The organism is Rhizobium sp. L1K21 (assembly GCF_024055895.1).
GTDB lineage: Bacteria > Pseudomonadota > Alphaproteobacteria > Rhizobiales > Rhizobiaceae > Ensifer_A.
Genome location: NZ_JAMXLE010000001.1, coordinates 1,602,914 through 1,659,800, shown reverse-complemented (window position 1 = coordinate 1,659,800; position 56,887 = coordinate 1,602,914). Strand labels below are relative to the sequence as shown.

General features: G+C 55.7%; 55 protein-coding genes, 4 tRNA genes and 1 riboswitch (2 of these 60 cut by a window edge). Of the genes, 39 read left to right on the top strand and 20 right to left on the bottom strand.

The annotated features are described in order from the left end of the window. Window positions 1-6: the beginning of an ATP-binding protein gene (locus NHF56_RS07930; RefSeq protein ID WP_252803162.1), read on the bottom strand. The gene continues 864 nt to the left of window position 1, outside the view; the window shows 6 of its 870 coding nt (coding positions 1-6); the start codon lies at window positions 4-6; its stop codon lies beyond the left edge, outside the window. 213 nt (window positions 7-219) lie between these two features. On the opposite strand from NHF56_RS07930, the gene yajC reads away from it, so the two are divergent. The 5 genes from yajC (at window position 220) to NHF56_RS07905 (ending at window position 5,003) form a co-directional block, all read left to right on the top strand. Further along, window positions 220-558, top strand: coding sequence for a preprotein translocase subunit YajC (yajC, locus tag NHF56_RS07925; RefSeq protein WP_252803160.1), 339 nt, complete (start codon window positions 220-222; stop codon window positions 556-558). A gap of 113 nt (window positions 559-671) precedes the next feature. After that, a complete protein-coding gene (gene secDF / locus NHF56_RS07920) occupies window positions 672-3,233 on the top strand; it encodes a protein translocase subunit SecDF (RefSeq protein WP_252803158.1) in 2,562 nt (853 codons plus the stop codon). Continuing rightward, window positions 3,226-3,603, top strand: a complete 378-nt coding sequence (locus tag NHF56_RS07915; RefSeq protein ID WP_252803156.1) for an Mth938-like domain-containing protein — start codon at window positions 3,226-3,228, stop codon at window positions 3,601-3,603. Before secDF ends, NHF56_RS07915 begins: the two co-directional genes overlap by 8 nt. Window positions 3,604-3,619: 16 nt before the next feature. Beyond that, a complete protein-coding gene (locus NHF56_RS07910) occupies window positions 3,620-4,474 on the top strand; it encodes a phytoene/squalene synthase family protein (RefSeq protein WP_252803153.1) in 855 nt (284 codons plus the stop codon). Between the two features lie 79 nt (window positions 4,475-4,553). Then, window positions 4,554-5,003, top strand: coding sequence for a hypothetical protein (locus NHF56_RS07905; RefSeq protein WP_252803151.1), 450 nt, complete (start codon window positions 4,554-4,556; stop codon window positions 5,001-5,003). Window positions 5,004-5,028: 25 nt separating this feature from the next. Here the strand turns inward: NHF56_RS07905 and trmFO are convergent, their stop codons facing one another. The 3 genes from trmFO to NHF56_RS07890 form a co-directional block, all read right to left on the bottom strand. Next, window positions 5,029-6,444, bottom strand: coding sequence for a methylenetetrahydrofolate--tRNA-(uracil(54)-C(5))-methyltransferase (FADH(2)-oxidizing) TrmFO (trmFO, locus tag NHF56_RS07900; RefSeq protein ID WP_252803150.1), 1,416 nt, complete (start codon window positions 6,442-6,444; stop codon window positions 5,029-5,031). Between the two features lie 140 nt (window positions 6,445-6,584). Continuing rightward, entirely contained in the window at window positions 6,585-6,728 is a 144-nt protein-coding gene (locus NHF56_RS07895; protein WP_252803148.1) for a DUF1127 domain-containing protein, read from the bottom strand. Window positions 6,729-6,989: 261 nt separating this feature from the next. After that, on the bottom strand, window positions 6,990-7,133 hold the full coding sequence (locus NHF56_RS07890) for a DUF1127 domain-containing protein (protein WP_252803146.1): 144 nt from the start codon (window positions 7,131-7,133) through the stop codon (window positions 6,990-6,992). Window positions 7,134-8,060: 927 nt separating this feature from the next. On the opposite strand from NHF56_RS07890, the gene NHF56_RS07885 reads away from it, so the two are divergent. Then, a tRNA-Leu gene (locus NHF56_RS07885) sits at window positions 8,061-8,145 on the top strand. 299 nt (window positions 8,146-8,444) lie between these two features. Then, window positions 8,445-9,944, top strand: coding sequence for a trigger factor (gene tig, locus NHF56_RS07880; protein ID WP_252803144.1), 1,500 nt, complete (start codon window positions 8,445-8,447; stop codon window positions 9,942-9,944). A gap of 97 nt (window positions 9,945-10,041) precedes the next feature. On the opposite strand, the gene NHF56_RS07875 is transcribed toward tig, so the two are convergent. Together NHF56_RS07875 and NHF56_RS07870 are read right to left on the bottom strand one after the other, a co-directional pair. Further along, window positions 10,042-10,812, bottom strand: coding sequence for an enoyl-CoA hydratase (locus tag NHF56_RS07875; protein WP_252803142.1), 771 nt, complete (start codon window positions 10,810-10,812; stop codon window positions 10,042-10,044). Between the two features lie 40 nt (window positions 10,813-10,852). After that, window positions 10,853-11,914, bottom strand: a complete 1,062-nt coding sequence (locus NHF56_RS07870) for an enoyl-CoA hydratase/isomerase family protein (RefSeq protein ID WP_252803140.1) — start codon at window positions 11,912-11,914, stop codon at window positions 10,853-10,855. 191 nt (window positions 11,915-12,105) lie between these two features. On the opposite strand from NHF56_RS07870, the gene NHF56_RS07865 reads away from it, so the two are divergent. Together NHF56_RS07865 and NHF56_RS07860 are read left to right on the top strand one after the other, a co-directional pair. Further along, a complete protein-coding gene (locus NHF56_RS07865) occupies window positions 12,106-12,891 on the top strand; it encodes a hypothetical protein (protein WP_252803138.1) in 786 nt (261 codons plus the stop codon). 139 nt (window positions 12,892-13,030) lie between these two features. After that, entirely contained in the window at window positions 13,031-14,278 is a 1,248-nt protein-coding gene (locus tag NHF56_RS07860; RefSeq protein WP_252803135.1) for a hypothetical protein, read from the top strand. Here the strand turns inward: NHF56_RS07860 and lipB are convergent, their stop codons facing one another. The 5 genes from lipB to NHF56_RS07835 all read right to left on the bottom strand — a co-directional run bounded on the left by lipB (window position 14,279) and on the right by NHF56_RS07835 (window position 17,858). Next, the gene (gene lipB / locus NHF56_RS07855; protein WP_252803133.1) at window positions 14,279-14,995 is read right to left on the bottom strand and encodes a lipoyl(octanoyl) transferase LipB; all 717 of its coding nucleotides are present in this window, start codon (window positions 14,993-14,995) and stop codon (window positions 14,279-14,281) included. 91 nt (window positions 14,996-15,086) lie between these two features. Then, window positions 15,087-15,171, bottom strand: a tRNA-Leu gene (locus NHF56_RS07850). A 116-nt stretch (window positions 15,172-15,287) separates the two neighbouring features. Next, window positions 15,288-16,532, bottom strand: coding sequence for a HAMP domain-containing sensor histidine kinase (locus NHF56_RS07845; RefSeq protein WP_252803131.1), 1,245 nt, complete (start codon window positions 16,530-16,532; stop codon window positions 15,288-15,290). Window positions 16,533-16,541: 9 nt separating this feature from the next. Further along, window positions 16,542-17,243, bottom strand: a complete 702-nt coding sequence (locus tag NHF56_RS07840; RefSeq protein ID WP_252803129.1) for a response regulator — start codon at window positions 17,241-17,243, stop codon at window positions 16,542-16,544. A gap of 45 nt (window positions 17,244-17,288) precedes the next feature. Then, window positions 17,289-17,858 (bottom strand): Spy/CpxP family protein refolding chaperone, encoded by a 570-nt coding sequence (locus NHF56_RS07835; RefSeq protein ID WP_252803127.1) that lies wholly within the window; start codon window positions 17,856-17,858, stop codon window positions 17,289-17,291. Between the two features lie 295 nt (window positions 17,859-18,153). On the opposite strand from NHF56_RS07835, the gene mgtE reads away from it, so the two are divergent. Beyond that, window positions 18,154-19,581: a magnesium transporter gene (gene mgtE, locus NHF56_RS07830; RefSeq protein ID WP_252803126.1), complete on the top strand. Its 1,428-nt coding sequence runs from the start codon at window positions 18,154-18,156 to the stop codon at window positions 19,579-19,581. Window positions 19,582-19,661: 80 nt separating this feature from the next. After that, the gene (locus tag NHF56_RS07825) at window positions 19,662-20,048 is read left to right on the top strand and encodes a MerR family DNA-binding transcriptional regulator (protein WP_252803124.1); all 387 of its coding nucleotides are present in this window, start codon (window positions 19,662-19,664) and stop codon (window positions 20,046-20,048) included. A gap of 13 nt (window positions 20,049-20,061) precedes the next feature. On the opposite strand, the gene NHF56_RS07820 is transcribed toward NHF56_RS07825, so the two are convergent. The 3 genes from NHF56_RS07820 to NHF56_RS07810 are packed head-to-tail and all read right to left on the bottom strand — an operon-like array spanning window position 20,062 to window position 22,227. After that, on the bottom strand, window positions 20,062-20,535 hold the full coding sequence (locus NHF56_RS07820; protein WP_252803122.1) for an isoprenylcysteine carboxylmethyltransferase family protein: 474 nt from the start codon (window positions 20,533-20,535) through the stop codon (window positions 20,062-20,064). Between the two features lie 10 nt (window positions 20,536-20,545). After that, the gene (locus tag NHF56_RS07815; RefSeq protein ID WP_252803121.1) at window positions 20,546-21,652 is read right to left on the bottom strand and encodes a heparan-alpha-glucosaminide N-acetyltransferase; all 1,107 of its coding nucleotides are present in this window, start codon (window positions 21,650-21,652) and stop codon (window positions 20,546-20,548) included. Beyond that, a complete protein-coding gene (locus NHF56_RS07810) occupies window positions 21,550-22,227 on the bottom strand; it encodes a DUF599 domain-containing protein (RefSeq protein WP_252804916.1) in 678 nt (225 codons plus the stop codon). Before NHF56_RS07810 ends, NHF56_RS07815 begins: the two co-directional genes overlap by 103 nt. Before the next feature lie 596 nt (window positions 22,228-22,823). Here NHF56_RS07810 and NHF56_RS07805 point away from each other — a divergent pair. Continuing rightward, window positions 22,824-24,227, top strand: a complete 1,404-nt coding sequence (locus NHF56_RS07805) for an L-serine ammonia-lyase (RefSeq protein ID WP_252803119.1) — start codon at window positions 22,824-22,826, stop codon at window positions 24,225-24,227. Between the two features lie 44 nt (window positions 24,228-24,271). Continuing rightward, entirely contained in the window at window positions 24,272-24,709 is a 438-nt protein-coding gene (locus NHF56_RS07800) for a DUF1489 family protein (protein ID WP_252803117.1), read from the top strand. Here NHF56_RS07800 and NHF56_RS07795 read toward each other — a convergent pair. The 5 genes from NHF56_RS07795 to NHF56_RS07775 form a co-directional block, all read right to left on the bottom strand. Then, window positions 24,706-24,969 carry a hypothetical protein gene (locus tag NHF56_RS07795; RefSeq protein ID WP_252803115.1) on the bottom strand — a complete coding sequence of 88 codons (264 nt, stop codon included), beginning with the start codon at window positions 24,967-24,969 and terminating at the stop codon, window positions 24,706-24,708. The genes NHF56_RS07800 and NHF56_RS07795 overlap by 4 nt on opposite strands. Window positions 24,970-25,038: 69 nt before the next feature. Continuing rightward, window positions 25,039-26,358, bottom strand: coding sequence for a D-alanyl-D-alanine carboxypeptidase family protein (locus tag NHF56_RS07790; RefSeq protein ID WP_254007672.1), 1,320 nt, complete (start codon window positions 26,356-26,358; stop codon window positions 25,039-25,041). 198 nt (window positions 26,359-26,556) lie between these two features. Then, window positions 26,557-27,324, bottom strand: a complete 768-nt coding sequence (locus tag NHF56_RS07785; protein WP_252803113.1) for a hypothetical protein — start codon at window positions 27,322-27,324, stop codon at window positions 26,557-26,559. Window positions 27,325-27,579: 255 nt separating this feature from the next. After that, window positions 27,580-28,179 (bottom strand): transglutaminase-like cysteine peptidase, encoded by a 600-nt coding sequence (locus NHF56_RS07780; RefSeq protein ID WP_252803111.1) that lies wholly within the window; start codon window positions 28,177-28,179, stop codon window positions 27,580-27,582. Window positions 28,180-28,601: 422 nt separating this feature from the next. After that, window positions 28,602-29,210, bottom strand: coding sequence for a PilZ domain-containing protein (locus tag NHF56_RS07775; protein ID WP_252804912.1), 609 nt, complete (start codon window positions 29,208-29,210; stop codon window positions 28,602-28,604). 294 nt (window positions 29,211-29,504) lie between these two features. Between NHF56_RS07775 and NHF56_RS07770 the strand changes: the two genes are divergently transcribed. After that, complete coding sequence (locus NHF56_RS07770) at window positions 29,505-30,260, top strand: rhomboid family intramembrane serine protease (RefSeq protein WP_252803110.1); 756 nt, start codon at window positions 29,505-29,507, stop codon at window positions 30,258-30,260. 24 nt (window positions 30,261-30,284) lie between these two features. On the opposite strand, the gene NHF56_RS07765 is transcribed toward NHF56_RS07770, so the two are convergent. Further along, window positions 30,285-32,198: a bifunctional diguanylate cyclase/phosphodiesterase gene (locus NHF56_RS07765; RefSeq protein WP_252803108.1), complete on the bottom strand. Its 1,914-nt coding sequence runs from the start codon at window positions 32,196-32,198 to the stop codon at window positions 30,285-30,287. Window positions 32,199-32,618: 420 nt separating this feature from the next. Here NHF56_RS07765 and NHF56_RS07760 point away from each other — a divergent pair, with 420 nt between their 5' ends. From NHF56_RS07760 to NHF56_RS07640, 25 genes are all read left to right on the top strand, one after another. Further along, on the top strand, window positions 32,619-33,257 hold the full coding sequence (locus NHF56_RS07760) for an ATP-dependent Clp protease proteolytic subunit (RefSeq protein ID WP_252803106.1): 639 nt from the start codon (window positions 32,619-32,621) through the stop codon (window positions 33,255-33,257). Window positions 33,258-33,519: 262 nt separating this feature from the next. Further along, window positions 33,520-34,806 (top strand): ATP-dependent Clp protease ATP-binding subunit ClpX, encoded by a 1,287-nt coding sequence (clpX, locus tag NHF56_RS07755; RefSeq protein WP_252803104.1) that lies wholly within the window; start codon window positions 33,520-33,522, stop codon window positions 34,804-34,806. 353 nt (window positions 34,807-35,159) lie between these two features. Then, the gene (gene lon / locus NHF56_RS07750; RefSeq protein ID WP_252803102.1) at window positions 35,160-37,574 is read left to right on the top strand and encodes an endopeptidase La; all 2,415 of its coding nucleotides are present in this window, start codon (window positions 35,160-35,162) and stop codon (window positions 37,572-37,574) included. 206 nt (window positions 37,575-37,780) lie between these two features. Next, window positions 37,781-38,056: a DNA-binding protein HupB gene (gene hupB / locus NHF56_RS07745; RefSeq protein WP_252803100.1), complete on the top strand. Its 276-nt coding sequence runs from the start codon at window positions 37,781-37,783 to the stop codon at window positions 38,054-38,056. A gap of 263 nt (window positions 38,057-38,319) precedes the next feature. After that, window positions 38,320-38,468, top strand: a riboswitch (FMN riboswitch). A gap of 96 nt (window positions 38,469-38,564) precedes the next feature. After that, entirely contained in the window at window positions 38,565-39,467 is a 903-nt protein-coding gene (locus NHF56_RS07740) for a DMT family transporter (RefSeq protein ID WP_252803098.1), read from the top strand. Window positions 39,468-39,596: 129 nt separating this feature from the next. Then, window positions 39,597-39,672 (top strand) — tRNA-Val (locus tag NHF56_RS07735). Between the two features lie 249 nt (window positions 39,673-39,921). After that, window positions 39,922-39,998, top strand: a tRNA-Asp gene (locus NHF56_RS07730). Between the two features lie 317 nt (window positions 39,999-40,315). Then, a complete protein-coding gene (locus NHF56_RS07725; RefSeq protein ID WP_252803096.1) occupies window positions 40,316-40,681 on the top strand; it encodes an NADH-quinone oxidoreductase subunit A in 366 nt (121 codons plus the stop codon). Further along, window positions 40,672-41,256 (top strand): NADH-quinone oxidoreductase subunit B family protein, encoded by a 585-nt coding sequence (locus NHF56_RS07720; protein ID WP_252803094.1) that lies wholly within the window; start codon window positions 40,672-40,674, stop codon window positions 41,254-41,256. Before NHF56_RS07725 ends, NHF56_RS07720 begins: the two co-directional genes overlap by 10 nt. 17 nt (window positions 41,257-41,273) lie before the next feature. Beyond that, on the top strand, window positions 41,274-41,876 hold the full coding sequence (locus tag NHF56_RS07715) for an NADH-quinone oxidoreductase subunit C (RefSeq protein ID WP_252803092.1): 603 nt from the start codon (window positions 41,274-41,276) through the stop codon (window positions 41,874-41,876). Window positions 41,877-41,888: 12 nt separating this feature from the next. Further along, on the top strand, window positions 41,889-43,085 hold the full coding sequence (locus NHF56_RS07710; protein WP_252803090.1) for an NADH-quinone oxidoreductase subunit D: 1,197 nt from the start codon (window positions 41,889-41,891) through the stop codon (window positions 43,083-43,085). Then, window positions 43,082-43,330: a hypothetical protein gene (locus tag NHF56_RS07705; RefSeq protein ID WP_252803088.1), complete on the top strand. Its 249-nt coding sequence runs from the start codon at window positions 43,082-43,084 to the stop codon at window positions 43,328-43,330. Before NHF56_RS07710 ends, NHF56_RS07705 begins: the two co-directional genes overlap by 4 nt. 18 nt (window positions 43,331-43,348) lie before the next feature. Further along, window positions 43,349-44,344 (top strand): NADH-quinone oxidoreductase subunit NuoE, encoded by a 996-nt coding sequence (gene nuoE, locus NHF56_RS07700; protein ID WP_252803086.1) that lies wholly within the window; start codon window positions 43,349-43,351, stop codon window positions 44,342-44,344. 12 nt (window positions 44,345-44,356) lie between these two features. Then, window positions 44,357-45,661: an NADH-quinone oxidoreductase subunit NuoF gene (gene nuoF, locus NHF56_RS07695; protein WP_252803084.1), complete on the top strand. Its 1,305-nt coding sequence runs from the start codon at window positions 44,357-44,359 to the stop codon at window positions 45,659-45,661. A gap of 3 nt (window positions 45,662-45,664) precedes the next feature. Continuing rightward, the gene (locus tag NHF56_RS07690; protein WP_252803082.1) at window positions 45,665-46,300 is read left to right on the top strand and encodes a helix-hairpin-helix domain-containing protein; all 636 of its coding nucleotides are present in this window, start codon (window positions 45,665-45,667) and stop codon (window positions 46,298-46,300) included. After that, window positions 46,300-46,761, top strand: coding sequence for a DUF3291 domain-containing protein (locus tag NHF56_RS07685; RefSeq protein ID WP_252803080.1), 462 nt, complete (start codon window positions 46,300-46,302; stop codon window positions 46,759-46,761). Before NHF56_RS07690 ends, NHF56_RS07685 begins: the two co-directional genes overlap by 1 nt. A 15-nt stretch (window positions 46,762-46,776) precedes the next feature. Further along, window positions 46,777-48,858: an NADH-quinone oxidoreductase subunit NuoG gene (gene nuoG, locus NHF56_RS07680; RefSeq protein WP_252803078.1), complete on the top strand. Its 2,082-nt coding sequence runs from the start codon at window positions 46,777-46,779 to the stop codon at window positions 48,856-48,858. 12 nt (window positions 48,859-48,870) lie between these two features. Then, the gene (nuoH, locus tag NHF56_RS07675; protein WP_252803076.1) at window positions 48,871-49,914 is read left to right on the top strand and encodes an NADH-quinone oxidoreductase subunit NuoH; all 1,044 of its coding nucleotides are present in this window, start codon (window positions 48,871-48,873) and stop codon (window positions 49,912-49,914) included. Window positions 49,915-49,916: 2 nt separating this feature from the next. Next, window positions 49,917-50,408: an NADH-quinone oxidoreductase subunit NuoI gene (gene nuoI, locus NHF56_RS07670; protein WP_252803074.1), complete on the top strand. Its 492-nt coding sequence runs from the start codon at window positions 49,917-49,919 to the stop codon at window positions 50,406-50,408. A 130-nt stretch (window positions 50,409-50,538) separates the two neighbouring features. Further along, the gene (locus tag NHF56_RS07665; protein ID WP_252803072.1) at window positions 50,539-51,153 is read left to right on the top strand and encodes an NADH-quinone oxidoreductase subunit J; all 615 of its coding nucleotides are present in this window, start codon (window positions 50,539-50,541) and stop codon (window positions 51,151-51,153) included. Between the two features lie 36 nt (window positions 51,154-51,189). After that, a complete protein-coding gene (gene nuoK, locus NHF56_RS07660; protein WP_252803071.1) occupies window positions 51,190-51,498 on the top strand; it encodes an NADH-quinone oxidoreductase subunit NuoK in 309 nt (102 codons plus the stop codon). 8 nt (window positions 51,499-51,506) lie between these two features. Continuing rightward, window positions 51,507-53,504, top strand: coding sequence for an NADH-quinone oxidoreductase subunit L (nuoL, locus tag NHF56_RS07655; protein WP_252803069.1), 1,998 nt, complete (start codon window positions 51,507-51,509; stop codon window positions 53,502-53,504). Further along, window positions 53,504-55,015 carry an NADH-quinone oxidoreductase subunit M gene (locus NHF56_RS07650; RefSeq protein WP_252803067.1) on the top strand — a complete coding sequence of 504 codons (1,512 nt, stop codon included), beginning with the start codon at window positions 53,504-53,506 and terminating at the stop codon, window positions 55,013-55,015. Before nuoL ends, NHF56_RS07650 begins: the two co-directional genes overlap by 1 nt. Window positions 55,016-55,032: 17 nt before the next feature. After that, window positions 55,033-56,475, top strand: a complete 1,443-nt coding sequence (gene nuoN / locus NHF56_RS07645) for an NADH-quinone oxidoreductase subunit NuoN (RefSeq protein WP_252803064.1) — start codon at window positions 55,033-55,035, stop codon at window positions 56,473-56,475. Window positions 56,476-56,477: 2 nt separating this feature from the next. Further along, a protein-coding gene (locus NHF56_RS07640; protein WP_252803063.1) for a biotin--[acetyl-CoA-carboxylase] ligase crosses the window boundary here: on the top strand, window positions 56,478-56,887 show its 5' portion. 346 nt of this gene lie beyond the right edge of the window; the window shows 410 of its 756 coding nt (coding positions 1-410); the start codon lies at window positions 56,478-56,480; its stop codon lies beyond the right edge, outside the window.

Sequence of the window (56,887 nt, the reverse complement as noted above, 5' to 3'; positions counted from 1 at the left end):
TTCCATTGATGTTTCTCCCAATCGATAACGAAGCCTCGGCTGGGCACGCCGCGACTTTGGGCATCGGGTAACACGGGCATCTGAAGCCGAAAAGGCCACGCAAAGCCGAATTCGTTCGGTTATGTGAGCAATCTGTTGCATTCGGAGCCGGGAACACTATATTCCGCGACAATCATGGGCGGGTCTCGACTTGCCATTCAAAGGTTTTAAGGAGTTCTCATGTTCATAACGGAAGCTTTCGCCCAGTCGGCTGGTGGTGCAGGCGCAGGTGGCGGCGCAGATATGCTGTTGTCGATCGCGCCTTTTATCCTGATCTTCGTGGTGATGTATTTCCTGATCATCCGTCCGCAGCGCAACCAGATGAAGCGCCGTGAAGAAATGCTGAAAGCCGTTCGCCGCGGTGATCAGGTCGTCCTGGGCGGCGGCATCACCGGCAAGGTGACCAAGGTTATCGATGACAGCGAGCTGGAAGTCGAGATCGCAGACGGCGTGAAAGTCCGCGCGATGCGTGCGCTCCTGTCCGAGGTCCGCGTGAAGGGCGAACCTGTAAAAGAATAATCCGAGACGTGAGAAGCTCGCCAAGCGGCGGGCTTTTTGCTAGTTGCCGGACCCATAACGTCAAACCGCTCTGACAATCGGAGCGGTTTTTGGCGAACCCAATTGAGAGACCGATGCTTTATTTTGCCCGCTGGAAAACCGTTCTGATCTGGCTCACCGTTGCTGCTGGATTCTTCATCGCGCTACCCAATGCGTTGAACAATGATTTTCTGAGCCGACTTCCCGACTGGGTGCCGAAGAGCAAGATTACGCTCGGTCTCGACCTGCAGGGCGGCTCACACATCATGCTGCAGGTGGATAGAGCCGATATCGTCAAGGAACGCCTGCAAACGACGATTGACGACATTCGCAACGATCTGCGAACGGCGAATATCGGCTATACCGGTCTGTCCGGCACGGGTCAGAATATCCAGGTCCGAATCCGCGATCTCAGCCAGTTGGATGCGGCCAAAGAGGCGCTCAGCGATATCACCGCGCCGGTTTCTGCTGGCGGCCTGACGGGCGGCTCCATTACGGAAGCGACGATGGAGGACGCCGGGCAGGGGCTTTTGCGCTTCCAGCTCAGCGACCAAGGCATAGATTACCGCGTATCGTCGGCAGTCACCCAGTCTATCGAGGTTGTCCGCCGCCGTGTTGACGAACTGGGAACGACCGAGCCGATCATTCAGCGGCAGGGCAACGACCGCATCATCGTGCAGGTGCCAGGGCTCAGCGACCCTGAGCGCCTGAAGGGTCTTCTGAACCAGACGGCGAAGCTCTCATTCCATATGGTCGACGATACCATGTCGGCGCAGGATGCCATCAACGGACGTCCGCCGGCAGGCTCCGAGGTGCTCTATTCCACCGATGATCCGCCGATTCCGTATCTGGTCGAAAGACGTGCGCTGGTTTCGGGTGAAAACCTCGTCGATGCACAGGCAAGCTTCAACTCTCAGACGAACGAGCCGGTCGTAACGTTCCGCTTCGATTCGAAGGGCTCCACGCGATTTGCCCAGGCGACAAGTGAAAATGTCGGCCGCCCGTTTGCTATCGTGCTTGATGATCAGGTACTTTCTGCGCCCGTGATCCGCGAACCCATTCTGGGTGGGTCGGGCCAAATTTCCGGCAGCTTCACGGTTGAAAGCGCCAATGACCTCGCCGTGCTCCTGCGCGCAGGCGCGCTTCCGGCGACGTTGACGATTGTTGAAGAGCGCACGGTCGGTCCGGGGCTCGGTGCAGACTCCATTCGTGCCGGCGTCAGCGCCGGCATCATTGGCGCCATCCTCGTTGTCGTGATGATGTTCGTGGCCTACGGCTTCCTCGGCATTATCGCCAATATCGCTGTTCTTCTGAACGTAGTTCTGATCCTTGCGGCACTGACCATACTTGGCAGCACGCTTACACTTCCCGGTATTGCCGGTATCGTCTTGACAATCGGTATGGCGGTGGATGCGAACGTGTTGATCTACGAGCGTATTCGCGAGGAGTTCAAAAGCGGCCGGCCGTTGATTCAGGCAATCGATTCCGGGTTCAGCCGTGCCTTTGCAACAATCCTTGATGCCAACGTCACCACGTTGATTGCGGCTGTCATTCTGTTCTTCCTCGGCTCCGGTCCGGTGCGTGGTTTTGCCGTCACGCTGAGCGTCGGTATCATCACGACGCTGTTTACCGCCTACACGCTGACGCGCTGGATGGTGGCGATGTGGGTGCACAAGCGTCGCCCGAAGGCCTTGCCGAAGGGCATTCGCACCGGCATTTTCGATGCATCGAACATCCGCTTCATGAAATTCCGCAGCATGACATTTATCGTGTCTGCGCTTCTTTCGATCGCTTCCGTCGTTGGTTTCGGCACGCTTGGTATGAATTTGGGTATCGACTTCAAGGGCGGATCGATCTTTGAGGTGAAGGCAATAGACGGGGCCGCCGACCTTCAGGATATCCGTGCGCGGCTGAGCGAGCTGAATCTGGGCGATGTTCAGGTTCAGGGCTTTGGTGGGCCGGATGAAGTGTTGATCCGTGTTCAGGCACAAGGTGGCGGAGACAACGCCGAACAGTCTGCTGTCAATCTCGTTCGTGGCGAGTTGGAAGATCAATATGACTTCCGCCGTGTGGAAGTGGTTGGCCCGTCCGTTTCGTCCGAACTGGCTATCGCCGGCACAATCGGTATCGCAACGGCGCTGCTGGCCATTCTGGTCTATATCTGGCTGCGCTTCGAATGGCAGTTTGCTGTCGGCGCGATCATTGCGACGGTTCACGACGTACTGCTCACCATCGGCATGTTCGTCTTCACGGGAACGGAGTTCAACCTCTCGAGTATCGCGGCAGTGTTGACGATTGTCGGCTACTCGCTGAACGACACCGTGGTGGTCTACGACCGCGTGCGCGAAAACCTGCGAAAATTCAAGAAAATGCCGCTGCCTCTGTTGATCGACACGTCGATCAACCAGATGATGTCTCGAACTGTGTTGACCTCGGGTACGACGGCGATCGCCATCGCGGCGCTGGTGATTTTCGGCGGCGAAGTTATTCGCTCCTTCACCGTTGCCATGCTCTTCGGTGTTGCTGTTGGTACCTTCTCTTCGGTCTATATTGCCGCGCCGGTTCTCATCCTCTTCAAACTGCGTCCCGAAAATCTGGACAAGAACGAGGAGGGAGAGAACACAGACGTCGCCCAGGTGCAGGGCAGCAATGGTTGAGCGGCGCAACGCGCATTTTCCAGGCGTCGCGGAAATCGACGCCTACGGAAATGGCGGCTTCCGCTTTGCTGACATGTCGCATCGCGGTTCCATTCTCTGCCTCCCATCGGGTATTTACGGATGGGATGTGGAGAGTGCGGACGATTTCAGCGCGGACGCTTTTGCGCGCGTGATTGCAGATGCAGAACAGATCGAGTTCCTGATTGTCGGCACCGGTGTGGAAATGCGGCTGATCAAATCGGACCTGAAGGCGCTTTTTCGCGCCAACGCGATCAGCTCCGACCCGATGAGCACAGGTGCTGCAGTTCGCACTTATAACATCATGCTTGCAGAAAAACGGCCGGTTGCAGCAGCGCTGGTTGCCGTTTAAACGGCGGGACAAGCCTTTGAGCACATTAAGCGACGCATATGCCTATTGCCTGACGGCGCTCAAGGAGGTGAGCCGCGACCATTATCTCGCCTGCCTCCTGATGCCGGAGGCGATCCGCTCTCAAATGGCAGCACTCTTCCTTTTTGAAATGGAGACCGCGCGCATTCGCGAACTTGTGCGCGAGCCGATACCGGGCGAAATCAGGCTGCAATGGTGGCGCGATCTTCTCGAAAGCGACGGTGACGGCGCAGACAGCGGACCACTGGCCCATGCCCTGAAGGACGTGATTGCGCGCAACAATCTACCGATCAAGCCCTTTCAGGACCTCTTGGATGCACGCATTTTTGATCTCTACGATGATCCGATGGGTAGCGTTGATGAGTTCGAGCTTTATGCCGGAGAAACATCGTCTTCGCTGATTCAGCTTGGTCTCGTTATTTGCGATCCCGAACATGCACGGGAGAATGCAGACGCCGCCGGACATGCCGGTGTTGCCGTAACCGTCGCACGCGTTCTGCGCAGTCTCGCCACAAGCAAGGCGCGCGGTCAGATCTATATTCCCCAGCCGATGCTGACCTCTGTCGGACTTGAACGAGCAGCTTATCTGCAGAGCCAGGGCAACGACGAGAGAATGCGTGCGCTCGTTGAGGTTTTTGCAGGTTTTGGCTTGGACCATCTGGAGAAAGCGCGCCAGGCTTACAAGCCAAGCAAGATGTCGCGCTGGCCTTTCCTGTCTGTCGCGCTCAGCGGCTCAGCTATGCAGCGTTCACGCAAGCGCGGGGCTGCCATTCTCGATGGTGCGCCCGTGGAGCGAGGTCCGCTCGCCCGCCAATGGCGGCTCTGGCGTGCCGCTGTCTCGAACCGGTTTTGACGAATCTTGGCGCATTGTCGCAAAATTCGCGCAAGGCTCTGATGCTATAGCGCGTGGGCAGACAAGAGGTGTTTAAAGCGTGAACTGGGCCAACTTCAACTTGATCGCATTCGGCGTCAGCATCACGATTCTGTCGCTCTATCTGTTCCGCAAAGTCGCAATGATGCAGAACCAGAGCGACGAAATAGGCAATGCGATCCTGACATTCGGCAAGGCGTTTCCCGGCGAGCCGATCCGCGAGGTGCAGCCGACAGCCGATTTCGGCGCGGTATTTTTGCGGCTCTCTGACGGCAAGACCGGATGCATCCAGTCGTTCAAACGGCACTCGGTATGCCGCATATTGAAGCCAGGAACCGTCAATGTGGAGCCGGCAGAAGTCCAAGGTGTCATTCACATCGAATTTGGCGACAGCAGGCTGGAAGATGGCGATTTCAGGTTCCGGAGCGAAGGCGACGCAGCTGAGGTGTCGCTCTGGCTGCTCGGCAGCATTGCTGCTGCCAACGACGCCGAGAAAGCCGGCACCGTTTGACTCACCACTTGAGGGTTCAAATCCCCTAAAACGATTGTTGTTCCAGCCACTGGCGGCAGGCATTGAGCGCACGCGCACTCATGGCCTTCTTCTTGGCGATTGCCTTATCCTTGCCGCGGAAACGCTTGACGCCTTCGGGCTTGACGATCGCGCCTGGCTCCAGTTCGGGAAACAGACCGAAATTGACGTTCATAGGCTGGAACGAGCGCTTGCCCGGCTCATCCTCGGACACCAGATGGCCACCGGTAATATGATTAAGCAAAGCGCCAAGCGCAGTCTCTGCCGGCGGCAGGGGCAGGGGTTTGCCGAGCCGTTCGGCGGCGGCGAACCGTCCGGCGAGAAGGCCGATACTGGCGCTTTCCACATAGCCCTCGCAGCCAGTGATCTGCCCGGCAAAACGAAGGCCGGGCCGCCCTTTGAGGGTCAGGGACTTATCCAGTAGGACAGGCGAATTCAGATAGGTGTTACGGTGAAGGCCGCCAAGCCGCGCAAATTCGGCATTTTCGAGCCCGGGAATCATACGAATGATCTCAGCCTGCGCGCCGTAACGCAGCTTGGTCTGAAATCCGACGATGTTGTAAAGCGTGCCGAGCGCATTGTCCTGACGAAGCTGCACGACGGCATAAGGTTTCTCATCCGGCTTATGCGCGTTTGTCAGTCCCATGGGCTTCATCGGACCGTGACGAAGCGTCTCTCGCCCCCGCTCGGCCATGATTTCGATCGGCAGGCAGCCATCGAAATAGGGCGTGCCTTCCCATTCGTGAAAGCCAACCTTGTCGCCTTCGATCAGTGCATCGATGAAAGCGTTATACTGGGCTTCATTCAAAGGGCAGTTAATATAGTCTTTTCCCGTGCCGCCCGGCCCGACCTTGTCATAGCGCGATTGATACCAGCAGATATCCATATTGATGGATTCGCGGTGCACGATCGGTGCAATGGCGTCAAAGAAGGCAAGCGATTCTGCGCCGGTCTTGGCCGCAATTGCCTCAGCCAGAGACGGTGCCGTCAGTGGGCCGGTCGCGATGATCACCTGATCCCACGTTTCAGGCGGTAACCCGGTGATCTCCTCACGCACGATGGTAATCAGCGGGTGGTCTTCCAGCGCCTTCGTCACGGCTTGTGAAAAGCCGTCTCGGTCAACGGCCAGAGCACCGCCTGCAGGCACCTGGTGTTTGTCCGCGCATTCCATGATCAAAGAGCCGGCAAGGCGCATTTCGGCATGAATGACGCCAACGGCGTTGGTTTGAGCATCATCCGAGCGGAATGAATTGGAGCAGACAAGTTCGGCGAGACCGTCGGTCTTGTGGGCATCTGTCCCGCGCACGCCGCGCATTTCATGCAGAATGACGGGAATACCGAGTTTGGCGACCTGCCAGGCGGCTTCACTGCCCGCCAGTCCACCGCCGATAATGTGAATGGGAGAAATATCTGATGTCGTCATGGGCGCTCATTATCACGCGTAAGCTACGCTGCCAATTGCTGATGCCGGCGTGATTTCGAACTTCGGGAAAGGTTTGCAAACCCCAAAATACAAAACGGCGCCGATGGGCGCCGTTCGACATACTGACTGTGGCCTCCGGATTACCGGAACGAACGCGCAGCAACCGACTCGATATCATAACGGTTGATGCCGATATCGTTCAGGCGGTCGGCCGGCAAACGGCTCAGCGCGCTGACGGTACGACGGTAGGAAAGCCAGTTTTTTGTAAGGCGGATAGGGTTCATCTTCGTTTCCTCGAAAAACACAGGAGCTTCCGGCTCCTTTTCTGTGAGGATAGATATACACCCGCATATTGTAAAAATGGAGTGCAAAAAATGTGCGACTGCTATGCATTTAAGCATAGGATGCACAGTTTTGGATCAATTATTTGGGAATGGCTGCAAAATGATCAGATTTCTACTGGCGCTTTACTCTGACCCCAAATACAAAAACGCCCCCGGACAGGTGTCCTCGGGGGCGCTTTGAAGCAGGCGGTGTATTAGGTCTTAACGAACGGCCTGACGTGCGACTGAGCGAATGTCGGAGCGGGCGATACCCAGATCGGCCAGTTCGCGATTGCTCATGAGGTTCAGTTCGTAAACGGTCTGACGGTACTTGCGCCAATTGTTGTAAGAGCGGGAGATGTTCATCGTATCATCCTTTTTTCATGCGTTAGAAGGTCTCGCTTGGGAGGAGAGCGCCTTCGTTTTCGTTGTCCTTAAGATATATTGCGGCGCGAAAATTAGAAGAGCGAAATGTTCAAAGCACTTATGCGTTCGGCGCATGCCTAATTATTAACGCGTTGTAAATAATATAAAAAAGAGAATGTGGACTGAGAAGCTGCATTGCAGCATTGATGCTCAGCTTATCCAGAGAAGGGTGTTACACATTCCGATCTGCTGCAACTGTCGAGACGTCGAAAACGCATTTTCCAGTCTCTCGCCTTCCACGCGACGCGAGAAACGAATGCGCGTGCAATTCTTCGAGAAAAGGTGCGAGCCATGCGATCTGTCAATTGCGGGGCTCGTCCCCGCCAAGTCTCAACCCCCAGCATCAGTGCGCCTTCAACCTGCCCGACTGGTACATAGAACAAAAAGAATATGAAGGAATTTCAACACCAAAACGCACAACGCTCGCCGGGGGAGGAGGTCCGGCGAGCGTCATATAATCGACTGGCAACTGGGAGGAGGAGTGTTGCCAGCCATAAACGAAGTGAACTGGGAGGAGGAGTGCTCACTTCGAATTCTCTACCGGTTGCCCGGGGCTTCGGAATTGCTTCCGGTGAGGTGCCAAACTCACGCTCGGGAATTTGTTCCCTTCGATGTTTCTTTTATATCGATTAAATAAAAATTGTGCAGTGCAAAATGGTAATATTAGGTATGCGCTAGATGCATATCGTCGTCTTTGTGAGGCCATCTTCGCATCTGATGCTTAACATTTGACTGACGGCCACTCCCCAACTTTAGCGAGACGCCTCGGCGCAGCCGCTTTGGCAATTCCTTCAGATTGGGCTTGCTTCACTCGATACCTTTGATATAGAGGCGCTCAAGTTCGCGGCGGGCCAGCCCCCAACGAACGCGGGTATGGTGAAATTGGTAGACACGCCAGATTTAGGTTCTGGTGCCGCAAGGCGTGGGAGTTCAAGTCTCTCTACCCGCACCAAAGTCCTCTCATGCAGCGCCTTAATTCTTTATCGTGCTGAGGATGGAGGCCAGGGTTGTGGATTTCCCGGAGTTTAATTTCGGCGGCGAGCCGTTGGTGAAGCTGCCACCGCTGAGGCCGCGAAGATGTTTGTGCGGCGCGAAACAGAATTTTAGACGTCTTTTTGGGGTGTGAAACGCATTTTGCTTGCAAAAGCGGGCAGGAATTGCATAAAGCACCCGGCAAACGAAGACTGGCGCTTTTTACCCAGGCAGGGCCTGACGAACAAACAGCGCCGCTTGAAAAACAAAGGTTTGAACATGCAGGTTACAGAAACGCTCGCTGAAGGGCTGAAGCGCGAAATCAAGGTCGTCATCCCGGCCAAGGATATGGAAGCTCAGATGAATGAGCGTCTGGAAGATGTGAAGGGCCGCGTCCAGATCAAGGGCTTTCGTCCGGGCAAGGTGCCGTTTTCGCACCTGAAGAAGCTTTACGGCAAGTCCGTAATGGCTGAGCTCGTCAACGAGATCGTTCGTGACCGTCCCAACTCCATCCTGTCCGAGCGCGGTGAGAAGACTGCAACGCAGCCGGAAATCTCGATGACCGAGGACGAAGCAGAGGCTGAAAAGATCCTCAATGCCGAAGCCGACCTGGAATTCTCCATCGCTTATGAAGTGATTCCGCCGATTGAACTCAAAGACAACTCCGGCATCAAGGTGACCCGCGAAGTCGTAGACGTGCCGGCCGAGGAAGTCGACGAGCAGGTCAAGCAGATCGCGGAAAGCGCCCGCAGCTTTGAAACCAAGAAGGGCAAGGCTGCCAACGGCGATCGCGTGACGATGGATTACCTCGGCAAGGTGGATGGCGTTGCCTTTGAAGGTGGCCAGGCAGAAGATGCAGAACTCGTTCTCGGTTCCGGCCGTTTCATCCCCGGTTTCGAAGACCAGCTGGTGGGCGTGAAGGCCGGTGACGAAACCACCATCACCGTAACATTCCCGGCTGAGTATGGTGCAGCCGATCTTGCCGGCAAGGAAGCCACTTTCGAGATCAAGGTCAAGGAAGTTGCAAAGCCAGGCGAAGTCGAGATCAACGACGAACTGGCCTCCAAGCTGGGTGTCGAATCGGCAGAACGTCTGCGCGAAATCGTGCGCGAGCAGATTGAAAGCCAGTACAGCTCGGTTTCGCGTCAGAAGCTGAAGCGTCAGATCCTCGACCAGCTCGATGAAATGTACCAGTTCGAAACCCCGCAGACCCTTGTTGAAGCCGAATTCAACAACATCTGGGCGCAGATCAACCAGGATCTTGCCCAGAGCGGCAAGACTTTCGAAGACGAAGACACAACGGAAGAAGCAGCGCGCGAAGAATACACCAAGCTGGCGCAGCGCCGCGTGCGTCTTGGCCTGGTTCTCTCCGAAATCGGCGAAAAGGCTGGCGTTGAAGTATCCGAGGAAGAGCTGCAGCAGCAGCTTTACGCGCAGCTGCGTCAGTTCCCCGGCCAGGAAAAGCAGATCATCGAATATTTCCAGAAGACCCCTGGTGCCGCTGCATCGCTGCGCGCTCCGATCTTTGAAGAAAAGGTCATCGATCACCTGCTCACCGAAATCTCGGTAACGGACAAGACTGTTTCCAAGGAAGAGCTTCTGGCCGAAGACGAAGACGAAGGCGACAAGAAGGAAGCCAAGAAGGCAGCGCCGAAGAAGAAGGCTGCTCCGAAGAAGGCTGAAGCTGAAGCAGAGGCAGCTGACGAAGGCGAAGCAAAGCCTGCTGCGAAGAAAAAGGCCGCTCCGAAAAAGAAGGCTGCCGACAAGGACGCTGAATAATCAGCGTATCCCGCGACTGAAGAAACTAAAAAAGGGCCGCATCATGTGGCCCTTTTTCGATTCCAGACGGGGAAGTCTGCTCTGGAGGCAATAGCCTTTAGCGGTGTTTGAAATCGGGTTTGCGCTTTTCGGTGAAAGCGGCCATGCCTTCCTTCTGATCCTCTGTTGCAAAGAGCGGATAAAATACGCGCTGCTCATAATGCAGCCCCTCCGCAAGTGTGGTTTCGAAAGCCCGGTTGACAGCTTCCTTGGCGACCATGACAGACGGTTTGGAGTAGCCCGCAATCGCTTCGGCAGCTTCAAGCGCGGTTTCCATAAGCTTGTCATCAGGCACGACGCGCGAAACAAGGCCTGAGCGTTCCGCCTCCGCCGCATCCATCATGCGCCCGGTCAACACCATGTCCATGGCCTTTGCCTTGCCGATCGCGCGGGTCAGACGCTGCGAGCCACCAAAGCCTGGTATCACTCCAAGCTTGATTTCCGGCTGGCCGAACTTGGCGCTTTCAGAGGCGATGATGAAGTCGCACATCATCGCAAGTTCGCATCCGCCGCCAAGCGCAAAACCGCTGACAGCCGCAATGATCGGCAGGCGATTTCTGGAAATCTCGTTGACGATCCCGAAATGGTCGGTCTTCAGCATGTCAACATAGTTCAGAGCCGCCATCTCCTTGATATCCGCACCAGCAGCGAAAGCCTTCTGCGATCCAGCCAACACAATGCAACCGACGTCCTCGTCACTTGCAAGCGCCTTGAGATGGTTGTGCAACGTCTCCAGAAGCTCGGCATTCAGTGCATTGAGCGCCTGCGGGCGGTTGAGCGTGAGAATGGCAACGCGGCCCCTGCGTTCCAGCAAAACGGTATCACTCATAAAACGACTCCATTGTTTCTAGTTCATTGTCCTGAAGGTTTCAGGAAAAACGCCATTCATCCTCGCCCAAATCCGCAAACATGGACGCGACTTGAGCGGCGTCGACATCTTCTAGGCGGGCAGGCGACCATTTCGGATTGCGGTCCTTGTCGACGATCACGGCGCGCACGCCTTCGTAATAATCGTCGTGGTCGAGCACACGGTGGGAAAAGCGGTACTCCATTTTTAAGCAATCCTCGAGATCGTGATTTTCGGCCTGGCGAAGCGCATAGAAGGTGGCTGCCAGCGAAAAGGGGCTGTTATGCCTGAGTGCCGCCGCAGTCTTTATCGCCCATGCATCGCCGGAGACAGCCAGACGCTCAATGTTCTGCAGACATTCCAGCATGGTTGCGCCGTCGAAGGTGGTATCGATTTCACCCCTCATCTGTACAAGCGTTCCATCCGGTGCCGAAGAGGAAAGGGCTGCAATGGCCTCATCTGTATCTGCTCCATCGGCGAGGCGCTCACATAAAGTCGGTAACCTCTCGGAAGGAATGAAAGCATCGGCGAAATTCGCATAGATCGCGTCGGCGGCGTTCATGCGGCTCGATGTTGTCCCCAGATAGAGACCTGTTTTTCCAGGTGCTCGGGAGAGAAGATAGGTCCCGCCAACATCTGGAAGGAAACCAATGGACGTTTCCGGCATGGCGACCACGGCGCGCTCGGTCACCACCCGGTGAGAGGCATGTCCGGCAAGGCCGACACCGCCGCCCATGGTTATGCCGTCTATCAACGCAACAACTGGTTTGGGGTAGCGGGAAATGAGAAGGTTGACGCAATATTCATCGCGCCAGAATTTGCGTCCTGGGGCAGGGTCTTCTCGTCCGGTATCATACATGAAGCGAATATCGCCGCCGGCGCAAAACGCCTTGTCGCCGGCTGCGTCGATGATCACGGTGGCGACATTGTCGTCCTCTGCCCAGCTGTCCAGAGCGGTGCGAATTGCGCCCACCATCGCAGCATTCAGCGCGTTGAGAGCTTTGGGCCTGTTCAGCCGTATACGTCCCGCTTTGCCTTCCTGCCAAGACAGAAGAGGCGCATCGGTTTGTGATGTTGTATCCATCCCTCAGAATCCTCCCACGTTGAACGTGAACACATGACTAGCGAAAGACACCTATCGAGGGAAGCCTTTCGATTGAATCAAGGCAACCGGGAGGAATTTGGCGAAAGGCGTGTGCCCCACAGTAGAATTTAACCCTTCACTAACCATGTTTCGCAGATCATGCCCCATCTTTTAACGATACAGAGACGGGCATGCGCAAACTGACATTTCATCTCGTCCTTTCCTTCCTTGCCGTTGCGCTTCTTAGTGCATGCGCCCCGCGCAAGCAGACCTATTATCAGCAGAACGTCTTCGAGATCACAGCCGCCAGCATCAGCCTCTCCGCTTCCATCGATCCGGAATTGAAGGCAGAACTGCAGCGCCGCCTTGATGCCTCCATCGAGATCAGCCACCGCGGCGGACCAGTGCAGGCTGCCTATCTGGATGTCGGCATTTTGAACGTCAATGGCGGCCGAGGCCTTGGCTCACGTGAGAACAGAGCGCGGGTCCAGGTAATTGCCCGCAATCCCCAGACGAGCGAGCCCCTGTATCTGACCGACTTCGAAGCCGTCAGTTTTGCAGGTAGCCGCGCATTTGCGAGCGCATCGCTGGCCGAAGCAATTGCAACCCGCATACGCATGGAATTTGCCCTGGCGGCGCCGTCACCCAATGCCATCCGACCGGAACCGCAAATTTCAACGAGGCTCGAGGGCGGGGAGGCTGTTTCCCCCGCAGTGGCCCGCGCCTATCAACCACAAGCCGGCGGTGATGCTTTGCTGAATTCAAGCACACGGTTCGGGTCCGACGGCGAAATCACGCCAGAACCCAAATTGCCCGCTCAAAATGCGGGTCCGGTGCAACTTTATGTCGACGAGAATACCGGTAAGCTCACGGAAATGCCGCCGGAGGAGGATGGTGAGATTGCCGTTGATGGCACTGGTGAGCCTTGTGTCGTGACCTTGGAAAACGACTGTGCCAGCGACCTTCTCAGGCAATAGGCAAGAAAATTGATCAACGCTAAAATGCGAAGCAATTGCAAAGCACTTTTTTGGCTTCCTTAGGGTATCGTCGATTAAAAGACTATGGGGATCGCCGGTTGGTCAATTTAATCCCCGCAGGCGACCGGGAGATTCAAAAGTGTCCACAGCGGCGTTGTTGCTGATCGTCATTAATCTGGGACTTGTCTGGCTGCTGCTTGCCGCGCCCTTGGGCAGGCGCACGATACGCCTGAGCCGCCATCTGGACGCAGCGCCCCAACGCGTCTGGAATGCGCTCAACCCCCTTGGCAAAAATGCTGATTGGCGTGCTTCAGTCGTTTCGACTCGCGCTGTGGCTGAAAACAGGGCGGTGCATGTCCATTCGAATCTGGACCGGACAGGTCAGCCGATCGAGGTTGTTTACCAGGTCGAAGTCGATGGTAACGGAAGCGGCTATATGGCGCAGGTGGTGGAAGATACAGCCCTTGATCCGATCTTCTGGCGGAATTATCGGGAACATTGCACGCTCAGACCTGTGGCTGAAGGAACTGATGTCCTGATCGAGCGGTCAGACCGCTATCGCGGCTTTGCGTTTCTGATTTTCCGCTATTTCAGCTTGAGGCGTGAGATGAATGCCTTGAGCGCCTGGCTCAACGACGGTCGGGTAAAGACAGGCGGCATTTTCGAACATCCGCTCACACAATTTTCCCTTGCCGTCTTCTCCACCATCCTTCTATGGCCGTTCTTCGGCCTGAACCTGACCGGCCTCATGCTTTCCAGCATGTTGACCGTTGTAATTGCGCTCCATGAGCTAGGTCATATGGTCGCCTTCCGGGCATTTGGCCACAAGCGTGTGCGCATGGTCTTCATTCCGCTGCTGGGTGGAATTGCCATTGGCGGTCGGCCTTATAACAGCCGTTTTGAAATCGCCGTTTGCGCCATCATGGGTGCGGGTGTCTCGGGCTTTTTCGTTCCGTTGATCACGGGCGTCACGCATGCAGCCGAAAATGGCTGGTTGACGGCGGAACTGATGCGGCCATCGCTTGTCTTCCTGCTCATCCTCGGCGCATTCAACCTTCTCAATCTGCTTCCCATGCAGCGCTTTGACGGCGGCCAAGCCATACGGCAGATTTTTCGCACCCCCACGCTGCAGGTTGTCGGCAGTTTCCTGATTTCAGGTGCGATCCTGTTCACGGGCTGGGAAATCGGACTGCCGCGTGAAGCCTTGATGACGGCGCTTGCTGTTTTCGCGCTGCTGAGCTTCATGGTGAAAAGCGGGGCCAAACCACGTCACGCAATGATGCCCATGAGCGATCCTGAACGCTTGATGGCCGGACTCGGGCTTTATGCAGCGGTTCTGATCCACGCCTATGCGATCATAAGGGCATGTAGCAAGTTGTTTGCTTAGTCACACAGCGACTGTAGCACCGAAGACCTCTTCGAATGCCTGGCGCAGCAGGACGTCGACATCCGACAGCGAGACAAGGAGACCCAGATCGACAAGGCTCGTGACGCCATAGGCAGAAATGCCGCAAGGGACGATGCCGCTGAAGTGATCAAGGTCGGGATCGACATTGATCGACAGGCCATGGAAGGTCACCCATTTGCGGATGCGAATGCCCAGAGCAGCGATCTTGTCTTCGGCAACCGAACCATCGGGGAGAGGCGGTCTTTCCGGCCTTTGTACCCAGACACCAACCCGATCCTCCCGGCGTTCGCCCTTGACGTTCATGGCATCAAGCGTGCGGATGATCACTTCCTCGAGCGCCGCCACATAGGCACGGACATCCTGCCTGCGCCGCTTCAGGTCAACCATGACATAGGCAACACGCTGACCGGGGCCGTGATAGGTATATTCGCCGCCACGACCGGTCTGAAACACCGGAAAGCGGTCCGGCTGAATGAGGTCACCTGATTCTGCGCTGGTGCCTGCGGTGTAGAGCGGAGGATGCTCCAGAAGCCACACAAGTTCGTCTGCCTCGCCGGCTGCAATGCTGGCAACCTCAGCTTCCATGAGTGATACGGCTTCGTCGTAGGGTACCTGTCCGTTTGACACGCGCCAGCGAACGGGCGGCGCGCCTGCGGGGGGCAGCATCGTTCTTTCCAGGTCTTGTCGCAGCATCATCCATTCCTGTCTCGGTGGCCACAGTGCGAAAACGATATGGGGGGTGCTGATGACAAAGGCAACAAAAAACCCGGCTAAAAAGCCGGGTTCTTGGTGCGGTCGAGAAGACTCGAACTTCCACGGGTTGCCCCACAGCGACCTCAACGCTGCGCGTCTACCAATTCCGCCACGACCGCTGACCTGGTAGGCCGGATTGCTCCGGCGCGGCTGCATGTAGCAAAAGGCGTTGGGCTGCACAAGTGGATAGTCATAGTTTTTTACCCAGCGGTGAAAGTTTTTCCTGGTGACCGTCCTAAGCGACTGGAAATTCAACCACAAATCCTGCTCCGCCGTCTTGCTGATCCTGATATCGCACCGTGCCGCCATGAGCCTTGGCAATCTGGCGGACAAGAGCAAGGCCAATGCCCCAGCCGCCGGATGATTCCGCTCGTCCGGCGGGCCGATAGAAGGGTTCGAAGATCCGTTCGCGCTCGGCTTCCGATATACCGTCACCATGGTCGCGGATGATCAACGAGACCGTGTTCGCCCGCAGACTGATGTGGGCCTCGAATGGCGGTCTGCCGTGTCGCGCGGCATTTTGAAAGAGATTGCGCACCAGGCGACGAACAAGTTTTGCATTGCCACGGATGATCACCGGCTCGCCGGAAATATCGGCATTGAAATGGGCGCCTTCTTCCGCCACCAGGGAAACGAGTTCCAACGGCTCATGCGCTGCTTCATCCTGCTTGCTTTCCAGCCTGCTCATGATCAGGATTTCTTCCACCAGTTCATCCAACTCCGCCAAATTCTTGAGGATCTCATCCTTCAACGTGTCGCTGGGGGCCTCCTCATACATTTCCGTTGCCATCCGCAATCGGGCGAGCGGTGAGCGCAATTCATGGCTCGCATTGGCAAGCAGGCTCTTCTGTGCGGTGATCAACTGCTCGATGCGGTCTGCTGCCATATTGAAGGTTTTTGCTGCTTCCGCGATTTCGTCGCGGCCCTCCACAGCAACCCGGGTGGACAGCGCGCCCCGGCTCCAGATTTCCATCCCGTCACGCAAATTGGTGAGCCTTCGCGTCAGGTAACGGGCAACCGGATAGGCAGCAGCGCCCACAGCCGCGGCAATGACGACGATGATAAACGCAATATTGCGCCGCGGATTGCGGAACGGCGAGCGCAAATGCATGATGACTCGCATATTGTGGTCCGTATTCAGCACATAGGTTCTGGTTCCCGAGCGAAAGCCCTCAGGCTCGGTTGGCACCGTGTTGTAGGGCAGGTGCTCACCAGAACTGGCCACAAGCCGACCCGTGGCGTCATATACAGAGATATCGGCATGAAAAACACGCGCCACGCGGCGAACGGCGCGTTGCACATTCTCCGGCTGGTCCTCCGGGCTGAGCAACAGCCCCATCACCTGGCCCAGCTGCGCACGCAAGGGGTCGCGCTGATCAAAGCGCCCCATGCCTGTGAGCGTCACCAGGATAACGGCCGCAATCGCCAAACTTGCGATGATGAGAGCGTAAATCTGCAGGAAGAGCGAGCGCCGGATCATGATGTTTTCTCAGATGTCATTCTGGTTTCGGGCAAACACATAGCCGGCACCGCGCACCGTGATGATGCGCCGCGGATGCTTCGGGTCCTTCTCAATTGCTGCACGGATCCGGGATATGTGTACGTCTATGGAGCGGTCAAACACATCCAGCTCCTTGCCCTTTAGCAGATCCATCAGCTGATCGCGGCTGAGGACTCGTCCAGGATGTTCGGCGAAGGCGCAAAGCATGTCGAATTGATAGGCAGTAAGCGACTTTGGCTCTCCACCGACCGAGACAAGGCGCGAATCCGGGTCAATGACCAGTTCGCCGAATTTCAGCACTGAAACGGTTTCTGCCTGCGACGTGTTGCTTGCACGGCGTAAAATCGCCTTTAATCTCGCCAGCAATTCCCGTGGGTTGAAGGGCTTGGGGAGATAATCGTCCGCGCCAAGTTCAAGGCCAACGATCCGGTCCGTTTCTTCCCCCTTTGCGGTGAGCATGATCACAGGCACATCGGATGAAAGACGGATTTTGCGACAGACCTCGAAACCGTCCGTATCCGGCAGCATGATATCGAGAATCACGGCATCCGGTTTCTTCTGTTCGATTTGCGAAAGGCCTTCGGCTCCGGTGACCGCCGTTCTGGCATCGAAGCCTGATTTTCCAAGGTATTCAGCAACCATGGCGGAGAGGCGCGTATCATCGTCTATGATCAAAACCTCTGCCGCCATGTTTTATTCCTCATTTTTACCAGCCGGGATCAGCGGCTTATAGCATCAATTGCGCCAGCCGTGGCCACGGTCGCCGAAGAACATGCCGCCGCGCTCGGAAGCAAAATCGGCCACTTTCGTCCGCTGCTCGGGCGTCAGCACCTCAACAGCGTCGAGAAGGGCTGTCTGGATCAGTTGGCGGCTGTCGTCGCGCATTGCGTCGCGGCCTTCAAGCAGGTTTTCCGCAGCTGCCCGGTCGAACTCCGGCGCTTTGAGAAGTTTTGTGACTTCTGCCTGCATGTCCTTGCGATTGTCGGTGCGCGCATCACGCTTGGCCTCCATGTCATCACGCACCTTGGTGAAGATGGCAGTGATCTTTTCCTTCTGCTCGGGTGTCGCGTCGATCATCGACAGGAATCGGTCAAGCCGCTCGCCTGAAAATGCACGATCAAAGCCGCCACCCATGGGCCCGTGGCCACCCCGGCCCATCTGCTGACCGTATTCTCCGTTGCGTCCGCCGTCTTTCCAGCCTCCTGCACGGGCTGCCGTAAAGCCGGTGCCGGCGAGGGTAGAAAGCGTTACCACGCCGACGATGAGGGTCTTCTTCCAGGTGCTTGTCTTTTGTGAATTTGTCATAATCGAAACTCCTCTTCTGCTGTCATGCCGACGGATCGGCTCGTTTTCGATAGTGACAATCTGGACAAGGAACGTTTCGCCTATTCGCGGCGTTTGTAAAGAAGTGTGTCGCTGAAAGGGAGATTTGGGGGCAGGGCAGGCCAAGACCAGATTTCTGCCGAAAAACGACAGCATTTCAATAAGAAATTTCAATACGATCACCGCCAAAGGTAGACCTTTTGTCTGTTTTCGGTTAGCAGAACATCAGGCGTGTGCGCCTGCTGAACAATCATCAAACCAATAAAGAGGGACGCCGATGACCGAAGCCGGCGAGCAGGAAGGTGAGCGCGCACATTTCGAAGATGATGTGAGTGAAATCACCGGCATCTACGACGAGGACGGCTTTGTTCGCAAGGACTTCCTTGCCCTTGTCGGTGCTGCAATCGCAGATCGGGATATCCTCTATCTGCGCCACAATGTTGCTGACCTCCACGAATCGGAAATCGGCGACATCATCGAGTCCCTGAATTCCGACCAGCGCCACGCCCTGATCCAACTGCTCGGCGACGACTTCGACTTTACAGCTTTGACCGAGGTGGACGACACCATCCGCCTTGAAATTGTCGAGCAGATGTCGAATGAAAAAATCGCTGAAGCGCTCGGCGAAATGGATTCGGACGACGCCGTCTACATCCTGGAAGACCTCGACGAAGAGGATCAGGAGGAAATCCTCTCCAAACTGCCGTTTACGGAGCGGGTGAGGCTGCGCCGGTCGCTGGATTATCCTGAAAGCTCGGCTGGCCGACGCATGCAGACGGAGTTTGTCGCTGTGCCGCCGTTCTGGACGGTCGGCCAGACAATCGACTACATGCGCGAAGACGAAGACCTCCCGGATTCATTTTCGCAGGTTTTCGTCATCGATCCGACGTTCAAGCTTTTGGGTGCGGTCTATCTCGACAAGATTTTGCGCGCGGCGCGCTCCACCCGTATCGAAGACATCATGCACGAGACAAATCATCCCGTGCCGGCCGAAATGGACCAGGAAGAGGCGGCTCAGCTCTTCGAACGCTACGACCTTCTGTCTGCCGCCGTCGTTGATGAAAATGAGCGGCTTGTCGGCGTGCTCACGATTGACGATGTGGTGGACGTGATCCAGGAAGAGGCCGAAGAAGACATCATGCGCCTTGGTGGTGTGGGCGACGAAGAACTGTCCGACTCCGTCGGCAGTGCTTCGCGTTCGCGACTTCCCTGGCTTCTGGTCAACCTTGGGACGGCAATACTGGCTGCGAGTGTGATCTCCCTTTTCGATGCGGCTATCGAAAAAGTTGTGGCGCTCGCCGTTTTGATGCCGATCGTGGCAGGCATGGGTGGGAATGCCGGTTCGCAGACCATGACCGTGACAGTGCGCGCGCTCGCAACCCGTGATCTCGATATTTACAATGCAGGCCGCATCATCCGGCGTGAAGCAGGCGTTGGGCTGTTGAATGGCGTGGTATTCGGCGGGCTGATCGGCATTGTGGCTGGTGCCTGGTTCCAGAGTGAGACCATTGGCGGGATCATCGCCGTTGCCATGGTGGTCAACATGATGGCCGCAGCACTCGCCGGCATCTTGATACCCCTGCTCCTCGACAAGCTTGGAGCCGACCCGGCCGTTGCTTCATCCGTATTCGTCACCACGGTGACCGATGTTGTTGGCTTCTTTGCGTTTCTCGGGCTCGCAGCCTGGTGGTTCGGCGTTTTCTGATGGCCTGTTGGAAATGTCGTTTGATTGACTTTTACGTTAAGGTCAATTAAGTTTCCGTTCTATCAAACGGGAATGGTACGTTGGACAAACTATACACGATCACGGAGCTGACGCGCGAATTCGGTATCTCCACGCGAACGTTGCGCTTCTATGAAGACGAGGGGCTGATCCATCCCGAACGGAAGGGCCGTACTCGTCTTTTCAGACCAGCCGATCGCCGTATAATTCAAAACATCCTCAGAGGCCGTCGCATCGGCTTCACGATTGCCGAAATTCGCGAGATCATTCTTGTCTACAAGGACCCACCCGGCGAATCGGGACAGTTGCGGCTCTTGATGCAGCGCGTCTCGGAGAAGCGTGAAGAGCTGAAGCAAAAGCGCAAGGATATCGAAGACACACTCAATGAGCTGGACAGTATTGAAGAATCCTGTCTGACACGTCTCGCTGAGATCGGTGTCAGCACCTAAACCGGAACCTGATCTAAATCCAGCAGCGTGCCCGGCGGCGGTAGCGCTCGAAATCGCATCCGAAGCGTGAGAGCAGGTGGAGCTCCTCGCGGCGAATGGCGAGAAAATAGGTGAGCGTGGCCGCCGCAATGGCCGCCACCGGTAGCCAAACGATGCCGAGCAAAAATCCCAAACCTGACAGCGAAAGCGTATAACCGAGGTAAACCGGGTTGCGCGTGTACTGAAACGGACCGGTGGTAACGAGATGCGTGGCGCAACGGTTGGGCATTACGGTCGTCCCGCTTTGGTGCAGGGTCTTCAGCGCCCAGAGATCGAAAAACAAACCCAGCGCAATCATGAACCCACCGACAGCACGGAAGATGATGCCGTTGAGGGGGCTCAATGGTGTTGGTAGATAGAGATGCGCTGCAAGGGCCAGCAAAGCTGCGACCGCATAAATCAGCGGCGGCCAGGGAAAGTTTAAAGGTCTTGAGCGGTATTCGTTCATGATACCTACATCACCTCATGCTGATGGAACACGCCTCCACAGCATCTTCTAGTTTCTGATTATAGCCCGCTATAGTTGCGTCAAGCTGACCATCCACAAAGAGCTTCTTCTCAGTCAGGGCGGTGAGCATGCAGCCGCAATAGCGGGTGCAAAAGCTCCGATCCTCTGTTCCATCTGACATGCATGAGATGGAGCACTCATTGATAAAGGTCACACCGGGATCTTCTTTTTGGGCAGGCATAACCTGCGCGAAGCACCACACCAGAGCGATCAGCACCGGCTGGTGAAGGAGATAGATGGCAAGACTGTGACGCCCGGCGAGGGCGAAACCTCTGTACACAGAATTTTTCTCAGCCTCTTGTGAAGAGAGGTACGGACGAAGTTTCAGCCAGTCGATCAAGCGTGCCAGGCAAACCCCGCCAAGCACCGCCCCGAACCAGGGAAAAATCGGCACATAGTCGTTGGAAAGCGGAACGCGCGTGGAAAGCCCGACCCAATAGAGCCAAGGCGTATTGAAGACGTCACTGCGCAGGAAATGGGGTGCGGCGATGAAAAAGATCGCAGCAATTGCGGTCATCGCAGTCGGTAGACGCAGAAAGACGAGCGCCAGAATGCTGGCTGCTGCAATCTGGTGCAGAATTCCAAAAAAGATCCAGCCGCCCGGCATCGCGAACCAGGTGGCAACGCTGATGAGCAAGGCCGCGCCGCCGACCTTGACGAGCCGCTTGAGGATCGAACGCGGTTTGAAGCCTTTTTCATGCGCCCAAAAAAGTCCCATACCGGCGAGTATGAGAAACGAGGACGCGATGCATCGTGCGTATATCTTCAGAAAACCTGTGCTTGCAGTAGCCGGTTCCAAATAGCCGAAGAATTCCAGATCCCAGGAAAAGTGGTAGCTGGCCATCGCCAGAAGCGCTACGGCGCGCGCCACGTCTACATGGCCAAGCCTGTGAGAGGTGCCGGGATTCGCGTTCCCGCTGTCCTTGAAAATGCGTGGGAAAGAGAAGACTCCGGTCAAAGCAACGCCTCGCGGGCTTCGGAGAAAAACTGCCGCCTTATGAGGACGACCATGACAAACACTGTCGCAAGCATGAACACGTATGGACCAACAAACCAACCGAGATATCCAATGGACAGGAATATCGCGCGCAATCCGGCGTTAAAGTGGCGACCGGCCAGAATATTGAGACGGATTGCCCGTTCCACCAGTTGATGCGACGTTTCGGGTGATGCATTCGCTCCCGCCGTCATGGGAATCGATCCGAACACGATCGAGCAATAGTTGAACAAACGGTAGGACCAGCCGAATTTGAAAAACGAATAACCGAAGATACAGGCCAGTCCGCCCGCCTTGACCTCAAAGATCGCACGGCCTGCATCGGCAATGAGCGGCAGGTCGTCATAGATTTTCTGGGCCTGATCTGCCGCTCCGAGAAGCGCAAAACATCCGCCCAGTGCAAAGATCGACGTGGAGGCAAAAAAGGCTGTTCCGTTTTGAAGCCCGGAGATGATCTGTGTGTCGATCATCTTGAGGTCGCGGGTCAGGGAGTTCCTGATCCAGTTCGCGCGATAGGTATTGACGAGGCTGGTCAGGCTGGGGCGCGGCAGCTTCCGTCTTCCGTCGGTCAACAGACTGAAACCGAGCCAGAGCGCCAGAAAAATGACAAGAGCGAATATATCGAGATTGGTCATAACCTTTTGTGCCACTGATTCGGCCTTTGTGGAATTCCTTAACAGCCAGAAACCAGTTGGGAAAAATCGTGGCACATTGTGGCCCTGTACCGATCACTGCCAAAATGTTTAACGGGCGAACGCTGCATAAAACCTCGGCGCTGCAGGGAAAGCTATGCGTGAGTGCGATAGCAGCATTGTTGAAAGCGCCACGATTTTGCCTTTTTTGGCGTTGCGCAAGTGCTAAGAATGTATTAATCACGGCTCATGTGGCGCGGTCATTTCGCGTGACGCATTTTTTCAAAATGAGGTCTTAATGGAACAAACTGTGCAGAAATCGTGCTGGGGCGTCACTGTCCGGGCACTGGTTGGTTTCGCGGGCGTTTTGGTTCTGGCTTGGCTCATCACTGGAGCCGCATAAGCAGCTGAAAGTCCAGTTTTTCCTCGAAGCGCGGTTCGCATGGCGAGCCGCGTTTTTTGTTGTCTACCCCTCCGGATTGGAGATCGCCGCCGCCCGGACGTGTCGCATTGACAAAAGCCAGTGACGGCGCTGCAGCAGCAGGCACCGCCAAGCGCGCGTAGCTTTCAGACCAGTCAACGCATTTTGGACGGCGCTCATGTTTCTTTCGGTATTTGATGTTTTCAAGATTGGCGTAGGACCGTCCAGCTCTCACACGATGGGGCCAATGACCGCGGCGAACGCATTCCTTGATCTCATTTTGTCTGACCGCTGGCCGCGCCCGGCCAATGCGCATGTCGCGTCCATCAAGGTCAGCCTTCACGGCTCGCTCGCATTCACCGGCATCGGTCATGGCACGGGCAGGGCGGTGATCCTGGGGCTGACGGGTGAACGGGCAGATACGGTCGATCCAGACCGTATGGACGCCATCATCGAGACTGTTGAAAAAAGCCGCCGCATTGTGCCGGAGGGCCACCCTGGCTACCATTTCGATCCGGCAGAAGGCCTCGTCTTCGATAAGAAAGTTGCGCTTCCGGGACATGCGAACGGCATGCGTTTTTCGGCATTGGATGCGGACGGCCGCCAGCTTCTGACGCGCATCTACTATTCCATCGGCGGCGGCTTTGTGGTGACGGATACCGAACTTGAGGCGCTGAAATCCGGCAAGGCCGACGCCGCAGCCTTGGCCAAGGTTCCGTTTCCCTTTGCCGATGCAAAATCCATGCTGGCCATGGCGAGCCGTTCCGGACTCACAATTGCCCAAATGAAACGCGCCAATGAAGAGGTGCATATGAGCACGGCGGAATTGAATGCCGGGCTCGACCGTATATGGGATGCGATGAACAGCTGCATCGAGCGCGGGATTCGCCACGAAGGCATATTGCCCGGTGGCCTGAAGGTGCGCCGGCGCGCCGCCAATATCCATCAGAAGCTTGAAAACGAATGGCGCTCCAACCGGCCCAATCCGGTTTTTGCAAACGACTGGCTGAGTGTCTACGCCATGGCCGTCAATGAGGAAAATGCTGCCGGGGGGCGCATCGTCACCGCGCCGACCAACGGTGCGGCTGGCGTCATTCCGGCGACGTTGCGCTATTATCTTCAGTTTCACGACGAAGCAGACCAGAACGGCATTCGTGACTTCCTGCTCACCGCAGCTGCGATTGGCGGCATCATCAAGCACAATGCCTCGATTTCCGGTGCCGAAGTCGGCTGTCAGGGCGAGGTGGGGTCGGCAGCGGCCATGGCTGCCGCCGGGATGGCCGCGATGCTTAACGGTTCGCCGGAGCAGATCGAAAACGCCGCCGAAATTGCCCTTGAACATCACCTGGGCATGACCTGCGATCCCGTGGGCGGATTGGTGCAGGTCCCCTGTATCGAACGCAACGCACTTGGCGCGGTCAAGGCCGTTACAGCCGCATCGCTTGCCGTCAAAGGTGACGGTCAGCATTTCGTCTCCTTGGACGCCTGCGTTGAGACCATGCGGCAGACAGGCTACGATATGAGCGAGAAATACAAGGAAACATCAACCGGCGGCCTCGCCGTGAACGCAGTTGAATGTTGATTTCCGGCACTTGACGCCTGGCCCTCGGCAGGCTTGATAGAGCCATGGCATTGCATTTGGTAAAATTATGTGTCGGCGCGGATTCCATTGACGATCTGCGCGACTGGGTATCACACCGGGCTCTCTCGGCGGTGGCAGCCGGCATGGAGCCACATTCGTCGCACGTGACCCGCATGGTCCCCAAGCGGATGGAAGAGCTGCTGGACGGCGGCTCTCTTTACTGGGTGATCAAGGGACAGGTTCAGGCCCGTCAACAATTGCTGGATATCAAGGAATTTAAGGACGTTGACGGCATAAAACGCTGCGAGCTCGTTCTCGCACCACAGGTGGTCGAGACGTCGATGCAGCCCAAGCGTCCCTTCCAAGGCTGGCGTTACCTGGAAGCAAAAGATGCGCCCCGTGACCTTGGTGAGGTGGGCACGGGGCTTGATGACATGCCCGATGAGCTCAAGCGGGAGCTATCGGAACTGGGCCTGCTTTAGCCTATATGCATCCGGACGGGTCTGCGTCCCGCGGGAGAGGTGACATATAGGTGGATAGAGACCGAAGGCTGCGTCCCGCGCCAGGCGCGTGCGCCATGCGCCAAAAGCATGGAGACGAGGTCACGCGTGCGCGAATTGGCCTTTGGCTTGCCGAATGAGGCGATGCGCATCGCCGCCTCATGCAACGGGTGGAAACCTGGTTTGATGCGCGCAGGCTTTGCATTTTGCGCGTTGAATTGCGCAAGTTCATTCACGTCCATTGTTACACCTCGTACACAATACAAAATCGAGGAGGAGGCGAAACCGTCGCCTCCCGGCATTTACTTACATCACTGCATGCTGGCCCAGCATCCGATACCTTTTCTCTTCAGCTGCTTGCAGGCATTGACGGCATCCTTCTGGCCTTTGAAACCGCCGAACCGGGCACGGTACAATTCATTGCCCTGATCGTTGTAGGCCATGGTGAAGGGGGAGACGGTACGCAAAACATTTCCGCCTTTGCTTTGCACGCTCTCAAGCAGGGCCTGAGCGTCGCGCGGTGTTTCGGCTGCGCCAACCTGAATGACCCAACCGGACGGCAGGTCTTTCTGGGTGGAGCCGGTGGTTACAGTATCGACGTTGACGGCGGTCTGTGCACTTGCTTCGCCAGGAACGAAGGCGGGCGCCGGCAGCGGCAGCGGAACATCATCATGTTCCAGAGAATCGGTGCCCTCGTCGGCATATGCCATGACGGGTGTGCTTGCAGGCTCTTCATACCGAGCTGTCGGCAGCGGAACCTCATCGGGAAGATTGAACGTGCCGGAGGAAAGCTTGGCAATGGTCATGCCGCTACTGCGCGTGGAGCTTTTCGGCAGGTACTTTTGGACAAGTTCTGTCACCTTCGCATTACGCGAAGCCCCGCTTGGCATTCCGAGCACGACAACGACAAGCGAACGACCATCAACTTTGACCGATGTCGCGAGATTGAAGCCGGCTGCACGGGTATAACCGGTTTTGATGCCGTCTACACCGCGCACACGACCGAGCAAACGATTATGGTTGCCGATATTCTGGTTTCCGAAGCGGAATGAGCGCGTTGAAAAGTAGTCGTAATATTGCGGAAAATGCTGACGCAGTGCAATGCTCAGGATAGCCTGATCGCGCGCCGTGGTCACCTGCCGCGAATCCGGCAAGCCGTGCGCGTTGTAATAGGCTGTGTGAGTCATCCCGAGCGATTTGGCCTTGGCAGTCATCATGCGGCCGAATTTCGCTTCGGATCCGGCAAGAAACTCGCCGAGCGCGGTCGCAACATCATTCGCTGAACGCGTGACGAGCGATAAGATTGCCTGCTCAACCGTAATGGAACGACCAGCCTTGACGCCAAGTTTCGAAGGCGGCTCACCGGCCGCATGCGACGACATTGTTACCTTTGAGGATTTCTTGATCCGTCCCTGCTCCAAGGCTTCAAAGACCAGGTAAAGGGTCATCATCTTGGTCAGCGAAGCCGGATAGCGCTTGCTGTCAGCACTCGAACTGTAAAGCACCTTGCCGGAATTCACATCTATAACGATGCCGGCATATTGGGCTGCTTGTGCGGGGACGCTAAGGCAAATTGACGCGACCGCCGCAACGGTGACGAAAACTGCAATCTGGCTGGTGATTGTCTTCAGGACTTTTTTAAACTTTGCAACAGGCTCAAATCGGGCCACGACGCTACTCTTCTGAGGTTTTTTGCACTTTTTTCGTCCGGGACAGCCCCCGTTGCCCCGTTATGAGAGAGATTATCCCGACAGCGTTACCAATCCGTTTATGATGAATCACTTATTGACGAAAACCTGGACAATTTAGCTATCGGGTACTGTTCACCCTCATTGGGAAACACGTTGGGTACGGCCTGATACGTCTGGAACGAGGTGATCGGCCACGTATTTCTGTACGGCTGAATCAATTGCCCGCCAGTCTTTGAGCATCGTGCTGGAATAGCGATAGAGAACGGAAAGGTCGGTTCCTGCGGCAACATCGCGCTGACAATCCGCCCCCGTTGCTTCCGAAGGGCGGGACGGAAGAATGCAGCGGATCGCAAAGGGACGCTCTCCTGCACCCTTTTCGCTCAACAATACCTCATCGCTGTATCCTGAGGTGGCTTTCAACTTATGAAGTTCCAGGCCATGTGGGCCTTGAAGCGTCGGCCCTTCGAAAAGACGGCTGTAAATCGGGTCGAGGCGTCCAGACATATCCAGTGTCATGGTCGCTTGAGACAGTTGAACCATGATCAGGTTCTGATCGCCAGAGATACGGTTGAACTGGGCGCGGTTGGATTGGCTATAGCCCTCCATTTGCGGCCAGAGTAGGTAAAGGTTGATACTCTCGGTTTCCCCGGTCACTCGTTGTTCGGGAAAACGAATGACATTCATGGGCAGCCGTAGGTGATCCGGTCCGATAAAGACATCAACCGGTGTTATATCGTCGCTATGGGTACCTTGCATCATCTGGGAACTGTACAAATGTCCAAGAAAATTCAGCGCAATCGTCGCCACCGCGATAAGGGTGACCCAGATGGTGATCTTTTTGATCATCTGATCGGAAATAAGCGGCTCTTTTTGCCGTGAGGCAGATGCGGCTTGCATGTCGGCCATATTGATACCCGCTGATGTCATCGGCCGGAGAGTGCAGGCACTCGGCCCTGAGGGAAATACGGCATCAAACTGCAATTTTATGGTTAATAAACCATGAAGAAGTTGTCATGCGCAGCGCGTGCTGGAGCATTGCCAATAAGAGAAAGGCCGGCCCCGGGACAGCGGGGCCGGCCAAAAGGGCCAGGTCGGGGACGGGGACAATAGAAGACCGGCCCAAGATCGTTAAATTTACGCGTGTTCCCCCGGGCACGCCGATCAATTGATACTGGCGACTGCGTTTACGCGACCGTCGCGCAGCTTCACCCATTTGCCCGAGTTGTCTGAATCCTGACGTTTGATGAAACGATATTCGGTTTCAGACCACAGGAGGATTTTGTCGCGCATGTTGTCGAGGACAAAGTCGCCACGGTCCGTGCGGAGCGTCAAAACGGCATGTCCATCTCCGTTTGGCTGAAGAACGACCGTCATCAGGAGGTCGGAGGCCGGAATGCCCGCCTCGATCAGCAGCTTCCGTTTCAGAAGCGCGTAATCCTCGCAATCGCCGACCGAACGTGGATAGGCCCAGCGTTCATCAACGCCATATATCTCTTCGTCCGTCATGGGCGTGATTGCAGTGTTGACCTGATAGTTGATCTTCACAACCTCTCGCCAGTTCGTCTCTTGCAGATGCAACGGGCTTTTGCTGCCTCTGGTTGGACCGCACTCATTGCTGTAGGTCTTGCAGAATTCGTAATGTCCGATCGGCGGGTTCGTGGCGCCGATGACGGGGATGTTCGCGGGCAGGGCATAAGCTGAATTTGCAACAAATGCAGTGACCAAGCCGAAGATAAATCCAGTCGTTTTTCTTTTTGTCATTATTGTCTCCCGGTTTATGGGGAGACAGTCTCACAGTCGATTTGATATACTGCGAAAATCAATGTATTAAATAAAATCAATACTTAGTAATATTCGAATAAAATGCAGATTTATTTATAATAAACTTTTCGAAAAATAAGAATAAAAAACGCGGATAAGTTAGTTCAAATTGTACCCAACAGCGCTTTTTACGTTTTCATCAAGCGCTAGGTCTTTGTTTTATAAAGAGAAGAGGAAGCGTTTATGCCGAGAGTGTATGCCGCCGCACCGCCAGGCGGGCGTTGCGGGGCTGCCGGCACTGCGGCACGCGCGGGCATTTTCAGATGGACGGTGCTGGTTTCAGCCCGAAGGGCCGGCCGGAAAGAACCGAAAAAAAATTCGACAAATGCGGAAAAAATTGTTTCGGAGAGGGATTTGAGCTCTCAGAGCATGCTGCTGAGCGTTTCCTTGGATTGCAAAGCAAGGAATTCGATTGCAACGCCTTCCTGGAAATGGCGCACGACCCGACCGCGCATGTGGCCAAGGGAAACCAGTGTTCCGATGGCCGGGCGCACATCAATATCGACCGCTGCGCCAGAAAGAGAAAGGTCGATGATCCGACAGGGATAATTGCGGCCGTCATCCAATGTCAGCTCGGAACGGCTCTGGCGCGGTGCCAGACGTTCGTGGCGCCTGTCTTCCGGCAGGCCGAGTTCATGTTTATTGGCGATCCACGTCAATTGCGCGGCGAGCTTTTCACGTTTGCGCTCGGTCGCATTCAGCGCGATCACAAATTCCATGTCCCGCAACTCAGTCACTGTTCCTTCAAGACGGCCCAGATGCTCGATATAGGCAATCACGCGTTCGCCTTTGACCGGCATTGCATTGGTGGAAATGCGCGCGTCACCAGGAGACATATCGAGAATACGGCAATCATATTCCTGGTGGTTCTCGAGCATGAGGCGCCCCTGGAGGCTCACCGCGACGCGCTGAAAGCTTCTCCGCTCATCGGAGTTTCTCAACGTTTCATTTGTTTGCTGCGAGTGAAACATCATATGCCATATTTTTATTCGAGTTACATCCGATAATTATCCCGACTCGGTTAACGGATGGTTGTCATCAGCACCAGCGGTCACCTGAATCCTGACAATATGAAGATCAAAGGGCTGCCGTTAGGGTTAACGCGCGTTGCGTGTTGCAGGCTTGGTTTGCATATGGGAGAACAAGCCAACACTCCGCATTTGGTGGGGTTGCAGCACAAACTAGAAGGCCTCATATAGGTCAGAGCCGTTCAGCACCTGCGGGCGGCTCTTTTTTTGTCTGTATGTTTTAACTGGAAGTCGGCGATGGAAGAGAACAGAGAGACTGAACAGGATTTGCGCGCCGAACCTCAAGCGCATCCCGTCAGACGCAGCGAGCCGGCGTTTAATCTACCTGTGCCGGTTACGGTGTCGCTGTTCATTCTGTTTGCGATTCAGGTCGTCATCAGCGCCTTTTCCTATCTGGCTCCTGGGTCGACGTTTGTTCAATATATCTATTTTTACGGCGGTTTCATCGCCGCGCGTTACAGTGCGGCAGGAATGGCGGCGGATCTAAGCTGGCTTTGGTCGCCGGTGACCTATTCACTGCTGCACGGCGGCTGGGAACATCTTATCTTCAACAGCATATGGTTGGCTGTATTCGGATCGCCTGTCGCCCGCCGCATCGGCGCGTTTCGCTATGTCATCTTCTGGGTATTTGCAGCAATCGTCTCTGCCTTTGCCTTTTGGGTGCTTCAGCCGGCATCATCAAACCTGCTGGTCGGTGCCTCAGGCGTGATTTCCGCATTTACTGGGGCAGCTTGCCGGTTTGTCTGGTCTCCGAGACGCGGCCCGGCTTCAGCCGCATACGGAATGCCGACACCGCTTTTGAGCATAGGCGATGCGTTGACAAACAGGTCGGTGCTAAGCTTCGTTGTGATCTGGTTTGTGGCAAATGTGCTTTTTGCCGCGCTTGGCTCTTTTGGTGGAGCGATGGCAATTGCATGGGAAGCGCACCTGGGCGGATTTCTGGTTGGCTTCCTGCTCTTCCCGCTTTTTGACAGGCCCCATCATGCGCATTGATCGGGTGGCGTCTGGTAAGGTTCGTCAGGACATAGAGACGTTTCGTCTGATGGAGCGCTCGCCAAGCCATGCCAATGCGGCGCCAGGACGCATGGATTGGCTGTAAAGGAAGCCTTGCGCTGTCTTGCATCCGAGCATTCTGAGCGCATCAGCATCAGCCTCTGTCTCCACACCTTCAGCGAGCACTTCAATCGACAAAGCGTTCGAGACGCTGATCAAGGCAATTACAAGCGCCCGGTTTTTGGCGTTGAACGCAAGATCCTGAACAAATTTGCGGTCGATTTTCAGGCGATCAATATGATTGTCAATCAGGTAGCTGAGAGACGAATAGCCCATCCCAAAGTCGTCTACGGCCAGTTGAAAGCCTGCTTCTTCGAGCGTGGCCAGACCGTTTTTAGCAGCCTCTGCGTCAAGCAGATAGTCTTCGGTGATTTCGAATTCTATGCGGTGCGGTGATATGCCCCGGGATCTAACAAGCATGCCAAGCTCTTCGGCAGTCTTCGAACTGGCAAGGTCCACCGGCGAAATATTGACTCCGATTGTCAAGTCTGACCAACCGTGTTTTTCCAGATCAAGAAGGAAATCACAGGCTTCGACCGTCATGAGGCGGATGAGCGGAAGGGTGTTTTGGGTATTACGCGCAGCTTGAAATACGTCTTCGGGTGAGATCGTGCCAAGCGTGGGGTGATCCCAGCGCAAAAGTGCCTCAAAGCCGGAAACGCGATCGTCAGAAAGCCGAATCTGAGGTTGAAACTCGGCGCGCAACTGTCCAAACCGGAGCGCCGGACCGAGGGCTTTTTCGATTAAATTCTGGCGTATGAGGTGTTCGCGCAAGCAGGGGTCGAAAATTTCAACGCGTGTTCTGCCCATCTCCTTGGCGCGGTAAAGGGCGGCATCAGCACACCGGAAAAGCCCGTCACTATCGGAGGCATCGTCGGGAAATGTGGCAATGCCAATGCTGGTGTTGCTCCTCAATTCATTGCCTGCAAATCGGATCGGTGCTGAGAGTGACGCGAGAATATCCTCGGCAAGCGTCTTTGCCCGGCCAGCCGTGTCTTTTCCGGAAACGATAATCGCGAATTCATCGCCGCCCAAACGTGCGGCGAGCTCGTCTGCGGTAACCAGACTGAGAATTCGTCGCGCGAATTCGAGCAGGACATGATCACCTGCCGCATGTCCGTAGGTGTCATTGATGGATTTAAACTTGTCGAGGTCGAAGACCAGCAGGGAAACGTGGCCGCCACCGGCTTTCTGGGTCTCCAAACGGTTCTGCAATGCCGCATTGAAGCGCACGCGGCTTGCAAGTTTGGTGAGTGTGTCCTGGTTGGCAAGCTGTTCCAGCTGCCGATTCGTATCTGAGATCGCATCATTGGCATGCTTGAGCGAATTGGCCAGCCGACGGGCATCCAGCGCGCTGCGCACTCTATCCACGAATCGCCGCTCACTTTGGGAGGCACTGCGCAGCAACATCACGAAGAGGAGGGTCACATTCGCGCCGACAATATTGGTCACGAATTCGTTCGGAACAAACAGGCTGGCGCACAGCGTAAGAAGCTGTGGCGTCATGAAAGCGATTGCGACGCGCGCATAGGCCGTGCTCTGAATCAGCGCTCCGGCAGAAATGCCGGTTATGACGAAGACGACATAGGCGCCCGTGTTAATTGAGGCGATGTGCGAAAAAAGGACGGGCAGGGCAGACCAGACCAACCCTGAGATGAATGCACTGTAGGTCAAGATGTTGAGCAGCCGTTCAGGGTGCTCGTCAGCATATTTCGACCGGGAAAGCCAGACAGTGGACAGCAGGCGTAAGGTGTTGACTAGTATAAGCGCCCCCACCCAGTAAAAGGCCAGGGGCGCCGGGCTTGTGGCATAGACGATGGCAGCTGTGCTGACACCGATGAAAGAGTTGGCAATCAGGGATAAGACCAGGCTCTGCATAACCGAGTGCGCCTGGGCTGACAGCACATATGTGTTTGCCCCAGCTTCTTCGGTTGATTCAATATGGTGTTGCACTCAGCCGTCCCCGCCATCAGCGAATTGCATAAATAGTTGGCCTCAACTTACGAAATGTATAATAAGAATTGCTTAATTGGCGTACCCATTATTGTCCTTCTCGAAAGTCTTAGCACCCAAAATGCCGGGCGTAACCCGAAGAAACGAATTCTTCACCTTGGGCGCATGCAGATGTTGATCAGTGTTCTTTCGTAACCGGCTGTTAATTGCGCGTGTTTCATGAAAATGTGACATTCTCAGTCGGCGTCTTGAAGATTGCCGGTCAGACACTCTATGTAAGGGTAAGAGAAATAGGTTTGATTCCCCGTTTCAAGTGGATTTGGGGCGAATAGACAAAGGTTGAAGATGACGAATCCGGTAGATACCGCCATGGCGCTCGTTCCAATGGTTGTCGAGCAGACCAATCGTGGTGAGCGCTCCTATGACATTTTTTCCAGATTGCTGAAAGAGCGCATCATTTTTCTGACCGGTCCGGTCGAAGATAACATGGCCACGCTGGTTTGCGCGCAGCTCTTGTTTCTTGAGGCTGAAAACCCCAAGAAGGAAATCGCACTTTATATCAACTCACCGGGTGGCGTCGTAACCTCCGGCATGGCGATTTATGATACGATGCAGTTCATCAAGCCGGCCGTGTCGACGCTTTGCATCGGTCAGGCTGCGTCCATGGGCTCGCTGCTTCTGGCGGCAGGACACAAGGATATGCGTTTTGCAACAGGCAATTCACGCATCATGGTGCACCAGCCCTCCGGTGGGTTTCAAGGGCAGGCATCCGATATCGAGCGGCATGCTCGCGATATCTTGAAGATGAAGCGCCGTCTGAATGAAGTATATGTAAAGCATTGCGGCCGGACCTACGAAGAAGTCGAGACCTCGCTTGATCGCGACAACTTCATGGATGCGGAAGAGGCGCGCGAATGGGGTCTTGTGGATAAGGTCATCTCCTCTCGTGAGGCGATGGAAGCCGCCGCCGAGGCAGGAAAGTGAAATTTGGCTTGCGGACCATAAGGTTATTGGTTCGCAGGTCGCAACGGCTCACTGCCGTTGCTATGTGGAATTAATGCTGTGTTTAACTTTTGGAGCATAGCATTCTGATTTGAACGGGGAAACGTTGCATATGACCGGGAAAGATGCTCTTTTCGGTCTTACAGTACCCTGAAAGCCGATGGGTTCATCGGACCGGTTGGCAAGAGTGGTCCGCGAGGCTCTCCTGAGATAGGGCGTGGCGGCGTGCTGGAAGGAAAGTGATATGAGCAAAGTCAGCGGTGGCAACGGCGGCGACTCCAAGAATACCCTTTATTGTTCGTTCTGCGGCAAAAGCCAGCATGAAGTGCGCAAGCTGATTGCCGGTCCGACGGTATTCATTTGCGATGAGTGCGTGGAACTGTGCATGGATATCATCCGCGAGGAAAACAAATCCTCGATGGTGAAGTCCGGCGACGGCGTTCCCACTCCGCAGGACATCATCAAGACGCTCGACGAGTATGTGATCGGCCAATTCCAGGCCAAGCGCATCCTGTCCGTTGCGGTGCACAATCATTACAAGCGTCTCGCCCATGCCTCGAAGGGCGGCGGCGACGTTGAACTCGCCAAGTCCAACATTCTGTTGGTTGGACCGACCGGTAGCGGCAAGACCTATCTTGCGCAGACCTTGGCGCGGATCATTGACGTTCCGTTCACGATGGCGGACGCCACAACGCTCACCGAGGCCGGCTATGTAGGTGAGGATGTGGAAAACATCATCCTCAAATTGCTTCAGTCCGCCGATTACAACGTCGAACGGGCCCAGCGCGGCATCGTTTACATCGACGAAGTGGACAAGATTTCCCGCAAGTCGGACAATCCGTCCATAACGCGTGACGTATCGGGCGAGGGCGTACAGCAGGCGCTTTTGAAGATCATGGAAGGAACGGTAGCATCCGTGCCGCCGCAGGGCGGGCGCAAGCATCCGCAGCAGGAATTCCTTCAGGTCGATACGACCAACATTCTCTTCATCTGCGGCGGTGCATTTGCCGGTCTCGACAAGGTTATCTCCGCGCGCGGCGAAAAGACGTCGATCGGGTTTGCTGCCAAGGTGCAATCGCCGGAAGATCGTCGTGTGGGTGAAATCCTGCGCGAGCTTGAACCCGAAGATCTGGTCAAATTCGGTCTGATCCCCGAATTCATCGGTCGTTTGCCGGTTTTGGCAACACTCGAAGATCTTGATGAAGATGCTCTGATCCAAATCCTGTCCGAGCCAAAGAACGCTTTGGTCAAGCAGTACCAACGTCTCTTCGAAATGGAAGATGTTGAACTGACCTTCCATGAGGATGCTTTGAGAGCTGTTGCTCGCAGGGCGATCCTGCGCAAGACGGGTGCCCGCGGTCTGCGGTCGATCATGGAGAAGATTCTGCTCGACACCATGTTCGAACTCCCTGCTCTGGAAGGCGTTCGCGAGGTGGTGATTTCCGAAGATGTGGTGGATGGCAATGCCCGACCGCTTTACATCTACGAGGATCGCGACAACGAGAAGGCCAACGCCAACGCGTCAGCCTGATCAAAGCCGTCAGCCAAGCCAACGAAGCCCGGCGACTACGTCGGGCTTTCTCGTTTCAGGCAAGACAATAACAGCATTGCCTTCATCTTGCCGCGGCGCAATATTATGTATTGCAGATCTTTCAGTGGCTGATTCTAGTTCTCACCGGATTTGCGGCACGCAAGTTTCGCTAAAAGTGCAGATGATAAAGTCGGCAATATTGAGCTGGCTTCCAAAAAGGGCTTGGTTTTAACACCTTGAAATTTGGTGCTTAAGACTCCAATTAAAGGGGCATGAAGTCCCACGGGCAGGCTCTTTTTGCGGCAGTGGGATAGCTCGCGCGTCAGCGGGGCTTTCGAAAGGAATAAACAAAGATGACCAATGATATGATTGCGGAAAATGACGGCATTTACCCGGTGCTGCCGCTCAGGGATATCGTCGTATTCCCGCACATGATCGTGCCGCTTTTCGTCGGCCGGGAAAAATCGATCCGGGCTTTGGAAGAAGTCATGGGTTCGGAGCGTCAGATTCTGCTTGCCACCCAGATGAACCCGAGCGATGACGACCCCGCTCCGGACGCTATTTACGAGACCGGCACTGTCGCCAATGTTCTCCAGCTGTTGAAGCTTCCCGACGGCACTGTCAAAGTGCTGGTGGAAGGCAAGGCACGTGCTGCGATCGGCGAATATCTCGGCACCGAGGCCTTTTACGAGGCGCGCGCCGAAATCATGGATGAGCCGGACGAAAGCGCTGTCGAAATGGAAGCACTGAGCCGTTCGGTGGTTTCCGAGTTCGAAAACTACGTCAAGCTGAACAAGAAAATTTCACCCGAGGTAATCTCGGCAGCAAGCCAGATCGAAGACTATTCGAAGCTTGCCGATACGGTAGCTTCCCATCTGTCGATCAAGATCACCGAAAAGCAGGAAATGCTTGCAACCGTGAGCGTCAAGGAGCGTCTGGAAAAGGCACTCGGCTTCATGGAAGGCGAAATCTCGGTTCTCCAGGTCGAAAAGCGCATCCGTTCGCGCGTCAAGCGCCAGATGGAGAAAACTCAGCGCGAATACTATCTGAATGAGCAGATGAAGGCCATTCAGAAGGAGCTGGGCGAGGGTGAAGATGGCCGTGACGAAATGGCCGAGTTGGAAGAGCGCGTCAAGAAGACGAAGCTTTCCAAGGAAGCCCGCGAAAAGGCCGATGCGGAGCTGCGCAAGCTGCGCCAGATGAGCCCGATGTCTGCGGAAGCAACCGTCGTGCGCAACTATCTGGATTGGCTGACGGGTATCCCCTGGAGCAAGCGCTCGAAGGTGAAGACCGATCTTCACTTTGCTGAAGATGTATTGAACTCCGATCACTTCGGCCTGGAAAAGGTCAAGGAGCGGATCGTCGAATATCTCGCGGTTCAGGCGCGCTCCAACAAGATCAAGGGTCCGATCCTTTGCCTCGTCGGCCCGCCCGGCGTGGGCAAGACCTCGCTTGCACGTTCAATTGCCAAGGCAACCGGTCGCGAATATGTGCGTATGGCGCTGGGTGGCGTGCGCGACGAAGCAGAAATCCGCGGTCACCGCCGCACCTATATCGGCTCGATGCCCGGCAAGGTCATTCAGTCGATGAAGAAGGCCAAGAAATCCAACCCGCTCTTCCTGCTCGACGAGATCGACAAGATGGGCCAGGACTTCCGCGGCGATCCGTCTTCTGCACTTCTCGAAGTGTTGGATCCGGAACAGAACTCCACCTTCATGGATCACTACCTTGAAGTGGAATATGATCTGTCCAACGTGATGTTCATCACGACTGCGAACACGATGAATATTCCGGCCCCGTTGATGGACCGTATGGAAGTGATCCGCATCGCCGGTTACACTGAAGATGAAAAGTGCGAAATCGCACGTCGTCACCTTCTGCCCAAGGCGATCAAGGACCATGCGCTGCAGCCGGAAGAGTTCTCGGTTTCCGAAGACGCTTTGGTGTCGATTGTGCGTCACTACACCCGCGAAGCTGGCGTTCGTTCATTCGAGCGTGAGCTGATGAAGCTCGCCCGTAAGGCTGTGACCGAAATACTCAAGGGCAACAGCAAGAAGGTCGAGATCACGGCGGAGAACATCGCCGATTACCTGGGCGTTCCGCGCTTCCGCTACGGCGAAGCCGAGCGCGAAGATCAGGTTGGCGTGGTGACCGGGTTGGCCTGGACGGAAGTCGGCGGCGAACTGTTGACTATCGAAGGCGTCATGATGCCTGGCAAGGGTCGCATGACCGTGACCGGCAACCTGAAGGACGTGATGAAGGAATCGATTTCGGCTGCTGCATCCTATGTGCGGTCCAGGGCGATCGATTTTGGTATCGAACCGCCGCGTTTCGACAAATCCGATATCCACGTTCACGTGCCAGAAGGTGCAACGCCCAAGGATGGACCGTCTGCGGGTGTGGCAATGGCAACCTCCATCGTCTCCATCATGACTGGAATTCCGGTTCGGAAAGACGTTGCGATGACGGGTGAGATCACGCTCCGCGGTCGTGTGCTGCCGATCGGTGGCTTGAAGGAAAAGCTTCTTGCAGCGCTTCGTGGTGGCATCAAGAAGGTGCTTATTCCCGAAGAGAACGCCAAGGACCTGGCGGAAATTCCGGACAATGTGAAGAACGCTCTGGAAATCGTTCCGGTGTCGCGCATGGGAGAGGTCCTGCAACACGCTCTTATCCGCCAACCGGAAGCCATCGAATGGGAAGCCCCGGTCGAAGCTGCTTTGGAAGCGGCAGATACGTCTGAAGAATCAGGCGTCGGGATCGCCCATTGAGGTCAAACTGCTCCGTTTTGAGCAGGCAGAATCTGTGAATATTAAGGGGCCGGTAGCAATACCGGCCTTTTTTCACAGCAAAAACCACCTGTATCCCCTGCAAAATAAGGTGTTGAGCGGTTTTTCGGTTGCGGGAGGCCCCTGCATGACTATTCTGCCCCCCGACGAATAGAGTCGTTTCATACCAGTTAGAAAGGGGTGGAAACATGAACAAGAATGAACTCGTATCTGCTGTTGCAGACAAGGCCGGCATCTCCAAGGGTGACGCAGCTTCTGCCGTTGATGCAGTGTTCGACGCGATCCAGGACGAACTGAAGAAGGGTGGCGATATCCGTCTCGTCGGTTTCGGCAGCTTCTCCGTAAGCCGTCGCGAAGCGTCCAAGGGCCGCAACCCGTCCACGGGCGCTGAAGTTGACATTCCGGCACGCAACGTTCCGAAGTTCTCCGCAGGCAAGGGCCTGAAGGACGCCGTCAACGAATAATTGACGTCAGTTCCAGCCCTCACCATCTGGGCAATGGAATTTGAAACCCGGTGCTTCGCGGCACCGGGTTTTTTGCGTGGGGATTGTATCAATCCGTGTTTGGTGCTGCCTCAATTCAATCGTGGGCTGAAAAGCACGGAGTCCTGACGTGCTGTGTCACGTTGTTCACCGGCGAAGGACAAGATGTGCATCGCAACGCGCTCGTCGCACGTCTTGCGACTTTGTCGAATTTAACCTAGATCTCAGTCGCCGGTTCATTCCGGCATCGTTCTCAGGGCGGGGTGAAAATCCCCACCGGCGGTAAGAGGCCTAGCCTCAAAGCCCGCGAGCGCCATCCGGTCAGCCGGTTGGGACAGCAGATCCGGTGTGACTCCGGAGCCGACGGTTATAGTCCGGATGGAAGAGAATGAGTGAGATGTGATCCGCCGTGAGCCTGACGGGCCCCTGGCGTATTCGCGTTCTTTTCTCATGCCCTGATTTGTGTTGACCCTTTTGAAGGAACAAAGACATGAATCAGATTGTCCTTAAACTTCGCAATTCTCCTGCCATTTCCGGCGCAGCCTATATGGTGGCCTCGGGCATTGCTTTTGCAGCACTTAACGTGCTGATCCAATGGCTGACGATGGTGATGGGTTTTCCCTCCGTGTCGGCCGCATTCTGGCAATACAGTTTCGCGCTTATTTTTTTCCTGCCATATCTGTTTCGCGTTGGTCTTCGGGCAATGCGTACAAAACAGCCCTTCAGCCACCTCACCAGAGTGATTCTCTCCGCGCTCGGCGTACAGCTCTGGGTGATGGGCCTTGCCAATGTTGAGATATGGCAGGCGATTGCCCTTTCCATGACGTCACCGTTTTTCATTGTGCTTGGCGCACGGCTTTTCTTACGCGAATCGGTCGGCCTCGCACGCTGGGCGGCAACATTGACCGGATTCACCGGTGCAATGATTATTCTGCAGCCATGGTCCGACGCTTTCACATGGTCGGCGCTGCTGCCTGTTGCTGCAGCCCTGCTGTGGGGCGCGTCCTCGCTTTACACAAAAGTCCTGACCGCCGAAGAATCGCCTGAAACCATCACGGTGTGGTTGTTGGTGCTGCTGACGCCGATCAACGCGGGCTTGGCAGTCGCATCCGGTATCGAGGTGCCGCATGGGGCGATTCTCGGGCTGTTTCTTGTGGCAGGCGCGCTCACCGCACTGTCGCAATACTTCCTGACGCGTGCCTACGCCTCAGCGGACGCGGCCTATGTGCAGCCTTTCGACGATTTGAAGCTGCCGCTCAATGTTGCCGCCGGATGGATTGTCTTCGGTTATGCTCCAGCAGGCACACTCTGGCTGGGTGCCATTTTGATTCTCGGTGCGTCTCTGTTTCTCATGACGCATGAGTCGCGAAAGGAAAAGCGGGCGAAAGTCTGAACCTCTTGAGCCGGATTGGAGGGCAGGGGCATCCTGCCTTCTTCCGCATTCTCGATTTTTTTCAAAAAAATGACAGAAACCCCTTGCGGAAAATCCCGGTTCCGCATAGATGACGCACACCAACGCGGCGGGCGATTAGCTCAGTTGGTAGAGCGCCTCGTTTACACCGAGGATGTCGGGAGTTCGAGTCTCTCATCGCCCACCATTTTTTTCCTGATAAGATCGTAGAGAACAAAACCAAGCGTCAGAGACGTTATTGGTTTTAAACGTGTTTTCCCAAGCTTTTGAAGAAACCGAATTCATCTGGTTTGTGGACAAACGCGGCTTTGCGGACTCTTTCGGATTATTTTCACAACCATCACATTTTTGTTTTGAAATCTGCTTGACACTTACCCTCATAGCCCTTAATCAGCCGCTCACGGACGCAGCGACGAGCTGCTTCGCAAACAAATGCGCGGGTGTAGCTCAGTCGGTTAGAGTGCCGGCCTGTCACGCCGGAGGTCGCGGGTTCGAGCCCCGTCACTCGCGCCATTTCTTCCTTTGTAAAATTGCAAATGCAAATTTAGGGCTCAGGCGGTGCATTTGAGGCAATCCGCGCCGCTGCGACGAAGTGACCTACTTTTAGAGTTTTTTTGAAACTGCACCTCCGTGAAAGCCGGGCCAAAGGGGATAAAGTCGGACAAATTTCGCTATCGCCTTGATAAACTTTCAAATGGTACTAAGGAAATAATAGCAAGCGACTTGCGCGGCGGCGTGCGCTGCGCTAACCACGCTTGCGATGCAACAATTTCGGCATGTCAGCCGGTCCATTCGGATCAGGTCTCCCACGACATGCAGGGACGGATACGATGACAGAACTTCTCGGTTCCTACATTCCGATCGCAATCTTTATCGGTATTTCTCTGGTGATCGGTCTGGCGCTCCTGATTGCGCCTTTTGCGGTTGCCTATAAAGCGCCCGATTCAGAAAAGCTTTCGGCCTATGAGTGCGGCTTCAACGCATTTGATGATGCGCGTATGAAGTTTGACGTTCGGTTTTATCTCGTGTCGATTCTCTTTATTATCTTCGACCTTGAAGTGGCCTTTCTCTTCCCCTGGGCAGTATCATTCAACGACCTCGGCTGGTTTGGCTTTTGGTCGATGATGGTATTTTTGGGCGTTTTGACGATCGGCTTTATCTATGAATGGAAGAAGGGAGCACTCGAATGGGAGTGACATCCACAAACACCACGCTGGTCGCGCAGCAGCCGAAGGGTATTGTTGACCCTTCGACCGGTAAGCCGGTCGGCGCAAATGATCCTTTTTTCGGTGAGATCAATGATGAACTCGCCGACAAGGGGTTTATCGTAACGGCCACCGACGATCTGATCACCTGGGCGCGAACGGGCTCCCTGATGTGGATGCAGTTCGGTCTTGCCTGTTGCGCCGTTGAGGGTCTGATGCAGGCCTCCGGGCCGCGTTATGACCTGGAGCGTTTTGGCGTCGCACCGCGCGCCTCGCCGCGCCAGTCGGATGTGATGATCGTAGCCGGCACGCTGACGAACAAGATGGCACCGGCGCTACGCAAGGTTTACGACCAGATGCCAGAGCCGCGCTACGTCATTTCCATGGGTTCCTGTGCCAATGGCGGAGGCTACTACCACTATTCCTATTCTGTCGTGCGCGGTTGCGACCGCGTTGTCCCGGTTGATGTTTATGTGCCGGGCTGTCCCCCCACGGCGGAAGCGTTGCTTTACGGCGTTCTTCTTCTCCAGAAGAAAATCCGCCGTACCGGCACGATCGAACGCTAAGGCAAGGCGAGCTATCAATGAGTGAAGCATTGAACGAATTGGCGGCCCATGTCGGTGAGGTGAAGCGCGGTCTGATCGTCGATTCGCAGGTTGCCTATGGCGAACTGACGCTGACGACGACCGCGGAGCATCTTCTGGAGCTTGTGACGTTTTTGCGCGATGATGTAACCTGTGGGTTTATCAATATCGTGGATGTCTGCGGAGCTGATTATCCCGGTCGCGAACAGCGCTACGAAGTTGTCTACCATTTTCTGTCGCCGCGTCAGAACCAGCGTATCCGCGTGAAGATTTCGACCGGCGAAGACGAACCGGTTCCCTCCATCACCTCGATCTTCCCGGGTGCGGGCTGGTTTGAGCGCGAAGCCTACGACATGTACGGGATTTTCTTCGCAGGTCACGACGATCTGCGGCGTATTCTCACCGATTACGGTTTTGAAGGCTATCCGCTGCGCAAGGACTTTCCGCTGACCGGCTATGTGGAAGTGCGTTATGATGATGAAGCAAAGCGTGTGATATATGAGCCTGTCTCGCTGAGACAAGAGTTCCGCAGTTTTGACTTCCTGTCGCCATGGGAAGGCACCGATTATGTGCTGCCAGGCGATGAAAAAGCCGCGAAGTAGGAGCAGTCGAATATGTTGGCAAAAGAGCACTCCGTTCGCAATTTTACGCTGAACTTTGGACCGGAACACCCTTCGGCCCACGGTGTGTTGCGCCTCGTTCTGGAGTTGGACGGTGAAATCGTCGAACGTGCCGATCCGCATATCGGTCTCCTGCACCGCGGCACCGAAAAGCTGATCGAAACGAAAACCTATCTTCAGGCCGTTCCTTATTTCGACCGCCTCGACTACGTGGCGCCGATGAATCAGGAGCATGCGTTCTGTCTGGCGGTGGAAAAGCTGCTGGAACTTGAGATCCCCATGCGCGGTCAATTGATTCGTGTGCTTTTCTCCGAAATAGGTCGCATCCTGTCGCATATCATCAACGTGACGACTCAGGCGATGGACGTCGGGGCAATGACGCCGCCGGTCTGGGGCTTTGAAGAACGCGAAAAGCTGATGGTGTTTTACGAGCGTGCCTGTGGCGCGCGCATGCACGCGGCTTATTTCCGTCCGGGCGGCGTTCATCAGGACATTCCCGATCAGCTGGTCGAGGATATCGGTGCTTGGTGTGATCCCTTCATCAAGGTTCTGGACGATATCGAAGGCCTGTTGACCGGAAACCGCATCTACAAGCAGCGCAACGTCGACATTGGTGTCGTGACGATTGACGACGCTTGGGCCTGGGGCTTCTCCGGTCCTATGGTGCGCGGTTCCGGTGCGGCCTGGGATTTGCGGCGCGCGCAGCCCTATGAGTGCTATTCGGAAATGGATTTCGACATTCCGATCGGCAAAAACGGTGATTGCTATGATCGCTATCTGGTTCGCATGCAGGAAATGCGCGAGTCGGTGAAGATCATGAAGCAGTGCGTTGAGCGTCTGCTCGGCAAGGAGCGGGTCGGGCCAGTGTCATCGCTTGACAACAAGGTGGTTCCGCCGAAGCGCGGTGAGATGAAGCGGTCGATGGAAGCGCTGATCAACCACTTCAAGCTTTACACTGAAGGTTTTCATGTACCCGAAGGTGAAGTTTACGCAGCTGTCGAAGCACCGAAGGGCGAGTTTGGTGTTTATCTGGTGTCGGATGGAACGAACAAACCCTACCGTTGCAAGATCCGCGCTCCGGGCTTTGTGCACCTTCAGGCAATGGACTTTTTGAGCCGCGGCCACATGCTCGCAGACGTGACGGCTATCCTTGGCTCGCTTGATATTGTGTTTGGCGAGGTGGATAGATGATTTCACGCCTTGTCCTGGCGTTTGCATCTTTGTTGATCGCTGGCTCTGCGGCGGCGCAGAGCGTCAGCGGGCTTTCCTCAACCCAGGAAAATCCAACGATGAAGCAGCTGCTGGATGATGGTTATGAAATCAAAGCAGCCGTGCCAAACGGTTCGAAATTTGTAGTGTTTATGCAGAAAGACCAGTCGGCTTTTGCCTGCGAATTCGTCAATTTGACGCAAACGCGGTGCGGAGCCATCAACTGACGAAAGCGTGAAAAAAGAATGTCCGTTCGACGACTAGCCGATGAAAGTGTCCAGCCGGCAAGCTTTGCCTTCAGCAAGGAAAATGCAACCTGGGCCAAGGCAACGATCAAGAAATACCCCAAGGGCCGCGAACAGTCGGCTGTGATTCCGCTCATGATGCGAGCGCAGGAGCAGGAGGGTTGGGTCACGCGCGCTGCCATCGAGACGATCGCTGACATGCTCGGAATGCCCTATATCCGCGCGCTGGAAGTGGCGACATTCTATACCCAGTTCATGCTCAAGCCGGTGGGCACGCGTGCGCATGTTCAGGTCTGCGGAACGACACCGTGCATGTTGCGTGGCTCTGAAGCCCTGATGGATGTCTGCAAGCGCAAGATCAACAAGAACCCGCTGGAAACCAATGAAAGCGGCACCTTGTCCTGGGAAGAGGTCGAATGTCAGGGCGCCTGCGTGAATGCGCCGATGGTTGTCATTTTCAAGGACACTTACGAAGACCTTTCGCCCACGCAGCTTGAATATATCATCGACCGTTTCGAAGCCGGCAAGGGCAGCGATGTGACGCCCGGTCCGCAAATCGACCGCATCTATTCCGCGCCTGAGGGCGGTCTTACGACCCTTCTGGAAGAAACAGCAAAGCCCAAGCGGCCTGCTGCGCCCAAAACAGTTGATACGCCTGTAAAGAAGGCAGCTCCGACGGCTCCAAAACCGGCTGAAACCGAAAAGCCCTCTCTGGAGGACAAGAACCGCCCGGCAGCCGTTGCGAAACCTGAGCAGCCTGATGACCTGAAGCTGATTTCCGGCGTCGGACCGAAGCTGGAAGCGACGCTCAATGAGCTCGGTATCTACACTTATGAGCAGATTGCCAAGTGGACGAAAAAAGAGATTGATTGGGTGGACGGCTACTTGAAGTTCAGAGGCCGCATCGAACGTGACGAATGGCTCAAGCAGGCCAAGGCGCTCGCCAAGGGTGGCGAAGCTGAATATATCAAAGTTTTCGGCAAGAAGCCGCGGTAAGGGGTGAGGTTCATGCTAAAAGATTCCGATCGCATCTTTACCAATATCTATGGTCTGAAAGACAAGTCGCTGAAAGGCGCCATGTCGCGTGGTCATTGGGATGGCACAAAAAAGCTGCTCGAAAAGGGCAGGGACTGGATCATCAACGAAGTCAAGGCATCCGGCTTGCGTGGCCGTGGTGGCGCTGGCTTCCCGACCGGTCTGAAGTGGTCCTTCATGCCGAAGGAAAGCGACGGCCGCCCGCACTATCTCGTCGTCAATGCCGATGAATCCGAGCCCGGCACCTGTAAAGACCGCGACATCATGCGTCACGACCCGCATACGCTGGTTGAAGGCTGTGTCGTTGCATCCTTCGCGATGGGCGCTCACGTGGCCTATATTTACGTGCGCGGTGAATTCATGCGTGAACGTGAAGCGCTGCAGGCAGCGATCGACGAATGTTATGAGGAAGGCCTTCTCGGCAAGAACAATAAGCTTGGCTGGGATATGGACATCTACGTCCATCATGGTGCGGGCGCTTATATCTGCGGTGAAGAGACTGCGCTGCTCGAAAGCCTGGAAGGCAAGAAGGGACAGCCGCGCCTGAAACCGCCATTCCCGGCCAATATGGGCCTCTACGGTTGCCCGACAACGGTCAACAACGTCGAGTCTATTGCGGTCACGCCGACCATTTTGCGCCGTGGTGCTGGATGGTACGCAAGTTTTGGCCGCCCTAACAATGCCGGTACCAAGCTTTATTCGATTTCCGGACACGTGAATCGTCCCTGCACGGTGGAAGAAGCCATGTCGATCAGCTTTGAAGAGTTGATCGAAAAACACTGTGGTGGCATCCGCGGTGGCTGGGACAATCTTCTTGCGGTTATTCCGGGTGGGTCGTCGGTTCCCTGCGTACCGGGCGATCAGATGCGTGAGGCCATTATGGACTATGACGGGCTGAAAGAGCTTGGCTCTGGTCTCGGCACGGCTGCTGTCATCGTCATGGATAAATCCACTGATATCGTCAAAGCAATCTGGCGGCTGGCGGCATTCTACAAGCACGAAAGCTGCGGTCAGTGTACGCCTTGCCGTGAAGGCACGGGTTGGATGATGCGCGTGATGGACCGCATGGTGAAGGGCAATGCTTCGAGGGAAGAGATCGACATGTTGTTCCAGGTCACCAAGCAGATTGAAGGTCACACGATCTGCGCGCTTGGCGATGCTGCCGCATGGCCGATCCAGGGCCTGATCAAGCATTTCCGCCCCGTCATGGAAGCGCGCATCGACCAATACACGGCCAATGCCATGGCACATGGCGTTGTCATGGAGGCCGCAGAGTAAGTGATGAACACCAGTCGCGACACAGGTGGTGTAAATGAGACCCCCGCTGAAAAAGCGGTGGAGGATCTCGTGCGCGCATCTGCCGACGCGATGGAAATGGCCATGAAGGGCGAGTGGGCAAAGGATATCGATGCCGCAGCACCGCCAATTCATCCGCTGCTTGCGCATCCAACCGCACTGATGGCCGCCGCGACTGTGGTTGGCATGGGTGTATCCAGCCAACTGGCCGGTATGTGGCTTGGCTTTATGAAAGGCTTTGTTGAAACGGCTTCTCATGAAGCCGAAGGCCAAGAGCCTGAACAGCCGCCGAAGACATCTACAGAAAAGACCGACGCGCTGCGCGTGGTGGCCGATAATAATAATAATACGCAAGTGCGGAAGAAAACGGCGGTTCAGAGAGCGTCCTCCAAGGCGCACAGCAAGTCAGTGGCTGGTGGTGACGATCTGAAGCGCATTTCCGGCATCGGGCCCAAGCTGGCGTCTGTGCTGGCGGAACGCGGTTTTGCAACCTATGCGGCGATTGCTGCGATGAATGTGGAAGCGGCTGAGGCCCTTGACCGGGATTTGGGGTTGGACGGACGCATAGACCGCGACGATTGGATTGGCCAGGCAAAGGCGCTGATGGAGGATGATTCCTGATGCAGCTCGCAGAACTCAACATTGCCCGGTTGCTGTACCCGCAGGACGATCTGCGTGTGAAGCCATTCATGGATGCGCTTGATCTCGTCAACGGAATTGCTGAACGGTCTGATGGCTTTGTGTGGCGGCTGAAAGATGATAGCGGCAACGCGACGGAGATCGATCCGTTTGGCGATCCGCAGCTGATTGTGAATTTGAGTGTCTGGCGTGATGCCAATGCGCTCGAGAAATTTGTCTGGAACACTGTGCACAAACAGTTTTACAGACGCCGGGCCGAATGGTTTTCGGTGATGAAAATGGAGCACTTTGCCATGTGGTTTGTCGAAGACGGCCACACGCCCACGGTGGACGAGGCAAAGGAGCGGCTTGAATATCTGAACGAGCATGGCAACAGCGATTATGCCTTCGGCTGGTCGCATTTGCCGGAAGTAAAACTCTGGCTCGAAGCACGGTGTGCGTGAGGCGGGAAGGCGAATATGACGAAGCTGAAAGTAGACGGTAAAGAGATCGAGGTTCCGGATCATTTCACACTGCTCCAGGCGTGTGAGGAGGCCGGTGCTGAGGTGCCGCGCTTCTGTTTTCATGAACGGTTGTCGGTTGCCGGCAATTGCCGCATGTGTTTGATCGAAGTGAAGGGCGGGCCGCCGAAGCCGGCTGCGTCCTGCGCCATGGGCGTGCGCGACATTCGTGGCGGCCCCAACGGCGAACTTCCCGAAGTCTTCACCAATACACCGATGGTGAAAAAGGCCCGCGAAGGCGTGATGGAGTTTCTGCTGATCAACCATCCACTGGATTGTCCGATTTGCGATCAGGGCGGCGAATGCGATCTGCAGGACCAGGCAATGGCCTATGGTGCAGGTTCTTCCCGTTATGCTGAGGACAAGCGTGCCGTCGAGGACAAATATATCGGCCCGCTCGTCAAAACGGTCATGAACCGCTGCATTCACTGCACGCGTTGCGTTCGCTTCACGACAGAGGTCGGCGGCATCACCGAGCTTGGCCTGACAGGTCGCGGCGAAGATGCCGAAATCACCACCTATCTCGAACAGGCCATGACGTCCGAGCTGCAGGGCAACGTTGTTGACCTCTGCCCGGTTGGCGCTCTGACATCCAAGCCGTTTGCCTTTACCGCCCGTCCTTGGGAACTGAACAAGACCGAAACCATCGACGTGATGGATGCGGTCGGCTCTGCCATTCGCGTTGACACGCGTGGCCGCGAAGTGATGCGCGTCATGCCGCGTGTCAACGAAGAGGTGAACGAGGAGTGGATTTCCGACAAGACCCGCTTCATCTGGGACGGATTGCGCACGCAGCGCCTTGATAGGCCTTACGTCCGCAAGGACGGAAAGCTGATGCCGGCAAGCTGGCCGGAAGCGTTTGCTGCGATCAAATCTGCCATTGCAGCAACCTCAGGCGACAAGATCGGTGCCATCGCGGGCGATCTGGCAAGCGTTGAAGAAATGTATGCGCTTGGCGAGCTTATGAAATCGCTGGGTTCGGAAAATCTCGATTGCCGTCAGTCGGGCGCAAAACTCGATCCCGCGCTTGGCCGTGCATCCTATCTCTTCAATCCGTCCATCGTGGGCATTGAAGAGGCTGATGCGTTTCTCATTATCGGAACCAATCCGCGTTATGACGCGTCCGTCTTGAATGCACGCATTCGCAAGCGCTGGCGTCAGGGTGGCGCTGAAATAGGCGTTATCGGTGAAGAAGGCGAATACCGCTACGGCCACGAATATCTGGGTTCCGGTCCGGAAACGCTTGCAGCCGTCGCCGACGGTACCAACAAGTTTTTTGCCAAGCTGAAAAAAGCCAAGAAGCCGATGATCATCATCGGGCAGGGCGCTCTTCAGCGCAACGACGGTGCTGGCGTTCTGGCCACCGCTGCAAAACTTGCAGAAGCCTGCGGCGCAGTCAGCGCTTCCTGGAATGGCTTTGCCGTTCTGCACACCGCCGCAAGTATGGTTGGTGGCCTGGATCTCGGCTTTGTTCCCGGGAAAAACGGTGTCGACGCGGCAAAGCAGCTGAGCTCGATGGACGTGCTGTTCCTTCTGGGCGCAGACGAAATGGACTTCTCGAAGAAGACGGCTGGCTTCACTGTTTATATCGGCAGTCACGGCGACGCCGGCGCAATGGCGGCGGATGTCATTCTGCCGGGAGCGGCCTACACGGAAAAGTCCGGCACCTGGGTGAACACCGAAGGTCGCGTTCAAATGGGCAACCGCGCCGGCTTTGCGCCGGGGGAGGCCAAGGAAGATTGGGCGATCCTTCGCGCGCTTTCAGATGCGCTGGGCCACAAGCTTCCCTTTGATTCGCTGAATGGATTGCGGGCAAAGCTCTACGAAGCCTATCCGCATTTTGCCGAAATCGATGAGATCAAACCGGGCGACAGTGCCGAAATTGCGGCGCTTGCGAAAAAATCCGGTTCGATGAACAAATCCGGGTTTGCAAGCGCGGTCAAAGACTTCTATTTGACGAACCCGATAGCGCGTGCTTCAGCCGTCATGGCCGAGTGCTCTGCGCTTGCGGCTAATAATTTCAAGGCCGCGGCGGAATAAGGTTAGGGGATAATGGACGCATTTCTTTCAACTTACGTCTGGCCTGGGTTGATCATGGTGGGGCAGTCGCTGCTTCTCCTGGTGGCTCTGCTGATTTTTATCGCCTATGTCCTGCTTGCCGACCGTAAGATCTGGGCCGCTGTTCAGATGCGCCGCGGACCAAACGTCGTTGGCCCCTGGGGACTGTTTCAATCGTTTGCCGACCTGTTGAAGTTCGTCTTCAAGGAACCGGTCATTCCGGCGGGCGCCAACAAGGGTGTGTTTCTTCTGGCACCGCTCGTTGCAGTCACGCTGGCGCTGGCGACCTGGGCTGTTGTGCCCTTGGCTGACGGTTGGGTGATTGCCAATATCAATGTCGGCATCCTGTACATTTTCGCGATTTCATCGCTCGAGGTATACGGCATTATCATGGGCGGCTGGGCGTCCAACTCGAAGTATCCGTTCCTGGGTGCTCTGCGCTCTGCGGCTCAGATGGTGTCCTATGAAGTGTCGATCGGTTTCGTGATCGTGACCGTGCTTCTGACGGTGGGATCGCTGAACCTGACCGACATTGTCATGGCGCAGTCCGATGGTCTGGGAACCCGTCTCGGTCTGCCCAATACGTTCCTCGACTGGAACTGGCTGGCGCTGTTCCCGATGTTCATCGTGTTCTTCATTTCGGCCCTTGCCGAAACCAACCGTCCGCCTTTCGATCTTCCCGAGGCTGAATCGGAATTGGTTGCAGGCTTCATGGTGGAATACGGCTCAACGCCTTACATGATGTTCATGCTGGGTGAATATGCCGCCATCTGCCTGATGTGTGCTTTGACCACGATCCTCTTCCTCGGCGGTTGGCTGCCTCCTGTCGATGTCTGGTTCCTCAACTGGATCCCCGGCATCTTCTGGTTCGTGCTGAAGGCATCCATGGTCTTCTTCATGTTCGGCATGGTGAAGGCATTCGTTCCACGCTACCGTTACGACCAGCTTATGCGTCTCGGCTGGAAGGTCTTCCTTCCGATTTCGCTTTTCATGGTTGTTGTCGTGGCATTCGTACTCAAACTGACGGGATGGGCGTAAAAATGACCGCTGTTTCCCAATTCTTCAACGCAATCTTCCTGAAGGAATTCGTCGGGGCTTTTTTCCTGTCGATGCGCTATTTCTTCGGCCCGAAGGCGACTGTGAACTATCCCTTCCAAAAGGGTCCGGTCAGCCCGCGGTTCCGCGGTGAGCATGCGCTGCGTCGCTACCCCAATGGTGAAGAGCGTTGCATTGCCTGCAAGCTTTGCGAGGCGATCTGTCCTGCTCAGGCGATCACCATCGAGGCCGGCCCGCGCCGCAACGACGGCACCCGCCGCACCGTTCGTTATGACATTGACATGGTGAAATGCATCTATTGCGGCTTCTGTCAGGAAGCATGCCCTGTGGATGCGATCGTCGAGGGTCCGAACTTCGAATTTGCGACGGAAACCCGCGAAGAACTCTACTACGACAAGGCGCGCCTTTTGGAAAACGGCGACCGGTGGGAGCGTGAAATTGCGGCCAATATCGCGATGGATGCGCCTTACCGCTAATCCATCGTTCACGCCGGTACAGGAAATCGTTCCGTGCCGGCAAAAACTGACAGCCGAGGTGAGGGGGACAATCCTGCCTCGGGCCGGAACAGGCAACTGCTTCCGGAGGAGATAACAAAAGGCACCTACCATGGGTCTCCAGGCTCTGTTTTTCTATATTTTCGCCTTCATCGCGATTGCATCGGCATTCATGGTGATTTCAGCACGTAACCCGGTTCATTCGGTACTGTTCCTGATCCTCACCTTCTTCAATGCGGCGGGTCTGTTTCTGCTGACCGGCGCAGAGTTCCTGGCGATGATCCTTCTGGTGGTCTATGTCGGTGCCGTGGCGGTTCTTTTCCTTTTCGTTGTGATGATGCTCGATGTGGACTTCGCTGCACTGCGCACAAAAGCGCTCGAATACGCACCTGTCGGCGCACTTATCGGTATCATTCTTGCCGCTGAGCTGATTGTCGTGATTGGCGGATCGGTAATTTCGCCTGAACTGGCGCAGAACACTGCCATGCCTATTCCGGCCGTTTCGGAACGGACCAACACAGCGGCCTTGGGTGATGTTCTCTACACCCATTACGTCTTCTACTTTCAGCTCGCTGGCCTGGTTCTGCTGGTCGCAATGATCGGCGCAATCGTCTTGACGCTGAAGCACCGCGTGGACATCAAGCGGCAGAATATTGCCGCGCAGGTCGCCCGCACACCCGCGACCGGTGTTGAAGTGGTGAAGGTGAAGCCGGGACAGGGAATTTAATGCCGGGACGGCAAAGATTTAAGGACTAGAAAGAACATGGAAATCGGTATTTCCCATTATCTCACGGTCAGCGCCATCCTGTTTACGCTTGGCATTGCCGGTATTTTTCTGAACCGCAAGAACGTGATCGTCATCCTGATGTCGGTTGAACTCATTCTGCTCGCCGTCAACATCAACATGGTCGCATTCTCGACCTTCCTGAACGATATTGCCGGTCAGGTCTTTGCATTGTTCATTCTGACCGTCGCCGCAGCGGAAGCGGCGATCGGTCTTGCAATTCTCGTCGTCTTCTACCGCAACCGCGGCTCTATTGCCGTGGAAGACGTCAACGTGATGAAGGGCTGATCGACATCATGGATATGCTCATCAAAGCTATTGTCTTCCTGCCACTGATTGGCGCGCTGATTGCCGGTTTTGCCGGCAATTCCATTGGAGCCAAGGCATCGGAATATGTCACAAGCGGCCTGATGGTCCTTGTCGCCCTGTTCTCCTGGATCGTTTTCAACGGCGTTGCCTTTGGTCACGAAGAAGAAGCCCTGGTCATACCGGTTTTGAACTGGATCCAGTCCGGCAATCTCGACGTTCAGTGGGCGCTGCGGGTTGATACGCTGACTGCGGTGATGTTCGTGGTGGTGAATACGGTGTCATCATTGGTGCACATCTATTCGATTGGCTACATGCATCACGATCCGCATCGTCCGCGTTTCTTTGCCTATCTGTCGCTCTTCACCTTCGCGATGTTGATGCTGGTAACCTCCGACAACCTGCTGCAGATGTTCTTCGGCTGGGAAGGTGTCGGCCTGGCGTCTTATCTGCTGATCGGCTTCTGGTATAAGAAGCCCTCGGCAAGTGCCGCTGCGATGAAGGCCTTTATCGTGAACCGTGTTGGCGACTTCGGTTTCGCCCTCGGCATTTTCGGTGTCTTCGTGCTGTTCGGCTCCATCAACATGGAAACGATTTTTGCCGCTGCGCCGACATTCCTGCCGGCTGAGGGCGCTGAGAGCGCAGCCGCCATGGTCAACTTCTTTGGCATGAACCTTGATGCTGAAGGTGCGTTGAACGTCGTCTGCCTGCTGCTCTTCATGGGGGCGATGGGTAAGTCTGCTCAATTCCTGCTGCACACCTGGCTGCCTGACGCCATGGAAGGTCCGACGCCGGTTTCGGCTCTGATCCATGCCGCAACCATGGTCACAGCCGGCGTCTTTCTTGTGGCGCGCATGTCGCCGCTGTTTGAACTGGCTCACACGGCCTTGCTGGTCGTGACCATCATCGGTGCCATCACCGCCTTCTTCGCCGCCACCGTTGGTCTCGTTCAAAACGATATCAAGCGCGTGATTGCCTACTCGACCTGTTCGCAGCTCGGTTACATGTTTGTGGCGCTTGGTGTTGGCGCCTACGGCGCGGCCATTTTCCACCTGTTCACGCACGCCTTCTTCAAGGCGCTCTTGTTCCTGGGTGCGGGTTCGGTGATCCACGCGGTTTCCGACGAGCAGGACATGCGCCATATGGGTGGTCTGCGTAAGCACATTCCCGTTACGTACTGGATGATGATGATTGGAACGCTCGCGCTCACCGGTGTCGGCATTCCCTTTACCGCAATCGGCACGGCAGGCTTCTTCTCCAAGGATGCCATCATTGAATCCTCTTATGCTGCCCACAGTGCAGCATCCGGATTCGCCTTCGCACTGCTGGTCATTGCAGCCCTGTTTACGAGTTTCTACTCTTGGCGTCTGACCTTCATGACATTCCACGGCAAGCCGCGCGCCTCTGCTGACGTCATGCATCATGTTCATGAGTCGCCGATGGTCATGCTGGTTCCGCTGTTCATCCTCGGATTTGGCGCGCTGCTGGCCGGCTTTGTCTTCCACGACTTCTTCTTCGGTGAAGAATATAGCGAGTTCTGGAAGAGTGCTTTGTTCACGCTTCCCGACAACGAGATTATTCATCACGTTCATGAGGTCCCGGCATGGGTGAAGCTCAGTCCGTTCGTCGCGATGCTTCTTGGTCTGGTCATCGCCTGGTACATGTATATCGTATCGCCGCAGACCCCGAAGCGCCTCGCTTCACAGTACCACCTGCTTTACAACTTCCTTTTGAACAAGTGGTACTTCGACGAAATTTACGACTTTCTCTTTGTGCGTTCGGCGAAGTGGCTTGGCCGGTTCCTGTGGAAGCAGGGTGATGGCCGCGTCATCGATGGTTATGGTCCCAATGGTGTCGCTGCCCGTGTGATGGATATCACCGGCCGTGTGGTCCGCCTGCAGACCGGCTATCTCTACCACTACGCCTTTGCAATGCTGATCGGCATTGCTGCACTTGTTACCTGGATGATGCTTGGGAGTGCCCTTTAATGTCCGAATGGCCAATCCTCTCGCTGGTCACTTTCCTGCCGTTGGTCGGCGTTCTTGCCCTGCTTCTCACGGGTGACAAGACTGCTTCTGACCGCCGCAATGTGCTGTCTGTTTCGCTTTTTGTGACCTTGGCGACCTTTGCCCTTTCGCTTCTGATCTGGGTTGATTTCGACAATGCCAATCCCGGCTTCCAGATGATGGAGAAGCATGCCTGGCTGAACACGGGCATTTCCTATGCCGTCGGCGTTGACGGTATCTCCATGCTCTTCGTCATACTGACGACCTTCCTCATGCCGTTCTGCGTGCTGGCCAGCTGGTTTGCCGTCGAAAAGCGCATCAAGGAATACATGATTGCGTTCCTGATCCTCGAAACACTGATGATCGGTGTCTTCGTGTCTCTCGATATCGTGCTTTTTTATGTATTCTTCGAAGCCGGCTTGATCCCGATGTTCATCATCATTGGCGTCTGGGGCGGCAAGGATCGCGTTTACGCAAGTTACAAGTTCTTCCTTTATACGCTGCTCGGCTCGGTTTTGATGCTTCTGGCCATCATGGCCATGTATTGGGATGCAGGCACCACCAGTATTCCTGATCTCCTGCAGCATCCGTTCCCGGTTCAGATGCAGACGTGGCTATGGCTTGCCTTCTTCGCTTCTTTCGCGGTGAAGATGCCGATGTGGCCGGTGCACACATGGCTTCCCGATGCCCACGTTCAGGCACCCACCGCTGGCTCGGTGATCCTGGCCGGCATTCTCCTGAAGCTGGGCGGTTACGGGTTTATCCGCTTCTCGCTCGGAATGTTCCCGGTCGCGTCCGACTATTTCGCGCCCTTTGTCTTCACGCTTTCGGTGGTGGCGATCATCTATACCTCGCTGGTGGCGATGATGCAGGAGGATATCAAGAAGCTGATCGCTTACTCCTCTGTGGCGCATATGGGCTACGTGACGATGGGTATCTTCGCAGCCAATGCGCAGGGCGTCCAGGGTGCGATCTTCCAGATGCTCTCCCACGGTATCGTTTCGGCTGCGCTATTCCTTTGCGTTGGCGTCGTCTACGACAGGCTGCACACGCGTGAGATCGATGCCTATGGCGGTCTCGTGAACAACATGCCGAAATATGCCGTGGCCTTCATGGTGTTCACGATGGCCAATGTTGGCCTTCCCGGAACGTCCGGTTTTGTCGGCGAATTCCTCACCCTGCTTGGCGCATTTGAGGCCAATACCTATGTCGCCCTGTTTGCAACGACGGGTGTGATCCTTTCGGCCGCTTACGCACTGTGGCTCTACCGCCGCGTGATCTGGGGCGCTTTGGAAAAGGAAAAGCTCAAGGCACTGCTTGATCTGTCAGCCCGCGAGAAACTTATTCTTTATCCGCTGGCGGCTGCCACCATCTTCTTCGGTGTCTATCCGGCACCGGTTTTTGATGCGACTGCGGCTTCGGTCGACCTGCTTTTGAAAAACTATACGACTGCAATCGAAGCGGCGCAGAACGTTGCGCTGACGATGAACTGACGACGGGAAATTGGGACATGACCGCTGAAACAATTATCGCGAGCCTCCAGCTCTCCATTCCGGAGCTGATCCTGGCCGTCGGTTCACTGGTGCTTCTGATGATCGGCGTCTTTTCAGGCGAACGCGCGACCAATACCGTCACAGGTTTGGCTGTTGCCCTGCTGATCGGCTCTGGCCTCTGGCTGATTTTCGACACAGGCACCGGCAGTGCTTATGCTGGCGCTTTCCTGTCGGATCCGTTTGCGAAATTCATGAAGGTTCTGGCACTGGCCGGTGCAGCAGTTGCCATGGTTCTGGCCGTGGGCCATAGCCGCAACGAACCGATGCAGCGTTTCGAATATCCGGTGCTGATGGTGCTGGCGACGCTTGGAATGATGCTGATGATCTCGGCCAATGATCTCATCTCGCTCTACATGTCGCTGGAACTGCAGTCGCTGGCCCTCTACGTGGTCGCTGCTATCAACCGCGACAGCCTGAAGTCGACGGAAGCCGGCCTGAAGTACTTTGTGCTGGGTGCCTTGTCGTCCGGTATGCTGCTTTACGGCATGTCGTTGATTTACGGCTTCACCGGGCAGACAGGTTTTGCCGAAATTGCCGCCGCTCTTGGAGCAGAAACGCCGTCTCTGGGCTTTGTCTTCGGGCTTGTATTCGTGCTGGCTGGTATTGCCTTCAAGATTTCCGCTGTACCGTTCCACATGTGGACACCGGATGTGTATGAAGGCGCACCAACGCCTGTGACCGCCTTTTTCGCCGCAGCGCCCAAGGTTGCCGCGATGGCCATGCTGGTGCGCATTGTAACGATTGCATTCTCTCCGGCCTTCGACGCATGGCAGCAGATTGTCGTCTTCATTTCCATCGCTTCCATGCTGCTCGGCGCATTCGCCGCCATCGGACAGCACAATGTCAAGCGCCTTATGGCGTATTCGTCCATTGGTCATATGGGCTACGCGCTTGTCGGGCTTGCAGCGGGCAACCAGTCCGGTATCTCCGGTATTGCGCTTTATATGCTCATCTACTCGGTGATGACGCTTGGCACATTCGCCTGTATTCTGGCGATGCGCGTGAAGGACGGAACCAATGTCGAGGAAATCGACGACTTGAGCGGGCTTTCCAAGACCAACCCTTTCATGGCCGTCGTTTTGACAATGCTGATGTTTTCATTGGCTGGCATTCCGCCGCTTGCAGGCTTTTTCGCCAAATACTTCGTCTTCATGGCGGCAATCGAAGCAAAGCTCTACGCACTCGCCATTATCGGCGTTCTGGCTTCGGTCGTAGGTGCCTATTACTACCTGCGCATCGTGAAGGTCATGTGGTTTGACGACGTCAAGCGCGAGTTTGAGCGTCCGGTGGGCGAGTTCAAGCTTGTTTACGGTTTGGCGGGCCTGTTCGTCATTGGCTATATCATTATCGGCGGCCCGATTGGCGCTGCAGCGGAAGCCGCAGCCAAGACGTTCTTTTGAGTATGAACAAGCATGATAGCCGGAACGGACTCGCGTTCCGGCATATCGCTCTTGGTGATACTGTATCCACCAATCTGGAATGCTTCGAGCGGGCCAGAAATGGTGATCCCGGCGGTCTCTGGATCACAGCCGAACGCCAGACAGGGGGACGCGCGCGACGGGGGCGATCCTGGGTTTCGGAACGCGGAAACCTGTATTCGTCTCTGCTCTTGATTGATCCTGCGCCGATCGAACAGCTCGCATCCCTGCCTCTTGTGATATCCGTGGCGCTGCACGATGCAATCAAACCGCTGCTGCCTCTTGATCGGGAAATCGCTATCAAGTGGCCGAATGATCTGCTGATTAGCGGTGCCAAGGTCTCGGGCATTCTTCTTGAAGGGGAGCAGCTTAGGGACGGTCGCTACGCACTTGT

Coding starts and splice junctions, on each gene's coding strand:
- yajC (WP_252803160.1), top strand. CDS start 220: ATGTTCATAACGGAAGCTTTCGCCCAGTCGGCTGGTGGTGCAGGCGCA.
- secDF (WP_252803158.1), top strand. CDS start 672: ATGCTTTATTTTGCCCGCTGGAAAACCGTTCTGATCTGGCTCACCGTT.
- NHF56_RS07915 (WP_252803156.1), top strand. CDS start 3,226: ATGGTTGAGCGGCGCAACGCGCATTTTCCAGGCGTCGCGGAAATCGAC.
- trmFO (WP_252803150.1), bottom strand. CDS start 6,444: ATGACGACATCAGATATTTCTCCCATTCACATTATCGGCGGTGGACTG.
- NHF56_RS07895 (WP_252803148.1), bottom strand. CDS start 6,728: ATGAACCCTATCCGCCTTACAAAAAACTGGCTTTCCTACCGTCGTACC.
- NHF56_RS07890 (WP_252803146.1), bottom strand. CDS start 7,133: ATGAACATCTCCCGCTCTTACAACAATTGGCGCAAGTACCGTCAGACC.
- tig (WP_252803144.1), top strand. CDS start 8,445: ATGCAGGTTACAGAAACGCTCGCTGAAGGGCTGAAGCGCGAAATCAAG.
- NHF56_RS07875 (WP_252803142.1), bottom strand. CDS start 10,812: ATGAGTGATACCGTTTTGCTGGAACGCAGGGGCCGCGTTGCCATTCTC.
- NHF56_RS07870 (WP_252803140.1), bottom strand. CDS start 11,914: ATGGATACAACATCACAAACCGATGCGCCTCTTCTGTCTTGGCAGGAA.
- NHF56_RS07865 (WP_252803138.1), top strand. CDS start 12,106: ATGCGCAAACTGACATTTCATCTCGTCCTTTCCTTCCTTGCCGTTGCG.
- lipB (WP_252803133.1), bottom strand. CDS start 14,995: ATGATGCTGCGACAAGACCTGGAAAGAACGATGCTGCCCCCCGCAGGC.
- NHF56_RS07845 (WP_252803131.1), bottom strand. CDS start 16,532: ATGATCCGGCGCTCGCTCTTCCTGCAGATTTACGCTCTCATCATCGCA.
- NHF56_RS07840 (WP_252803129.1), bottom strand. CDS start 17,243: ATGGCGGCAGAGGTTTTGATCATAGACGATGATACGCGCCTCTCCGCC.
- NHF56_RS07835 (WP_252803127.1), bottom strand. CDS start 17,858: ATGACAAATTCACAAAAGACAAGCACCTGGAAGAAGACCCTCATCGTC.
- mgtE (WP_252803126.1), top strand. CDS start 18,154: ATGACCGAAGCCGGCGAGCAGGAAGGTGAGCGCGCACATTTCGAAGAT.
- NHF56_RS07820 (WP_252803122.1), bottom strand. CDS start 20,535: ATGAACGAATACCGCTCAAGACCTTTAAACTTTCCCTGGCCGCCGCTG.
- NHF56_RS07810 (WP_252804916.1), bottom strand. CDS start 22,227: ATGACCAATCTCGATATATTCGCTCTTGTCATTTTTCTGGCGCTCTGG.
- NHF56_RS07805 (WP_252803119.1), top strand. CDS start 22,824: ATGTTTCTTTCGGTATTTGATGTTTTCAAGATTGGCGTAGGACCGTCC.
- NHF56_RS07800 (WP_252803117.1), top strand. CDS start 24,272: ATGGCATTGCATTTGGTAAAATTATGTGTCGGCGCGGATTCCATTGAC.
- NHF56_RS07795 (WP_252803115.1), bottom strand. CDS start 24,969: ATGGACGTGAATGAACTTGCGCAATTCAACGCGCAAAATGCAAAGCCT.
- NHF56_RS07785 (WP_252803113.1), bottom strand. CDS start 27,324: ATGGCCGACATGCAAGCCGCATCTGCCTCACGGCAAAAAGAGCCGCTT.
- NHF56_RS07780 (WP_252803111.1), bottom strand. CDS start 28,179: ATGACAAAAAGAAAAACGACTGGATTTATCTTCGGCTTGGTCACTGCA.
- NHF56_RS07775 (WP_252804912.1), bottom strand. CDS start 29,210: ATGTTTCACTCGCAGCAAACAAATGAAACGTTGAGAAACTCCGATGAG.
- NHF56_RS07770 (WP_252803110.1), top strand. CDS start 29,505: ATGGAAGAGAACAGAGAGACTGAACAGGATTTGCGCGCCGAACCTCAA.
- NHF56_RS07765 (WP_252803108.1), bottom strand. CDS start 32,198: ATGCAGAGCCTGGTCTTATCCCTGATTGCCAACTCTTTCATCGGTGTC.
- NHF56_RS07760 (WP_252803106.1), top strand. CDS start 32,619: ATGACGAATCCGGTAGATACCGCCATGGCGCTCGTTCCAATGGTTGTC.
- clpX (WP_252803104.1), top strand. CDS start 33,520: ATGAGCAAAGTCAGCGGTGGCAACGGCGGCGACTCCAAGAATACCCTT.
- lon (WP_252803102.1), top strand. CDS start 35,160: ATGACCAATGATATGATTGCGGAAAATGACGGCATTTACCCGGTGCTG.
- hupB (WP_252803100.1), top strand. CDS start 37,781: ATGAACAAGAATGAACTCGTATCTGCTGTTGCAGACAAGGCCGGCATC.
- NHF56_RS07740 (WP_252803098.1), top strand. CDS start 38,565: ATGAATCAGATTGTCCTTAAACTTCGCAATTCTCCTGCCATTTCCGGC.
- NHF56_RS07725 (WP_252803096.1), top strand. CDS start 40,316: ATGACAGAACTTCTCGGTTCCTACATTCCGATCGCAATCTTTATCGGT.
- NHF56_RS07720 (WP_252803094.1), top strand. CDS start 40,672: ATGGGAGTGACATCCACAAACACCACGCTGGTCGCGCAGCAGCCGAAG.
- NHF56_RS07715 (WP_252803092.1), top strand. CDS start 41,274: ATGAGTGAAGCATTGAACGAATTGGCGGCCCATGTCGGTGAGGTGAAG.
- NHF56_RS07710 (WP_252803090.1), top strand. CDS start 41,889: ATGTTGGCAAAAGAGCACTCCGTTCGCAATTTTACGCTGAACTTTGGA.
- NHF56_RS07705 (WP_252803088.1), top strand. CDS start 43,082: ATGATTTCACGCCTTGTCCTGGCGTTTGCATCTTTGTTGATCGCTGGC.
- nuoE (WP_252803086.1), top strand. CDS start 43,349: ATGTCCGTTCGACGACTAGCCGATGAAAGTGTCCAGCCGGCAAGCTTT.
- nuoF (WP_252803084.1), top strand. CDS start 44,357: ATGCTAAAAGATTCCGATCGCATCTTTACCAATATCTATGGTCTGAAA.
- NHF56_RS07690 (WP_252803082.1), top strand. CDS start 45,665: ATGAACACCAGTCGCGACACAGGTGGTGTAAATGAGACCCCCGCTGAA.
- NHF56_RS07685 (WP_252803080.1), top strand. CDS start 46,300: ATGCAGCTCGCAGAACTCAACATTGCCCGGTTGCTGTACCCGCAGGAC.
- nuoG (WP_252803078.1), top strand. CDS start 46,777: ATGACGAAGCTGAAAGTAGACGGTAAAGAGATCGAGGTTCCGGATCAT.
- nuoH (WP_252803076.1), top strand. CDS start 48,871: ATGGACGCATTTCTTTCAACTTACGTCTGGCCTGGGTTGATCATGGTG.
- nuoI (WP_252803074.1), top strand. CDS start 49,917: ATGACCGCTGTTTCCCAATTCTTCAACGCAATCTTCCTGAAGGAATTC.
- NHF56_RS07665 (WP_252803072.1), top strand. CDS start 50,539: ATGGGTCTCCAGGCTCTGTTTTTCTATATTTTCGCCTTCATCGCGATT.
- nuoK (WP_252803071.1), top strand. CDS start 51,190: ATGGAAATCGGTATTTCCCATTATCTCACGGTCAGCGCCATCCTGTTT.
- nuoL (WP_252803069.1), top strand. CDS start 51,507: ATGGATATGCTCATCAAAGCTATTGTCTTCCTGCCACTGATTGGCGCG.
- NHF56_RS07650 (WP_252803067.1), top strand. CDS start 53,504: ATGTCCGAATGGCCAATCCTCTCGCTGGTCACTTTCCTGCCGTTGGTC.
- nuoN (WP_252803064.1), top strand. CDS start 55,033: ATGACCGCTGAAACAATTATCGCGAGCCTCCAGCTCTCCATTCCGGAG.